Origin of the sequence: Elongatibacter sediminis, from assembly GCF_037892215.1 — a bacterium.
Lineage (GTDB): Bacteria > Pseudomonadota > Gammaproteobacteria > Xanthomonadales > SZUA-36 > Elongatibacter > Elongatibacter sediminis.
Window position 1 is genome coordinate 57,672 of sequence record NZ_JAZHOG010000006.1, and the last position, 57,671, is coordinate 115,342.

A 57,671-nucleotide genomic window follows, 5' to 3' on the forward strand; every position below is an offset into this window, starting at 1 on the left:
CGGATGGCGGGCGAATTCGTACACGCTGCGTGGCGTCAGCCGGATCGGTGTGGTGAAGCCGGTGCGCAGGTCACGTTCGCGATTGCCGCCGACCGCGGTGTCGACGGTCACCGCCAGCGCATCGAAACCGGCCGCCTTGCAGCGCTCGACCATGCTGCGGTTCAGGCCTTCATCCTTGTGCACGTAGAACTGGAAGAGTTTGGGCGTGGAAATGGTCTCGCCGATCTCCTCGATGGACACCGTGCCCAGCGAGGAGATGCCGAACCAGGTATTGAAACGTTCGGCCGCCCGCGCGACCGCACGCTCACCCTCGTGGTGGAACAGGCGTTGCAGCGCGGTGGGCGACAGGAAGAACGGCAGGCCTACCCGGCGTCCCAGCACCTCGACCCCCAGGTCGACGGTTTCCAGGCCGGCGAGCACGTCAGGAACCAGATCGCAGTCGTCGAAGGCCGCGGTATTGCGCCGATAGGTCAACTCGTCGTCGGCCGCGCCGTCGATGTAATGAAAAATCGGACCCGGCAACCGGCGTCGTGCCAGTTCGCGGAAATCGGGAATATTGTGGCAGTCGGTGAGTCGCATGAAGGTCAGCATCTTACGGGATTTCACGGCGTTTGCCGATACCGTTTCAATCGCCCCCCGGCATCCTGTGGATGCGAATTGACCGGTCAGGAGGCGGATGCCACCATGGGACTCGTGAGCGCCAGCATACAACTCAGTAATCCCCGCAGGCCTGATCGTACACCCGCGAAGCCGCTCCATCACTGTCAATCCGGACAGCCCCAACTTGCCGCGGGGGTCGGCCCGCCAGGCGGCATTTACCTGAGTGCGGCCGGAGCCTGAGCCGGGTCAACGCAGGCGACTTCGATCTGTGTCACCGTGAGAAGTCGGTTCCTTGACTGGAGTTCCTGCATGCAACTCGCGATTCGATTTCTCCGGCCGTTTGGCGCCTTGCTGCTGTCCGCCGTCGCGTTGGCGGCGAATGCCGCGGACCTGAGCCGCGGCGAAGCCATCTACGCGGCGAATTGCGTCACCTGCCATGGCCCGCAAGGCCGTCCGGATCCGGACTCGCCGCTGGTCAAGAGCCTCGGCATCGTGCCGGCGAATTTCTCCGACCAGCTGTTCAACAGCCGCGAGCCCGCGTCGGACTGGAAAATCGTGATTACCCACGGTGGCCCGGCGCTGGGTTTTTCCGAGCAGATGCCGGCATTCGGTGACGCGCTCACGGAGGAGGACATCGACTCGGTGCTGGCCTACATCAAGACCACGCTGGGTGGCGAGCACGATTACCCGGACGGCGAACTCAATCTGTTTTTGCCGATCCGGACCAAGAAGGCCTTTCCGGAAGATGAATGGGTCTGGAAGCAGCGCTACACAGGCCAGGATGGCGACAATGCGTGGAAAAACACCCTGGAGTATGAATTCCGCATTGGCCGGCGCGCCCAGGGCATCATGGAGGTAACGCACGAGGTTGAAGGCAGCAACGCGGAATTCGGCCACCTCGAACCCGGTTTCAAATACGTGCTCAAACACGACAAGGCGGCCGGTTTCATCCTGACCGGCGCCGCCCAGATCGGCATTCCCCTGAATGCAGATGCAAACTGGGAACTGCTGCCCTATCTCGCGGTTGGAAAAGTCCTCAGTGATGCGTTTACCTTCCAGGGCAGCGGCCGCCTGAAACTCGACCTGGAAGACTCGGACAAGAGCAGCGCGGAACTCGCCGGCATCGTGCACTGGACGCATACGAGCTGGCCGCGCAACGTGTTTCCGGCGCTGGAAATCGTCGCCGAGGTTCCGTTCGACCGAGGCAGCGGCAGCGGGCGCCGGGACGCGTTGCAGTTTTCCGTGCTCCCGCAGGCCCGCATCGGCCTCAACAAGCGCGGCAATATCGCACTGAACGTCGGCGTGGAACTGCCCGTGAACGACACCGACCGTTATGACTGGCGGGGCTACGTGTACTTTATCTGGGACTTCGCTGACGGCGGGCTGCTCGAAGGCTGGTAGCACCGCCCGGGTTCCCTGGCCACCGGTTCGGCAGCCCGCTGCCCCGATCCGGCCACCGGTCAGCCGTCGCTGTGCCTCACCTGGGTGCTTTACTTCGCAGCGGGCATGGCCATCATGCCCGCCAATGCCATGCGGAGGGCAGCTGCGATGAACGTTCCCCACCTGATCGACCGTAACCAGGCGACTTTGAAGCTGCTGTTCGTCGGCACGCTCAGCCTGGTGATGCTGATACCGCTGGTGATGGTGCGCGGCGTCATTGACGAGCGCCAGGGCATGCAACATCAGGCGCAGGCGACCATCGCGCAACGCTGGGGTGGCGGTCAGATGATCGGCGGCCTGGTCGCCTTGTCACAGAGTACGGTAGAAACCCGCGATCCACGCGGCACCGATGCGCGCCAGAACTGGCGCGCACAGGTATTGCCCGAGGTTGATCTCGAGGCTCGGCTCACCACCGAATTCCGCTATCTGGGCATTTACGAGGTGCCGGTCTACACCACCGGGATAAGCGTGAGTGGCGTCGTCGACCCGGCTTTGTTGCGCGATTCCGCGGCCGATGGCGATCTCGTGCTGTGGCTGCCGCTGGCCGATGTGCGCGGCGTGCGTGACGTGTCGGACCTGCGGCTGGGGGACATCGATATCCCGGCGCGTCCGCTGGACGCCGGTGCGGCCGCTTGCGGGATTTTCGGACTTCAGTTCACCCTGAAAGCGTCCGACCGCGCCCGGCTGTGGGCGGATCGTGACCCGGATGACACGGGCAAGCACATTCCGTATCGCCTGAACCTGCGCCTGGCCGGCAGCCACAGCCTGCAATTCCTGCCGCTGGCAGACACCACCAGGGTCAGCCTGGAGGCCGACTGGCCGCATCCGGAATTCATCGGCCAGTTCCTGCCGGCCGAACGGACCATCACGGAAACCACCACCGCCCGCTGGACCCTGCTCGGCCTCAATCGCCCGTTCGCGGGCACCTGGCACCTGGAGGACCTGGGCTGGCAGCAACTCGCGATGTCGGCCTTCGGCCTGCGCCTGGAGACCCCGGTCGATGCCTACCAGCGCAATGAGCGTTCGGTGAAGTACGGCTTTCTGTTCATCAGTCTGACCTTCTTCACGCTGTTTCTGTTCGAGGTGATGACCGGCCGGCCGCTGCACCCGGTTCCCTACGTACTCACCGGCGCTGCGCTGGCGGTGTTCTACCTGGTTTTGCTGGCCCTGTCGGAATATCTGCCCTTCGCGGCCGCTTTCGCGCTGGCCGCCGGCCTGCTGCTGGCCATCGTCGCGCCCTATACCGGTGTGGTGCTCGGTGGTCGCAGGCGGGGCGTTCTGGTTGGGCTGATGATGGCGGTGACGTATGGGCTGCTGTATGTACTGGTCAGCGCCGAGCATGCCGCGCTGTTGCTGGGCTCACTGGCGTTGCTGGCCGCGATCGCGGGACTGATGTACCTGACCCGCCGGGTGGACTGGTATGGCTATGGACGGTCCGGCGGGGCGGTTCGGGACGAAGGCCGGAGCGGCTGAGCCAACGGCTGGTTGCCCCCGCCGGGGTGGAGGCCGGCGACCTTCAGCCGCCGAACACCTTGCGCAACAGCTCGGTGGTGCGCTTGGCGGGGTTCTCGCGGATAGCCGCCTCTTCACGGGCCAGGTAGTAGAAGATGCCGTCCATGCCCTTGTCCACGACGTAGCCGGTGAGATCCATGTCCACAGAGGAAGCGAAGGGAATGTCCTCGTAGCGGTCCATGGCCTTGTCATAGGTCTGTACGGCGCCGACGTCCGCCAGGGTGTCGTCGACGATGGGGGTCATGGCTTCAGCCAGCGGCCCCGACATTTTCGAGCGGAAGTACTGCGTGGCGGCGTCGTCCGGGCCCTTGTAAATCTCCATCACGTCTTCGAGGGTCAGGTCGCGAATGGCATCCACGAACAGGGTTTGCGCTTTCGGCGTGGCCACTTCGGCGGCTTCGTTCATGCGTGATTCGAGGTCGGTCAGAAGACCATCCATGCCGACCTTTTCCAGCAGATCCCGCACTTTGTCGAGTTGGCCGGGCAGCGGGATGTGGATCAGCGGATCCAGATTGAAACCACCCGGCTGGCCCAGTTGGCCGACCACCCGTTCGGTGCCAACGGTCAGCGCCTCCTTCAGGCCCATGCCGATTTCTTCGGTGCTGGCCGCGTTATTGTCTTTTTTGCCGGTCAGCGACTTGAGCGTGTCGAAAATATCGGCGCGGACAGCCGGGGTAAAGGCGCAGGCCAGCACAATGGACAAGGCGATGGCCAGGGGCAGGGCAGCCTGCCAGGCGCGACGCAGTTGGCTCCGTGGGTTCGCAAAGGACATGCACATACTCCCGGCCCGCGGGCGATTCCGCCATTCCATTATAGGCGCCGGGCCGGAACATGCCCGGCCCGGTGCCTCAACCTCTGATTGAGGTCAGGGTTTGACGAACTTCAGGGAAAAACGGTCGGTATTGCCGGTGACTGATCTGCGCCCGACCTCGTAGCGCAACTCGTCATCGGGCCGGTAGTGCAGGTCGCTGAAATCGACGAACTCGAATCCGGCGGCCTGGATTTCCTTGATCGCCAGCACCGGGTCGAAGCGGCGCCCGTTCTCGTTGTCATTGGCCTGCATGTGCCGGCGGGTGTGGTCGACCACCGCGTAGATGCCACCTGATTTGAGCGCATCGAAAGCGGCCTCGTTCATCGCGGCCCGGCCTTCGGCATTGAAGTTGTGGTAGTTGCGGAAGGTCAGCACCATGTCGGCGCCGGTCACTCCCAGATCGGCGTTTTCCAGCACGTAGTAGCGGGAGCCTTCCGGCCGGTAGACCTTCGCGTCCGCCGCAGCGCGGCGCATGTTCTCGAATCCCTCGGTGCCGGACAGTTCCTCTTCCATGCGCGTGCCGCCGTAGGCGATGTAGAAACGGCCGTTCTCATCGAGGACCGGCGAGAGTATCCGGGTGTACCAGCCACCGCCGGGCAGCAGTTCGACCACGGTCATGTCGTCGCGCAGCCCGAAAAACTCGAGTGTTTCCAGCGGCAGGCGGTTGGCATCGCGGGCGACGTCGCGCTCCGGACGAATGTCGGAAGCCATGGCGGCCTCGATTTTCGCGCGCGTGGCCTCGTGATCGTCCGCGGCGGCCGGTATTGCGACAAGAGCTGTCAGCAAAGCCGCGAATACGAGAGGGATTCGGTTCATGATGGACCTCGACAGGAGTGGTTGGACTGGCAAGCTTACCAAAGCTGAACGGCGGGTCCGGAATTTCAACCACGGCTGCATGCCTGCCCCGGTCTTGCCGATTCAGTCCTTGCGGGTGGGTTGCTGCTGGCCGATGTGGCGCTCGCCGCGCGCTTCGGCGAGCTCGATCTGGCGGGCGCGTTCCAGCAGCCCCTGGCGTTTCTCCTCGGTGAGCCGGTGGTGGCAGCGGGGGCAGGAAACGTGCTCCTCGAACAGCGGTGAGGCCCGGTCTTCCGCGGTCACCGGCATGCGGCACGCCGGACACACCTCGGTATCGCCCGCGCTCAGATCGTGGTCGACGGTGACCCGGTTGTCGAACACGAAGCAGTCGCCCTGCCACAGGCTGTCGTCCGGATCGACCTTCTCCAGGTAGTTCAGAATGCCACCGTCCAGGTGGTAGACATTTTCGAAGCCCAGTTGCAGCAGAAACGCGGTGGCTTTCTCGCAGCGGATGCCGCCGGTGCAGAACATCGCCACGTGGCGGTCTTTGTCCGGATCCAGGTTCTCCTCCGCCCACGCGGGGAATTCGCGGAACGAGCGTGTGTGCGGATCTTCGGCGCCCTCGAAGCTGCCGAGGTGGTACTCGTAGTCGTTGCGCGTGTCGATGGCCCGCACATCGTCACGCGAAATCAACGCGTTCCAGTCTTCCGGGGAAATGTATTGCCCCACTTCGTGGGCGGGGTCGATGCCGGGCACGCCCAGCGACACGATCTCTTTCTTGATCCGCACTTTCATGCGGTGAAAAGGTTGTTCCGCGGCCCGCGATTCCTTGTACGGCAGCTCCGCCAGCCGTGGATCGGCGCCCAGCGCTTCAAACAGCCCACGTACCGATTCATCGGGCCCGCTGACCGTGCCATTGATGCCCTCGGCGGCCAGCAGGATGGTGCCCAGCAACCCGAGTTCCTCGCAGCGCCGCTGCAGCGGTTCGCGCAACTCGCGGAAGTCCGGCAGGGCGGTGAAGCGGTAGAAGGCCGCAACGAGGTGCGGCGAATCGCCGGCGGAGGGACGAGTGTTCATGCAGCCAAGATGCGACCGATGCGGCTCGTCCTCAAGGCCCGGGGATGATCAGCGTTGCGCCAACAGCCACTTGCGCAGGCGGTTGGAATCGCCGAACGGGGTCAGCTTGCCGAACGAGTTCAGCAGTACGATGGACAGGTCTTCGCCGCCGATGTTGGCCCGCATGACCAGGCAGCGGCCGGACTCGTTCAGGTAGCCGGTCTTGCTCAGCTCGATCTGCCAGTTGGCGTTTTTCAGCAGGCGGTTGGTGTTGACGTAAGTCAGCGGTCCGCGGTTGCGCCACGGCCGCACCTCGATCCGCCGCGTAGTCGTGGCCTCGCGGATCAGGGGGTAGCCGTCCGCCGCGGTGATCATTCGCGCCAGGTCCCGTGCGGTCGACAGATTGTCCGGGCTCAGGCCGGCCGGATCGGCGAAGCGCGAATCGGTCATGTCCAGGGCGGCGGCTTTGCGATTCATCGCCTCCACGAAGGCGTCGCGGCCTTCCGGCCAGCTGCGGCCGAGTGCCGCGGCGGCGCGGTTTTCCGACGACATCAGCGCCAGCATGATCAGTTCGCGGCGGGTCAGGGTGGCGCCATACCCCAGCCGCGAACCCGTGAGTTGCAGGGTGTCGCGGTCGGCCCGGGTGATCGTGATGTTCTCGTCCGGGTCGAGATCCGAATCCAGGATGACCATGGCGGTCATCAGTTTTGTGATCGAGGCGATCGGCCGCACCGTGCCGGGGTTCTTGGCGTAAACCACCTGGCCGTCGGGGTCGAGCACCAGGGCGGACTCCGAACGCAGACCGGGGTTTCCGGAAAGGTCCGTGAATTTCGAGGCCGCGGTAGCTGAAGAGGTGGCGCCGGTCAGCACCACGCAGAGAAGTGCAGCGAAAGCGAATTCCTTGCGCACGCTCGTTCTCCTGTGATTCGTCTTGCGTCCGTGTCGGACACGATTATCCACGGATTGGGGCGATCGCGCCACGTTGGCGGGTGCCGTGGCCTACAGGGGCCAGATCCAGAGCAGCATGGGAATGCCGGTGACGATGACGAGAATTTCCATCGGCAACCCCAGCTTCCAGTAGTCGCCGAAGCGGAAGCCGCCCGGCCCCAGGATCAGCGTATTGTTCTGGTGGCCGATGGGCGTGAGAAAGGCACAGGAAGCGCCGATGGCGACGGCCATCAGGAAGGTGTCGGCATTGACGCCCAACTGGGCGGCGGCGCTGATGGCGATGGGACACATCACGGCGGCGGTGGCGGCGTTGTTCATGAAGTCCGACAGGGTCATGCTCAAAATCAGAATCAGGACCAGCGTGACGACGGGCTCGCTCTGGCCAATCGACTGCTGGAGACTGCGGGCGATGAGGTCCGCGGCACCGGTCGATTCCATCGCGCCGGCGACCGGGATCAGCGCACCCAGCAGCACGATGACCGGCCAATCCACGGCCTCGTAGACCTTTCTCAGTGGCAGCAGTTTGAGGGCCATGTAGGCCAGCACCCCGCCGGCGAATGCGATGGCGGCGGGCAGCAGGCCGAAAGCCGCGCCGGCGATCGCCACGGCCATGATGCCGACCGCGCTCAGCGCCTCACCGCGGTCGGGCAGGTCCAGACTTCGCGGCGCCAGCGGCACGCAGTTGGACGCCGAGGCAAAGCCGGAAAGCGCGCCCGGGGCGCCCTGCAGCAACAACAGGTCGCCGGCCTGGATGCGGGTGGTGCGCAGCCGCCGGATGCTGCGTCGGCCACGGTGGGAAATGGCCAGCAGGTTCAGTCCGAAGCGCGCGCGGAGCTGGATCTCCTCCGCGGATCGCCCGATCAGGTCGGACGCGGGCATCACCACCAGCTCACGCAGCTCGGTTTCCCGTGGTGAGCTCTCGGTGTCACTTTCGCTGTTTGCGCTCGACTTTTTCGCATCGGCCGAAGTGTCGCCATCCGCTTCCTTGTCCGCTTTGTTTTCTTCCGAGTCCCCGGGTTCCTTCTGCAGTTCGAGCCCGAGTCCGGACAAGACCTTGGGCAAGGCTTCCGGGTCGGCTTCGATGACCAGGATGTCGCCCGGCTTCATGATGCGCCGGGCATTGGGTGCGGAAATGCGGAAGTCGTTACGCACCATGCCGATGACCTGGGCGTCGGCGTCCGCCAGTGCGTTTTCGACTTCGATCAGTTGCATGCCGGCGGCCTTGCTGTCCCGGGCGATGCGGGCCTCGGTCAGGTACTTGCCGGTATCGAAACTGCCCGCATCTTCGGGAATCCGCTTCGGTACCAGGCGCCAGCCCACCGCGGCGATGAAGACGACTCCCAGGGCGGCGACGGCTAGGCCCACCGGTGAGTAGTCGAACATGCCGAAACTGGGCATGCCGGCTTCCTCGCGGAAAGCGGAAACAATCAGGTTCGGCGGCGTGCCGATCAAGGTGGTCATGCCGCCGAGAATGGTGCCAAAGCTCAGGGGCATCAGTACCCGGCCCGGCGGCAGATCGTGGCGCCGCGCCAACTGGACGCCGATCGGCATCAGCAGCGCCATCGCACCCACGTTGTTCATGAAGGCCGACAATAAGGCGCCCAGCCCGATGAGGGCGGCGATGCTGGTCATGGTGCCCCCCTGGCTTGGCAGCACGCGCTGGGCCAGCGCATCCACCGCCCCGGTCGACTGCAGTCCCTGGCTCAGCACCAGTACGCATGCCACCGTGATTACGGCCGGGTGGCCAAAGCCGGAAAAGGCTTCGGCGGAGGGCACCAGGCCGGCCAGCACGCAGACCAGCAAGGCGCCAAGAGCAACCATGTCGTGCCGCCAACGGCCCCACAGGAACATGCCCATGGTGAAAAGAAGAATCACGAACAGGATGATCTGATCGGTATTCATGGGGGTGCTGTGGCCCCTGGTTCGGGGCGCTGTCTGGGGTTGCGGGCGCGCATACCCTTTCATGATGGGGGCATCCCGGCCGCGAGGACAAGGCCGGCGTTGCGCCGTCAAGGAGGCGGCCCGCCAGTGCCGGAGTGCGAAACACCGGCGGGCCGCAAGGGACGCAGCCGTTACGCTTCGGCTGCGGAGGGGGTAATCGGCGCCCTTAGCGGGCGGCGCGGATCGCGCGTACGGCTTCCCGGGTGGTCCACGTCGCATTGGCGATGAATCGGAAATTGATCAGTGCGGCCTGGTAGCCGTCACCTTCCGGCACCTGGGCGGCGGCGGTGGCGTCGGTGACGACCGCGACCTCGAAGCCCTGTTCGATCAGCTCCCGCATGTGGGACTCGGTGCACAGGTTGGCCGACATGCCGCCGAGGATGATCTTGTCGATGCCGCGCTTGCGCAGCTGCAGCACCAGGTCGTTGGTCTCCGGGCCATAAACCTTGTGCGGGCTGGTGACGATGGTCTCACCGTCCTCGATCAGCGGCTTGTAACGCTCCAGCCAGTCCGCGCCCGAACCTTCAAGGCCGTCGACATTGACCGGGCCTTTGCGGTCGAACATGCCGATGCCGTGCATCAGGGCTTCCAGCGCGCCCTCGAACTTCCACTGATGGTCGTGCGGGTAGTAGTAATGCGGCGAAATGAACAGCGGCATGCCCTGCTTCTTGGCGGCCTTCATCAGTTGTTCGATGTGCTTCACGGTACCGTTCTCGGTGACGTTCTTGCCCACCACGCCCCAGGTCACGCCGTCGGGGCTGAGAAAATCATTCTGCGGGTCGGTGATCAGGACCGCAGTGCGTTGCAGATCGATCTCCATGCCCGGATCGGGCACCTGCGCGGCTGCCGGCAGGGCGACGAACGAGAGCACAAGCGCGGCGAACAGGCCGAGCCAGCCACCGCGGCGGCGCGCGTTGCGGGCCCGGCGTGCGCGGCGCCGCTCGATGCGGGACGAAGCGTCGGCATCGTCATTGGCTGCGGCATCGGAAGCGATCGCGATTTCGCCGAGGCGGCCGCTCGAAATCAGTTCGGCCACGTAGAGCGGATCCCAGGCGCTGGATTCGGTCGCAGGGGCGGGGTTGGCTTTGAATGGATTCATGGGTTTCTCCTGTTGCTGGGTGCACGAAAAGTGCGTGGTTCGCCTGTCTGGCCTTCGCCTTGGGCGGAAAAATTGCGGATCATTGCGGGGGGTTGCCGACGTGCAGCAACTGGCGTTCCGACGCATCGATCGGGATGTCGTTGGCGCTCATGTCGCGGCGCCGCATCAGGCCGTCGTCGTCGAATTCCCAGTGCTCGTTGCCATGGGTACGGAACCACTGGCCGGTGGCCGCGTCCTGCCATTCGTAGATGAATCGCACCGAAATGCGGTTGTCAGTGAACGACCACAGCTCCTTCATCAGCCGGTAGTGCAGTTCCCGGCGCCACTTTTCGGTCAGGAAGGCGCGGATGTCGTCCCGCCCGACGAAGAACTGGTCGCGGTTGCGCCATTGCGAGTCGACCGAATAGGCCCGGGCGACCCGTTCGGGATCGCGGGAGTTCCAGGCGTCCTCGGCTGCCTGCACCTTGGCGCGGGCAGTGGCTTCGTTGAACGGTGGTGTGAGTGCGTTTGTGGGCATGAGGTTTCTCCTGTCTGGTCAGATTTCGTGGCCCGGGTCATGCAACCCGGCGCCCGTCTGCCCGGATATACGCACGATTCGTACCAATCAGGAAAAACTCTTTAATTCAGATAGTTGGGGATATTCTTCGGGTCGCAGATTTTTGCGAAACCCAATAATTTGTAAAGCAATTCACAGGAATTCGCGAAGTCCCGGGGGCTGTTCCACGAGGGGAGAGGCGGTGGCGTCGGGCGCCGCGAAACGGGCAGTCAAAGCAGAGGGGGGCTGGCACGCCGGGGGTGCGCCGGGCAGGAATTCGAGACGGGGCGAAGCCGCTACTTGTGCATGCTGCTGAATCCGGTCCGGCCCGTCATGATTCAAGCCGGGTGGTTTGGCCGGCCGGACTGACCTGGCCGCAACCAAAAACGGCGCCGGGCGGGTTACCGCCCGGCGCCGTGACACGCGCAGCAGGCTACGGGCACATGCTGCGAATCTGGTGGGATTCGATCGCGGCATCCTCCCACAGGTAGGTGTCGTCGTCGCTCCACACGTAGTACACGGTGTCGTTGGGCAGCAGCAGTACCGTGATACCGCCGAAGCCGGACATGAACGGGATCCACAGGTCGCCGGAGCAGCCGGTTTCGGGCGCGATGTCGTGGGCCCAGAAGCCGTTGTTGTACTTGAATCCGGTGGCCGAGGTGTCGATGCCGCGGTCGGACGGGTCGCGTTGCAGCGCGGCGTCGAGTTCGAAGCTGTCGACCACGAGTTGGCCGTTGACGCGTCCGTCGTCCATGTTCAGGAACTGCGTCACCTTGGCGACGTCGTCGCGCAGGAAGGTCAGGCCCCAGCCGGTGAACGGCTGCTGCACGCCATCGTAGGTGCGGCGCGAGACCTGGGACGCCGGACTCATGCCGATCGGCTTCCAGATTTCCTCGACCAGGATATCGTCGAAGATGTCCTTGCCGCTTCCCTCCAGCGCCTTGAGCTGTGCGTTCATCGCCGTGCCCAAAATGTAGGTGTCGGAGGTGTGGTACACCCAGGTCGAACCCGGCGAGGCCTTGCGGCTGTATTGCGTACAGGAGTAATCGATCTTGCTCGCGTGGTCCTCCGGCAGGAACAGGTCGTTGGTGTGCGAGGCACCTTCATCGCTCATGTACAGCGCCGACTGGTAATTGCCGGTGGCCATGTCGATGACGTGGCGGTAGGGCACGTCGTTCCAGTTACCGTCCGCGGCGCAGTCCGGCACGTGGCTGGCGACCGTCGTGTTCATGAAACCGGGGTGTTTCAATTCCATGCGCATCAGCGCCACGCCGGCGAATACGGACTTGGCGCTGGAGTAGGAGGGCAGCGCCAGGTTGTCGCAATAGGGATAGGTGCCGTTGCGGGTTTCACAGCCGCCCACGTAATGCGTGCCGTCGATGACGAAACCGACTGCGGTCAGGTGGTCGGGGTCGACCTCGGCCGGCCCGCCGAACTGGCTGGGGTCGGCTCCAGGGTAGTCGGTGGCCAGGTCCGCGAGGGGTTTGACCGGCATGCGGCCATTGACCTCGTCCTGGTAGGCGGCGCGCAGGTCGTTGGCGTTGGCCACCGGGCCCGGCGTGTAGTCCGCATCCAGCAGGCCCCACATGTCGAACTTGTAGTACAGGCAGGTTTCGCTGGAAATCTGGTAGGCGGCTTTCGAAGTCGAGCCGTCATCCTTGAACAGGAAGGTGAGCACGCCGTTGTGCATGCAGTTGGCGTTTTTCTGGTGCAGGGTGAAGGGAATCGAGGCCCGGCTCCAGCCGCTGTCACTGTTCTCCTTCCACACGCGCCCGGCTTCCAGGATGTACTCCCAGTACGGGTGCGAATCGGTCATCGTGCCGCGTTCGACCGGGAACAGGTGGGTGCCGGTCTGCACGAATTCGAAGTCGAACTCCGGCAGGTGCTTGCGCGGGTTGTCCTTATTGTTGGTGTAGCGGTAGGTATCCTTGTGCTCGTCGAAGTCGCCCCCCGTGGCTTCGCCGGTCAACTGCAGCGAGCCCTCGAACACGTGGTCGGGCTGGGCGGCTTCGGCCGGCACGCTGTAGGCGGAAAGGTCCACCAGGCTGCCGGGATCGCTGCCGTTCTGCAGGGTCGAATAAGTCAAGGCCGAGCGGCTGACGTTACCGCTGCCGCTGAGCGGATCGAAGTTGGGGTCGAAGCCGCCGCCACCGGGCTCGGTGCCGGTGCCGTTGACCCCGAATTGCAGCACCGCGGTGTCGGGGTCGTTGGACGGAATGTCCAGGGTGTCGGACTGGTATCCGGTGGATGAAGGTGCGAAGCGTACCGTGACCTGGCAGCTCTGGCTCGGGGTCAGGGTCGCGCTGCTGCAGGCATCGGCCTGCAGCGAGAACGGGGTGGCCAGGCCCGAGAGCGACCCGATTACGAGGTTGGCGGTGCCGTCGTTGCTGACCGTCAGCACCCGGTCGGACTGGGTGCCGGTGTCGACGTTGCCGAACGCGCCATTACCGCTGATCGAAATATCGGGTTCGGGGTCGATGCCGCCGGGTGTGCCGGAAACCGTGATTTCGTCGCCCCAGCAGTAGTCACCGGTCTGGCCGCCGGTGCCGCGGAAGCGGAGCTGCAGGTCGGCATTGTCGTCGGCACCCGCGGGCGTGACGGTATTGGAATAAAACGTGCTGTTGTCACTGCCATTGCCCACGTGCACGACCTGGGTCCAGGCACTGCCGCCGTTGGTCGAAACCTCGGCGTAGCAGTCCTCGCCGTTTTCCAGCGACGTGGCGGCCAGGTTCATCGTGACCGAAACAGCACTGTAGCCGGTGGTCGCGACATGCAGCACGGAATTCGCCGTGCCCTTGTGGCGCAGCGAGTAATTGCCGATGGCCTTGAGTCCGTTGACGGCAACGTTGCCCGTCGTGGTCCAGCCGTTGGCGTCGCCGTCTTCGAAGCCGTCGTTGACGATGATATCCGCGGATGCCGGTGGGCTCAGGGCGCAGGCGGCCAAAGGCAGTACGAGCAGGGGAATGAGGTGCAGGCGGTTCATGAGAGCTCCCGGCACGCGGGTCGCGTGCAATCAGTGTCCGCAGCGCCGGGAACAGCCGGTGAACCGTGCCCCGGCAGGCTGTCTGGACGGAATCCATTCGTTATCGCCCGGTATTTGTAGCAGGCGGGCCGGTCGCCAGGTAGGACCAGTTTCGGAAGCGTCATGAGTCCAGCGGCTGGGCGCCGGCCGTGTCACGCGGCCCGGGTGGGCCGCTGTCGCGGGGCCCGAAGGCCCGGGACGGATCGGCTGCAGGCGCTGCCCACCCGGAGGTTCAGGGCACGGGTGGCGCAGGTTCGGAATCGTCCGCCCGGTACACGAATTTTCCGCCGAGCAGGGTCATCAGGCAGCGTGCCTCCTTGATGGCATCGGCGGGAGCGGTGTAGAAGTCGGTGTCCCAGACAGCCAGGTCGGCGTACTTGCCCGGTTCGATCGAGCCGGTCCGGTCCTCGAGAAACAGTTGGTGGGCGGCCCATAGGGTGTAGGAGCGCAGCGCCGTGCGCACGTCCACCGCCTCGGCCTGTCCGAAGGCGTCCGCGCCATACACGCCGAGCAGAGGTGTGCGGGTCATCGACGCCCAGATGCCGTAGCGCGCGGGAAAGGGCGTTACGAAATAGTCCGAGCCGCCGCCCCACTGGATGCCTTTGTCCCGGTACGTGCGAAAGGGATTCAGCCGCAGACTGCGCGCTTCGCCGAAGTTGCCGGCGTAGGTGTCGCCGATCCACCAGGTAAACGTGGCCTGGGGTTCGGGGTAGGCCGCATCGAACTGTTGTTGCAGGGCGGCTATCGTGTTGATGGCGAGTTCGGTGGGGATGTTGGCGTGGATGATGGAATGGCGCAGTCCGCGGCGGGGGTTGTGGATCAGTGCGAGGGCGTACGAAGCCACGACCCAGTCGATGGCGCGGTCGCCAATCGCATGGACGCCCATGTGCAGTCCGTTGTTGTGGTAGAGCAGGATCAACTCGCGCAGCACTTCGGCATCGATGGCCGGGTAGCCCCGGTTGCCCTCGTCGGTGCCGCTGCCGTCCCGGTTCCAGTCTTCCCACATCCACGCCGTGCGCGCGCCGCCGCTGCCGTCGGCGAACAGCTTCACGCCGCCGGAGATCAGCCGATCGTCGCCCGTGTCGTCGTAGGGGCGGGTGAAGTCGCGGATGTGCCGCACCAGGGCGCGCGCTTCCCCCAGGTTGGTCGGGCTGGGCCACAGCGCGAACAAGCGCACCGTCAGGGCGCCTTCGTCCGCGACCTCGCGGTACAGGCGCCAGGCTTCGTCCGATGCCCGCGTGTCGGCGCCCAGGCCCCAGCCGATGCCGGGATCCTTGGCGGCCGTCATGCCCTCGCGATTCAAGGCGCGGGCCATCTGGCGCAGCGCCTCGCGCTTGTCGTCGGCATCGGCTGCCGGGATGTGGCGCGTGACCAGCTTCATGGCCGATTCCTTGAGCACCCCGGTCGGCTCGCCCGCGGCATCGCGGTCGATCACGCCACCGGGCGGGTCCTGCGTGTCGCGGTCGATCCCGGCCAGGGTCATGGCCAGGCCGTTGGCGACCCCGTAATGCCCCATCGTGTGCGCCAGCCAGGCGGGCCGGTTACCACTCACGGGGTCGAGATCGCTGGCGTACAGGTAACGCCGCTCCTCCAGTTTGCCCTCGTCCCAGCCGCGCCCGACGATCCAGTCGCCCTCACCGGCTTCGGCATTGCGGGCCGCCACCCGATCGACGACGTCGGCGACCGAGCGCACTCGCGGAAACGACAGGTCGAGGGTGCTCAAGCGCATCAGCCCGCCTTGTGAGAAGTGCAGGTGCGTGTCGATGAGGCCGGGAGTGACCGTGCGGCCCTTGAGGTCGAGGATTTCGGTGTCCGGACCCGCCAGTTCCCCCACCGCATCGTCGCTGCCCACCGCGATGATGCGTTCGCCGCGGATGGCCAGCGCCTGTGCCACGGAGTCGGCCGCGTCGACCGTGAGGATGTTGCCGTTGACCAGGATGCGATCGGCGGGTGCCACTTCCCCGGCCGGTCCGTTGGTCTCCGGCTCGAAGGGGGGTTCCGCGGCCATCGCGAGACCGGCGATCAACAGGGTCAGAACGCTCAGGTGAATTCGCACGAACATCGGGTGATCTCCTCGCCGGGTTCGGCCGCGGCCCGGATGGCCTCCGGGGTTCCGGCTATGGTTACCCTCCGGTGCGGGGGTTTGCAAGGCCCGCCGGTTGGTTCGGCGCTGAGGTCCGAGTTTGGCAGTACGGCGATGGACGGCCGTGGCGTGGACACGGCCCCGGATGCCCGGGGCGGCGTGCCGGTTTGTTTGAAGCCCGTGGGCGTGAAGAAACGGTCAGTGGTCAGTGGTCAGGGAACAGGCCTCAGGGTGAGGCTTCGAGTTCGTCCGCGTATTCCTGGTACAACTCGTAATTGTGTTCGATGGCGTCGGAGCCTTCGCCCTGCTGCAGCTTGGCGATCCGCAACTGTTCCTTGACCCACTGGTGCTCAGCCCAGTTGCCGCCGGCAGTCTTGACGATCTCCATTTCGGCATTCTTCGCGCTCAGCGCCGAGCCGACTCCCGAATAGAGCTTGCCCAGATCGGCCACGGAAGGGGTATCGCCGGATTTTTCCTTGGCGTCCATTTCACTGGCGATTGCCGTCATTTTTTTGCCGTACTCTTCCTGCGCGGCGCGGGTCTTGCGCAGCACCGAGGCATAGGCTTCGACCTGGCCTTCGCTGACTTTGCCATCGGACGGCGGATCGTATTGATCTCGACCGGCCTCTTCCATCAAGCGGCCCTGCCGTTCCCATTCTCCGAAAACACCCGCCGGCGCCGCGCTGTCGCGATCACCGAGAGCTCCCTCGCGCATCTGATCGCGCATCGCATCCGCGCCGATGACCATGCCGACCACCAGATTGATCAGAAAAATCACGATCAGGGAAACCACAAAGTGCATCACGCGCTTTTCAGACGGAACGTCCAGCGCCAGCGGCATGATCTTGTACAAGAAGACCAGGGTCATGATGGCGCCGGCCAGGGAAATCAGAAAGCCGATGCCGGGTATCAGGGCACCGACGATGCCGGCTACCCAGGCCGGAATGGCGGCCAGCGAAACGGCCGCGAAAGCCCGCGAGAAATCCGTCTTGCCCTTGAACACGCCGGCCAGAAAGTTGAATACGAACACCGCCACCAGGAAACCTATCACGGCCATGACCAGCGCGAAGATCAATGCGCTGAAAACGTTCATGTGCACGCCATAGGCGGTGTAGCCGCCCATCATGCGCGCGAACAGCACGCCGAGAACGACATTGAGCAGGATCAGGGGCCCGGTCAGGACCATTGCGGTTTGTTGCCATCCCGGGTTTTCGGACAGGTATTCAGTCCAGGTAGTTTCGCGTGACAGCAAACCGCCTCTGATGAGCTCCAATGTCTTCTTGAAATCAAACTTCATGGTGTCCCTCCCCCGTGATTGGCATGGAAAAACCGGGATGATTCCCGGGCGGGCACAGTATATCGTCCGTGGCCAGGGACTGTTAATGAACGGTGAGGTAGCGGGTTCAAGGGGAGCCTGAAACGAAGCGGCCCCCGCATCTGGCGGGGGCCGCTGCCCCGATGGGGCCTGGGTCCAGCTTGCTTTTCAACGAAGTGCAGGTGGCGATCATGAACTTCTGAAAAGATATATGCAGTTATCGTGCCAGGTTCGCCATGGCCGCAAATCAAGGGTTTGCAGGGGTTTGCCGTGCGACCTGCCCCACACCGGCAGGCCCGCTCCGTCACCTACTGACAAATAATGCAGTTCCGTGACAAGGGCCGGGGGGTAGGCGGCGAAATCCGGCCGCAAGACACGGGATTAACGGGGCGGTATCCTCCGAAGTCATGATTGATCTGTACACCGCCGCCACCCCCAACGGCCGCAAGGCCTCGATCATGCTGGAGGAAATCGGCCTCCCGTACACGGTGCACGCTGTCGATTTCGGCCAGAAGGAACAGAAGTCGCCGGCCTTTCTCGCCATGAACCCGAACGGCCGCATCCCGGTCATCGTCGATCGCGACAACGATGATTACGTGGTGTTCGAGTCCGGCGCCATCCTGATGTACCTGGCGGAGAAGACCGGGCGGTTGATGCCGTCTGAACTGGAACCCCGCTACCGCGTGATCCAGTGGCTGATGTTTCAGATGGGAGGTCTCGGCCCGATGATGGGTCAGGCCAACGTGTGGTTCCGCTACTTCGACGAGAAAATCCCCGCGGCCATCCACCGCTATCAGCACGAGAGCCGGCGATTGTTCGAAGTGCTCAACCGCCAACTCGAAGGCCGCGACTACCTGTGCGATGACTATTCCATCGCCGACATCGCCAACTGGTGCTGGGTTGCGCGCCACGAATGGTCGGGCGTGGCCACCGACGGGCTGGAAAACCTCGAAGCCTGGCTGCAACGGATTGGCGAAAGGCCCGCGGTACAACGCGGCTTCGACATTCCGCCGCGGGCATCGACCAGGGACAGCGTCACCGCCGCCCGTTCCATGCTGGTGCGCTGAGCCCGAGGCTCCCGGCTTGTGTCATCCCGCCCGCACAGTGGCGGCGCATCGTCAATCCGTGAGCCGGCCTTGGCGATAGTCCTCCAGGGCCTGCTCGATCTCTTCGCGGGTGTTCATCACGAAAGGTCCGTACTGCGCCACCGGCTCGCCCAGCGGCCGGCCCGCGACCACGATCAGGCGCACCGGGTCCGATCCGGCTTCGATGTCCACGAAGCTCCCTTCACCGAGAATGCCGGCGTGTTGCGCCGCCAGTGGCTCGCCGCCGATCAATGGGTTGCCTTCGTAGGCATAGACGAAGGCGTTGTGACCTTCCGGTACGGCCAGCCGGTGACGGCCGCCCGCGGGCAGCTGCAGATCGACGAACAGCGGGTCGGTGCGCATCGAACCCGGTTCGGCGTTGATCGGTCCCGCGAGCGATTCGCCGTGGATCTCGAGTCGGCCGGCGATGAGCTTCAGGCGCCCGCCGTCTTCGAGATCCACGGCGACCAGTTCCGCGGCCGGGATGTCGCGATACGCCGCCGGCTGCATCTTTTCGTCCGCCGGCAGGTTCACCCACAGTTGGAAGCCTCGCATGCGGCCGCTTTCCTGTTGCGGCATCTCGGAGTGGATCACGCCGCGACCGGCGGTCATCCACTGCACGCCGCCGCTCTTCAGCTCGCCGACGTTGCCGAGGTGGTCCTCGTGGCGCATGTGGCCGTCGATCATGTAGGTGACGGTTTCGAAGCCGCGGTGCGGATGTGGCGGAAAGCCCGCGATGTAATCATCCGGATTGTCGGTGCCGAATTCGTCCAGCATCAGGAAGGGGTCGAGCCGGCCGCCCGACCCGCCGCCGATGCTGCGGCGCAGTTTAACGCCGGCGCCGTCCGAGGTTTCCATGCCGGGCATCGTTCTGATCACGTTCCGGGTGGTTTGCTGGGTGTTCATGTTTGTTTCTCCCGACCTCAGGGTCGTCTGGTTTGTCACCCAGGTGCCGCGCGGTTCACTGCGCCTGGGTGTGTTGTCCCGGTATTTTCAGGCGGCCAGCCGGACACCGGCCAGCCGATCGATCTGTGCGTGGGCGTTTTGCAAGGTGGCCTGGGCCTCCTCCGCGCCCAGGGCCAGTCCCTCGGCGTACACGAATTCGACATCGTGCAGACCGATGAAGCCCAGGAAATTCATCATGTAGGCGCTTTGCGTGTCGCGCGGAGTGCCGTGGTACAGTCCGCCGCGTGCGGCCAGCAGGTACACCGGCCGGTCAGCCAGCAGGCCTTCCGGGCCGTTCTCCGTATAGCGGAACGTGCGCCCGGCGCGGGCCACGTGATCGATCCACGCCTTGAGCGTGGAGGGAATGCCGAAGTTGTACATCGGCAGTCCGATGGCGATGGCGTCGGCCGCCTCCAGTTCGCCGATCAGGGTTTCCGACTCGGCCACGATCTCCCGTTGCCGCGGCGACCGGTCCTCCGGGTCGGTCAGAAAAGCCTGGAACCGTTCGGCGGTCAGATGGGGAACCGGGTTCCGGGCGAGATCCCGGACCACGATGCGGCCGCCGGGATTGGCCTGCAACCAGCGGGCCGCGAAGCGATGGGCCAGCTGCGATGACTGTCCGTCATCCGAGGACAGGCTCGACTGGATTTGCAGCAGTGTTTTCATGTTGAGACTCCTTGTCGTGTGTTGACGATGGAGCCATACTAAACATCACGAAAATAGATTAATAATTAAAAAATTAGCCAATTTAAATCGAATAAATAGATATGAGAGGGCCACGAATCACCCTGGAGCAATGGCGGGCGCTGGTCGCCGTCGTCGAGGCCGGCGGCTACGTCCAGGCTTCCGAACAGGTGCACAAGACTCAGTCGTCGATCACCTACGCGGTCCAGAAAATCGAGCAGCAACTGGATTTGAAGCTGTTCGAACGGGTCGGTCGCCGGGCCCGGCTGACGCCCGCCGGCGAGGCCATGTACCTGCGCGCGAAGAATCTCATCGACCGGGCCGAATCGGTCGAGCGCAGTGCGGCCGCCCTCGGCCAGGACTGGGACCCGGAATTGCGCCTGGCCGTGGAGATCGTCTTTCCCACCTGGCTGCTGCTGCGGTCACTGAACCGCTTTGGCGAAGAACGCCCCGCCACCCGGGTGCAGCTGTACGAAACGGTTCTCGGCGGCATGGACGAAGCCCTGCTCGATCGCCGGGTCGATCTCGCGGTGACGCCCCACCTGCCCCAGGGATTCGGGGGCGAACCTCTGCTGCGCCTGCGATTCATCGCGGCCGCTCATCCGGAGCATCCGCTGCATCAACTCGACCGGCCCGTCACGCTGGACGATCTCGCCCGTCACCGGCATCTGCGGATTCGCGATACGGCTGTCGAACGTCCGCGCAGCAGCGGAGGGTGGGCCGGCGCCGCCCAGCGCTGGACCGTGAGCAACAAGGCCACGCAGATCGCCGCCGCCTGCAGCGGCATGGGATTCGCGTGGTTTCCGGAGCATTCGATCGAACGGGAACTGCAGGCTGGTCAGCTCAAGCCCCTGCCGCTGCGCGAAGGGCGCGAGCGCTATTCGGAGGTTTATCTGGTGTTCGCCGAACCGGATTACCCGACCGCGAGTGCCGTCCGCATGGCGGAAATCATCCGCCAGGACGTGGCCACGCTGTGCCCGGCGGAATCAGCGCGAACCGGCGACGAATTCGTTACGCTGGAACCCGTGATACCAACATCCGGAGAATAGTCATGCAGCGATGGATTCGACTGCTGCCCCTCGCCGTACCGTTGTTCCTGGCGGCCTGTGTTTCGGCAACCGGAAACGCCCCCGGCCCCGCGGTTGGGGAGAATGTCTGCGGTCCGGGAGAGCAGGTGGCTTGCGCGGCGGGTAATTTCTGCGAATCGCCGCCCGGTCAGTGTGGTTCCGACCCGTCGGCGAGTCAATGCATCGCGCAGCCGCAGGCGTGCACGCGCGAGTACCGGCCGGTGTGTGCCTGCGACGGAAAAACCTACGGCAACGACTGTCAGCGGCGGAGCGCCGGGGTTTCGCTCCGCCACGAAGGCGCCTGTGCGGACGCCGGAACCGGTGGCACGGGGCCGTGACGTGAACGGACCCGGGCGCAATCAACCCTGCCCCTGCGGCAGCGGCCGCAAGTACAAACGCTGCCACGGCCGCCCGGGCGCGGCCCCCCTGCCTTCACGGCAGGCGCAACCCGATCCCGCACAGGCGCTGGCGGGCGCACGCGCGTTGCTGCAGCAGGGGTTGCACGATGCCGCCGGACAGGCGGCGCAGCAAGCCCCGGCGTCGCCGGAGCGTTGCCGCCTGCAGATCGACATTGAACTGGCCCGGGGTGCGAATCGCGACCCCGCCCGGCTGCAGGACGTGCTGGAGGCGTGGCGGCGGCTGCAGCCGCGCAGCCCGGAAGCGGCATCCAAAGCCTTCGAAGTTGCCATTACCTGTGACGATGCGGCCGCCAGGAATGCGGCCCTGGCGCGCCTGTTGCGCCTCGCGCCGGATCATCCGGCGACGGACTATTTCCGCGGCCTGAATGCGCAACTGTCGGGCGACCTGACCGGTTCACTGCAGCACTACGCCTGCGCGGCGCGCCAGCAGTTTCCCCGCTACGGTGACGCCACCATTCGCGTGCTCGCGGCGGGCAAGGCGGCGGATACCGCCATCGGCAAACATCCGGGTTCGTCACGCAACGACTGGAGCCGGCTGCTCGCCCATCCGGATGTGGTCGACATGCTCGCGCGCGCCCTCGATGGATTGGATGACGCGATTCCGGAGGATCCGCGCGAACGGGGTTGGCTGGCTAACGCCTGGTACCAGCTCGCCGCGGCGCGACGGCAGGCCCTGGTGGACGCGGACCGCTGCCGGGCGGCCTGCGAGCGCGCCCTGGCACTGAATCCGGAGCACGAACGGGCCCGTACCACCGGGCTGTTCGCCCTGAACTACGACACCACGCACACGGCCGAGGAAATTTACGCCATTCACCGCGAGCTTGCGGCGTGGTGGCCGCGCCACGCGGGCGACCGGCGCCGCTCCTTCGCCAACCCGGCCGAACCCGACCGGGTGTTGAACATCGCGTACCTGTCCAGCGACTTCCGCCACCATCCGGTGGCCTATTTCATCCTGCCGGTTCTGCGCGAGCACGATCCCGGCCGGGTACGAACCTTTGCCTACCACCTGCACGAACGGCACGATGACTACACCCGGCTGGCGCAACAGTCGGTACACCGCCTGGTTGCGGCCGCAGGCCTGGACGATGCGGCGCTGGCGCGCCAGATCGAAGCGGACGGCATCGACATTCTGATCGACCTCAACGGCACCAGCGGCGAGGGGCGGCCCGGTGTGCTGGCGCGGGGCGCGGCGCCGGTCCAGATCACCTGGCTGGGCTCGCCCCACACCACCGGTCTGGACTCGGTCGACTACCGCATCGTCGACGCGCGCACCGACCCGCTGCCGGATGCCCAGGACTGGAACAGCGAACGCCTGTTGCACCTGCCGCGTCTGTTCTCGGTGTACCACCCGATCTCGGAGCCGCCACCCGTCGCCCCGGCACCCTGCCTGAGCAATGGATTCGTGACCTTTGGCAGCTTCAACAACGTGGCGAAAATCAATCCCCCGCTGCTGGCGTGCTGGGCCGACGTGCTGAAGCGGGTGCCGGACTCCCGCCTGCTGATGAAGTACCCGTCACTGGACCATGAGCCGCTGCAGACCGAATTGCTGGCGCTGTTGCGCGACCAGGGCATCGATCCCGGCCGCATCGAGTTCGCCGGTCGTATTCCGGGGCGGGACGGACACCTCGAGGCCTACAGCCGGATCGACATCCAGCTCGATACCTATCCCTACCACGGCACCACCACGACCTGTGAAAGCCTGCTGATGGGCGTGCCGGTAATTACCCGCACCGGGCGGGAGCATCGCAGCCGCGTGGGCGGCAGCCTGCTGCATTCGGCGGGCCATCCAGAGTGGGTGGCGGACGATCGAGATGCCTTCGTCAGCCTCGCGGCCGAACTGGCCGCGGACCCGCAACGGCTCGGCCGCATCCGCGCCGGCTTGCGTGATGAGTTGCGGGCCTCCGCGCTGATGGACGCCCAGGCTTTCACCCGTGACCTGGAAGCGACCTATCGAAGCTGCTGGCGGCTATGGTGCGAGTCCGGCCAGGATTCATCGGCGTGACCGGGCCGGTGGTGGGCTGAGCCGGGTGGCTGAACCCGGCGGCGGACGAGGGTCCGCGGGTGCTAGCTGGCGTCCGGCGCTGCCGGCCCGGCCTCGGAATAGCCTTCCAGGTTTTTCTTCAGGTCCTTCAGCAGGCGTTGCAGGGTGCCGGTCAGCAACACGAATTCCGCATCCTGGCGCATCTGCGGGTCCTCATCGTCCGTGACGTCCTCCGCCTCCCCGCCGGCGAACTTGATCTTGCTGATCACGGCGTCCTCGCTGATCACGCAGCTCATGACGTTGTCGTACATCAGGCCGAGCTGAGTGATGCGCATGCCGTCGACCACGTGTTGGCGGATGGTGGCATCGTCGAGGTCCATTTCCCGCCAGGTGGCATGCGAACGGCTGTCGGCCATTTCCTGCATGCGGCATTCCCGGCCGACGTCGAACCCGGCCACCGCTTTGCCCAGGAACAGCCGCGAAAGCAAGCCGCCAACCGGTGACTTGAACGCCAGCGGCACGGCCTGCAGCCGGCCCAGCGCAGGCCGCAGATGATCCAGCAGCCATTCGGCCTTGGGTGCGGACGCGGTATCGACGGCGAGTACGCCCTCGGATTGCAGAAACAGGGCATGGAGCCGGTCGGACTTCAGCAGCGCCTTGGGCAGCAACGAGTCCCGCGTCTCCTCTTTCAGCCGGCGCATGTCGCGGCGCCCAGGATCTTCCCCGGTCCGCTCACGGTAGTCCGCCACTCGTTCTTCAACGGCTTCCTTTACCGCTGCCACCGGCAGAACCCGGCTCTGGGTCCGCAACTGCAGCAGGTCGGCCCCGGCCAGCCGGCGGCACAGCGGGCCGTTCGGGTTGTCTGACGGCGATTCCCACCCCGCACTTTTCTCCGAGTACGCGTCACAGGGTTTGAAGGCCACGTTGGACAGGACTTCGGACAGCAGTTCTTCGGTTTCGGGCCATTTGGTGAACACGCGGTACATGCGCAGGTTGCGGAACATGGTTGGAATTCCCGGGGGCAAAGGGCCGGGATTATAGACCACGCGGATGTCTTTTCGAGCGCCCACCGGGAAACGACTGCCCTCGGGCGCCTGGTCACCTTCCACTCAGGCCTTTGGCGCGAGGGTTCTGGCGCTTTGCGGTTTTTGCATTGTTTGGATTCCGCTTATCTGGAAGGTTTTTGGATAACCGTGCCCTCGAGCAGGCAGGTGCTACGGCACATTCCCCTCGGGGTCTTGGTGCAACAGCCTGGAGACCTTACTGGTTTTGCGTTAGTTCAGTTCCGCTTATCTGGGAGGCTGTTGGATAACGGTGCCCTCGAGCAGGCAGGTGCTACGGCACATTCCCCTCAGGGGACGGCGTAAACCCTTCCCTGGGGCCTTCGCGCCGCCGTCCTGGCGGCGAGACCCCTGAGGGGAACGCGCCGCATCACCTGCCTGGGCAGAAGTGAATACTTACGGTGGCAAATCCTCAATCCCGTACCACTGCTTCAGCGCTCAAATTCACTTCTGCCTTTCTGTTCGCCCCGCCAAGGTCTCTGCAGCCCAGCCGGGTGATGTGACATGCCCCTTCCAGGACTGTCGAAAACAGGACGTTTTCGATCAAGGCCCCAGGGACGGGTTTATGCCGGGTCCTGGAAGGGGCATGTCACAGCGCGCGGCGGACCTCAGTGGCACCCATCACCTGATTTTCATGAGGCAAAGGTTCACTTCCGGGCGAGACAAAAAGAGGAGAGAGCCCGGAACCCGTGTGTCCTGGAAGCGGTAGGTCACGGCATGCGGCGGACCTGTCAGTACATTGAGGGGTAGGTCACCGAGTGCGGTTTGCCCGGATGTCGTGAGTGGAACCGGCCCTGATTGGACAGCGGGTCTTCAGTATCGGATATGCAGACCGCCGCGATGGGCTGGTGGTCCGGAATCAGGACGGAGCTCGCAGCGAGTCCCATTCCTTGAGCAGTGGCAGCTTGCGGAACCGGTAACCGGTTGCCGCGTGCATCGCGCCCGCGAGCGCCGGGGCGATGGTGGGGGTTGGGGGCTCGCCGATGCCGCTGGGCGGGTGATCGCTGTTCACCAGCCAGGCCTTGATCACCGGCGGTGCCTCGTCGATGCGCATCAGGCGGTAGTCGTGGAAATTGCTTTGTTCCACCCGCCCGCCACTGGCTGTGAGCTCGCCGTACAGAGCCAGGGAGAGACCGAAAATCGTCGCGCCCTCGATCTGTTGGATCACGCCTTCGGGATTGACGATGCGCCCGCAGTCGACCGCGGTGTCGACCCGCACGATGCGGAAGGAGGCATCCGGCTGGATCTCGATTTCGACCACCGAAGCCGCGTAACTGTAGAAACTGTTGTGCGCGGCAATCCCGCGGAAGCGATTGATTGGCAGGGGTTTGCCCCAGCCTGCACGTACTGCCACCTGTTCCAGCACATTGCGGTAGCGGCCGGTGTCCACCGTCAGGCCGTTGAATGACTCGAGCGGGTCGCGCGGCTCATTGGGCGCCGGGAACTCCCGATCGTGGTTCAGCAGCCGGAGCCGGTACTCCACCGGATCCCTGCCAGCCACGAAGGCCAGCTCATCAACGAAGGAATTGATTGAAAAGGCGTGCCACACATTGCACACCGAACGCAGCCAGCCGATACGAATCGGGATCGGGGCCTTGCAGCCTTCCACCGATACCACCGGCACGTCGAACGGCATATTGGTCCAGCCCATGCCCAGTTCCCAGGGCATCGGCTCGTCCAGGCCCGGTTCCCACATCCAGTCGATGGACGGATAGGCAGCCCGCATGCGCCAGCCGTTGGGCACGCCGTCAGGCCCCAGCCGGGCGGTCATGCGCTGGACCGACTCGGCGTGGAAATAGTCGTTGCGGATATCGTCCTCGCGCGTCCACAACAGCTTCACCGGAGCACCGGCCTGGCGCGACACCTCGACCGCTTCCAGCACGAAGTCGAATTGCGACTTGCGCCCGAAACCGCCGCCCAGCAGAGTGACATTGACGGTGACCTGGTCCGGTTCCACATCCAGCCATTCGGCGACCAGCCGCCGGGTGTCGCCAGCGTCCTGCACCGGCGCCCAGATCTCGCAGCTCCCGTCCTCCCGCACCCAGGCGGTGGCCACCGGTGGTTCCATTGGCGCGTGCGCCAGCATCGCGGTTTCGTAGGTCGCGTCGATCAGGGGGCCGCTGCCTTCGAGCCCGAGTTCGATATCGCCACGCCGCAGGTGTGGTGTGCCCGGCTTCTGGACACTGTCGCGCAGGGCTTCACGGTAGGCGTCGGTGGCGTGGTCGGCGTGCTGGCCGAGATCCCAATCGACCTGGAGTGCGTCGCGTCCCCGTATCGCCGACCAGGAGTTGTCGGCCACCACGGCGATGCCCTCCTCGGGCCGGAATTCCCGCGTGTGCGGCGAGTACGGAATCCGGTAGAACGCGCTGACGCCGGGTACCGCGATCGCTTCGTCGGGGGTGTAGTCGACCACTCTCGCATCGAACACCGGTGCGCGCGCCACGCAGGCGTACTTCATTCCCGGTATGCGCACGTCGTAACCGTACTTGGCGCGGCCGGTGACAATGTCCGGCAGGTCCACACCACTCGCCGGCTGGCCGATATAACGGAACTGCGACGGGTGCTTGAGCCGTAAATCGGTCGGTACCGGCAGCCGAGCGGCGTCGGGCAGCAACTCGGCGTAGCTGCGGCGCTGCTCGGAGCGTTTGTGACGCACTTCGTGCCGGTCGGCCTGCACTTCCACCACCGGTACGTTCCAGTAATCGGCGGCGGCCTGTTCGAACATCATCCGCGCCGCGGCGCCGGCCCGGCGCAGGGGGTCGAACATCAGGCGGACGGACTTTGAACCGTCGGTGTTCTGGTCGCCGTAGCGGGGATGACCGACGGCTTGTTGCAACGTGATCTTTTCCAGGTCGGCTTCGAGCTCGTCCGCGACGATGCGCGGCAGGCTGGTGCGCACGCCCTGACCCATTTCACTGCGGCTTACCGTGATGATCACCTGGCCATCCGGTTGGAAAGCGACGAACACGTTGGGCACGAAAACCGGTGCGGCATCGTCCGCTTCGACAGCGGCTTGCAGAACCGGTACGTACACGCCCAGGACCAGCAGGCCACCAGTGGCGCCGGCGGACTTGAGCAGGGAACGGCGGGTGATTTTTTCGACGGTCATCGGGGAAGAAAGCCTGTGGTGCGCGAATGCGCCGCCCAATATACCCGAGAGTGGGCTGCCTTCGCAGCGTTGCCGCCGGACAGCGCTCGAAGTTGAACTACGTAGCTCTTCGTAGTATAAAAACCGCAACACCGAACACGAACAGTCATTCACTTTACGGACGGAGGAGCGTGGTCATGCCATTTGTCGAGAGTCGATTCTTCGAGGCCGCCTTTCGCACTGGACCTGGGTCGGGCTGCCGCGCCCGCCCGGGAAAATTCTCCGTATTCGCGGTCGTTTTGCTGATGGGCGGGCTGGGTTTTCATGCGCCTGTTTTCGGTGGTGAGGATGCCGACCAGCGCGCTGCGGCGCGGGCCGATGCCGACTATGCCGAAGGTGACCACCACCGAGCCTTCCGGCAGTACGTGCGGTTGGCGAAAAAGGGTGATCCGTTCTCGCAGTACCGCGCTTCCTACATGTATCTGATGGGTGAAGGTGTGGAACAGGATCTCGTCAACGCGTTTGCCTGGGCCGTGCTGGCGGCGGAGTCGGAAGCCCCGCAACTGGAAACCTATCTGGGCGAGGTCAAGGACCGGATTCCGGTCGACCAGAGGGAAACCGCGCAGAAACGGGCCGAGAATTACCTGCGCCAATGGGGCCGGGTGGCGCTGGCCGTGGAGGCCCGTCGCAAGGCCGATCGCCAGATGCGTAGCTGCACGGGCTCACGGCTGGGTACGCGCTGCGATGAAGTGTACGCCGTGCAGATGCCGAAGTTCTGGTCCACCAATCCGGGCACCGGCAATGGTGCCGACGGCGGCAGCGCGGCACCGTCCGGTTCGGTCAGTGGCGCCGTGGACGGAGGCGGCGGCGCGGTCCGCGATGCCGGGCATTATCGCGAATTACGCGACTACGCTGCGCGGCTCGACCGCTTCATTGAACAGGAGGCGGGAAACGTCGAACTGCGGGAGTTCGAGGTTCTCGAGCCGGGTGACACCGGCAATGCCGGGCAGCGAAGCACAGCCCCGACAGAGGCAGTGGACGAAGCCAGCGACAGTTGATTACCCCGGGCCGGTCACGGGCCGTGTGCAACCGCGGGTCGCGGCTTCAGTCCAGTAGCAGATCCAGTGAGCGCCGCAGGCGGGCGGCCCAGAACGGAGCGCCCCGAGCCGCCTTCTGGTAGTGCTTCATGCCCTCGACATCGCCGCTGGCCGCAGCGGCGGCCTCGGGCGGAATCCGCATGCGGTCGAATACGACACGGCCGCTGGCATCGGCGAGAAACAGACCCGGCGTGCCCTTCACCCCCCACATCTCCGCCGCCCGGTCGGCGTCCTCGACCAGCCGGAAGTCATAGCCGTATTCGGCCAGTAGCGCGGCGGGATCGCCATCCTCCCGAATGGTGAGCGCCACCACGTCCACCTGACCGGGGTATTCCTCGAGAATGCTCTGCAGGTGCGGCATCACTGCCTTGCAGTACGGGCACCAGGTCGCCCAGAAAAGCACGATGGTCGGTCGTTCGAGGTCCTCCGGATAGCGGAAGGTATCTCCATCGGAATGGATAACCGTAAATCCGGGTGGCTGCCAATCGGTCTGGAATTCGGCCGGCCGGTCGCAGCCCGTCACTGTGATGGCGGCAGCGATTGCGATAATCGACATGGCTCTTCGCCATGCAATGCGGCTCGTCCGCTGTGTATTCTTGCGGTCTCTTGGGTTCATGGTTCTCTTGACCGGGGAGTCCGCCGGAATCATTCAGCTCTCTGAAGTAATCGAGCACAGATGCCTGCCGCCTCGTCCAGAGTTCTGGTTCTGGCCAGTATTTTTTCCACCCACTCCAAATTCATTTGCCATTGCTGCTCATATCTCAAATTCTCGCCCTGGCAAGGGGGCGACTTCCTCGGCTTGCAAATGCCGAATTACTTCACCCGCCCGGTGATGCGTGCGTTCAACGTCAGCCATATGTGCTGAAAAGAAACTGACTAACCTCGATTAGGCTGGCGCTTAACTACAGTTCTTCAGGTGGCTGGGTGCAGTAGCCTTGAGACCTTGTTGGTTTCGCGTTAGTTCAATTCCGCTCATCTGGAAGGCTCATGCAAAACGCGCCCTCGAGCAGGCAGGCGCTGCGGCACATTCCCCTCAGGGGACACGGGCTACGGCTTCGTTCCCTTACTCATTTCGCTCCGCTGCGCTCAATCCGTGCGGTCACTCTAGCCTGCCCTGCATAAACCCATCCCTGGGGCCTTGATCGAAAACTTCCTGTTTTCGACAGTTCTGGAAGGGGCATGTCACAGCGCGCGGCGGACCTCAGTGGCACCAACCCCTGATTTTTGAAGGGACGAAGGTTCACTTCCGGACGTCCCGCGATGGTCTCCAACCAGAGTCGATAACCTGCCCGGAAACCTATACGGGCTCTGCTGCGGCGAACGGGACCTGGCGGTAGCGTTTGCCGCTGGCTGCGAACACCGCGTTGGACAATGCCGGGGCGAAGGTCGGAACGCCGGGTTCGCCCAGGCCGGTGGAGCGGTAATCCTGGCCGATGAAGGCCACGTTGATCACGGGCGGCGTCTCGTGGATGCGGAGCACCGGGTAATCGTGGAAATTCGAGTTCACGACGGCTCCGTCCTTGAACTTCAGTTCGGTCCGCAGTGCCAGTCCGAGTCCCATGACCACCGCGCCTTCCATTTGCGCGGTCGCGATATCCGGGTTCAGCACCAGGCCGCAGTCGACCGCGCAGTCCACCCGGTGTACATGGATCTCATCGCCCTGCACTTCGGCGTGCACGGCCATGGCGGTGTAGCTGTGATAGCTGTGGTGGACGGCCAGGCCCAGGCCGTGACCGTCGGGCAGGGAACGGCCCCATTCGCCCATTTCGGCGGCTTTGTTGAGAACGGCCAGCGAGCGCTGGGCCTGTTCGCGGCGCGGCTCGTCCGAGGGTGCGGTGGCCAGACTGCGCTCGTAGATGCGGCGGTAGAAGGCCAGCGGATCGGCACCGGCCTTGTGTGCCAGTTCGTCGGTGAAGACGTTGAACGCGAAACCCCAGAAAATGTCGTACACGGCGCGGTACCAGCCGATGCGGGTATGCGCGATCGATTCGCCCGACTCGACACGCAGGTTCGGGACGCCGTAGGGGTGACCGGTCACCTGCGCCAGTTCGCTCTCGCCGGGCCGGGTGACGGAGGGGTCGAACAGCGAGGAGATGGGCGGAAACGCCGCCCGGTGCAGCCAGCCGGTGAGGTTGCCTTCGGCATCGACACCGGCCTCGATGTGCTGGGCGCTGCAGGAATGGTAGTAACCGGTCCGGGTATCTTCTTCACGCGACCAGGTGAGCTGCACCGGCGCCTTGATCGCCTTGGACAGCGCCACCGCTTCGGTGACGTAGTCGCATTTGAACTTCCGGCCGAAGGCGCCGCCGGCCATCATCACGTGAACGATGATGTCCTCGGGCTGGCGGCCGAGGTAGTCGGCGATGGTGTTCTGGATTCCCTGTGGATCCTGGGTTGAAGCCCAGATTTCGCACCGCTCGTCGGTGACCCAGGCCGCGCTGGCCATGGGTTCCATCGGCGAATGCGACAGGTGACCACCGACATAAGTGGCCGCGTGGCGTACCGTGGCGTTTTCGAACGCCGCATCCACATCGCCGCGGTCGAGCACGGCTTCGCCCGGCGCCTCCACGTTGCGCACCAGTTCCTGTTTGTAGGCGTCGGTGTCGTAATCGCCGTGTGGGCCGCGCTCCCATTCGATGTCCAGTTTGCCGACCGCCTGCTGCGCCAGCCAGGTGTTGTCGGCGACCACTGCCACGCCGCCCAGGGTACCGAACGGCTTGTTGTAGCGCGGAATTTCCACCACCGCGGTAATGCCGTCGATGCCGGTGAGTGCCGACTTGTCCAGGGATTTCAGGCTCCCGCCCATGACCGGTACGTGGCGGATGGCGGCGTATTTCATGCTCGGCAGTTTCACGTCCGCGCCGTACACACGCGTGCCGACGACGACCTCGTCCTGGTCGTGGCGCGGCAGTGGCTTGCCGATGTAGCGGAATTCGTCTTTCGACTTCAGCGCCGGCTCTTCGGGCACGGGCAAAGCGGCGGCCGCGTCGGCCAGCTCACCGTAGCCGAGTTCGCGATCGTCCTGCCGGTTGCGCACCACGTGGTTGTCCGCGTAACAGTCGGTGGCGGCCAGCCCCCAGGCCTGCGCGGCGGCTGCGACCAGCATTTCACGCGCGGCGGCGCCGGCCTGGCGCATCGGTTCCAGCATGATGTTGATGCTGCGCGAACCACCGGTGCCCTGCGGGCCGTATTTCTTGTCGCCGTCGGCCTGCAGCACGGTGACGCGTGCCCAGTCGGCTTCCAGTTCGTCGGCGACGGCGGCCGGTAGCGCGGTGCTGATGCCCTGGCCCATTTCACAGCGTCCGCACCACAGGGTCACGGTCCCGTCTGGAGCGACGTGGACGAAGGCATTGGGCTGAAAACCGGTGTCGCCGCCGGTGGCGGCCGACAGCGGCAGGGCCACGCTGACAGTCAGCCCGCCGATGGCGAGCGATGAGTGTTTGATGAAGTCACGGCGACTGACGCCGCCGGACAGCAGTCTGGTGGCGCTCATCTCAGGCCTCCTGCATCGACTTTGCGGCGTCCTGGATGGCGCTGCGGATGCGAAGATAGGTGCCGCAGCGGCAGATATTGCCCTGCATCGCGGCATGAATCTCGTCCAGGCTCGGGTCCGGGTTACGTTCGAGCAGGTCGGCCGCCGACATGATCTGGCCGGCCTGACAATAGCCGCACTGCGGCACGTTGTTCTTGATCCAGGCGATCTGCAGGGGGTGGGAGCCGTCCGGCGACAGGCCCTCGATGGTGGTCACCTTTTTGCCGAAGGCGGCGCTCACCGGGGTCATGCACGAGCGCACGGCATTGCCGTCCAGGTGGACAGTGCAGGCACCGCACAGGGACATGCCGCAGCCGTACTTGGTGCCGGTGAGTTCGAGCACATCGCGGAGATACCACAGCAGTGGCATGTTGCCGTCGACATCGACGGTGTGGTCCTGCCCGTTGACGGTGAGGGTGTTGCTCATGAACTTACTCCGGTCGGCTTTCCTGGTGCGGCTTGCGCAGACGATGGATTCACTTTACTGCGCGAACTGCGACCCTGCAATGCTCGCTGGAACCAGCGCGCGTCTTGATCGAAAACCACGCGGTGAATCGCGTTCGGACGGGTTGATCGCCGGGCCGGGCTTCGGGGCTCAGTCCGCGAACAGCGGCATATTCTGCTCGGTTCGCAACCGCAAAATCTTACCGGATACGCGGATTCAGCCCAGTTGTTGGGAGACCCATACGAAGACACCCAGAAACGATGTGACACCGAATATCAGGGCAAACATGAAACTGGTGTACGCGTAGCGCAGCAGGGCGAACTTCTGGTTCAGCACGCCGCCCAGTCCGTGAATGTTGCGGATCATGGTGTCGTAGACCAGGGTTTTGTCGGCCATCAGGTCTTCCATGCCACGGGTGAAGTCGTCCTCGCTCATGTTGGCGAAGTTGCCGAAAAACAGGATGTTGCCTTCGCTGTGGCGCAGGTCTTCGAGACTGATGGGCAGGTGGCTGACCCGCGGCCGCGCGGCGAGTATCGCGAAAACGATGGAAATCATCGAGCCCACCAGCAACAACGCGGTCGGCAGCAACAGCCACGGGTTGGCATCCAGCTTGGGCGCGACCGATGCGATGATGATCGACATGATGATGCCGTTGATGCTGATCATCATGTTGGCCTTGTTGTCGGCCAGGCTGGTCAGCTCCATCTGCACCCGGTAGGCGCTGCGGAACATGGTTTCGATTCCGCGGGCGGTGCCGGGCGGTTTCTTCGGTTTGGACGGATCTTCAGTGGGGTCCGGCCAGTCGGCCACGGCCGCGGACTTTGCGGCCTCGGCCGCGGCATGCAGGGCCGTTTCGGTTTGTTCCAGTTGCGCCTGTGCGCGTTGCAGGTCCTTGCTCATCGTGTGCTCAACCATGCTGACGGCGGTGACGTCTGTCCGTGCATGATATCGCATGCAAGCCGGCACGCCACGTTCGCGCGAACCGCTCCGCCCGACGCGCCCGCTGGCAATTCGCGGCGGGGATGTCACAATCGCGGGCTGATGAACAAATCAAAATCAAATGGGAGTGCGTCAATGACCCCGAAGGGACTGCGTCACGGAACCCGGATTCTGCTTCCCGCGCTGGTCGTCCTGGGCCTGCTGTGCGGTTGCGGACCGAGCGAAGAGGAACAGGCGGCGCAGCGTGCAGCGGATGAGTCGGCGGCGCGGGCCGCCCTTCAGGCCGAGCGGGCCGCAGCCGCGCGCGACGTCGTGGCCCTGGCCGACGACTACGTGATCGCCTACTTCGACCGTCACCCCGAGCAGGCGCCGGTTTCGGGCGCGCCGGATCCCGCACCCGACCGCCTCACGGACAACAGCCTCGAAGCACTGGCCCGCTGGCAGATTCTCGAACAGGACCTGCTGGCCCGCCTCGATGCGATTCCCGGGGAAGCGATAACCGCTCCGGCCGCGCGGATCACCGCGGACCTGCTGCGCCACCAGCTCGAAAGCAATATCAACCGGGCGGTTTGCCGGCAGGAACTGTGGCACATCAGTCCAACCTGGACCGGCTGGCTCGCGGAGTTCACCGTGCTGGCGGACAAGCTGCGCATGGAAACCGCCGAGGAACACATCGACACGCTGAACCGGATCAGCCAGATGGCGGACTACGTCGACACCGAAATCGTCAACCTGCGCGAAGGTGTGGAACTCGGTTACACGGCGCCGGCCAACAGCGTGGCGGCCGTGGTCGGTCAGCTCGATGCGTTTCTGGGTCTGCCGGTCGAGGAAACGCCGTTCATGGTCGCGGCCGCGAACGCGGATATCGGTTTTCGCGGGCGGCTGGCCGTGACCCTGGAAAACGAGGTGTTGCCGGCTTTCGCGCGTTACCGTGATTACCTGGCCGAAACCTATGCGCCGTCGGCGCGCGAGACCATTGGCGTTGACGCCAATCCGAACGGTGCGGCCTGCTACCGGGCGTCGGTCCGCTACTGGGCCACGGTCGAGCTGGGGCCGGAGGAGATTCACCGCATCGGGCTGGAGCACATGGAACGGGTCATGGCCGAATTGAGCGAGATCGGCGCGCGCAGCTTCGACGAGCCGGATCCGCTCAAGTTATTGCAGTTGGTCAAGACCGACCCGCAATACCTGTTCACCGGCCGGGCTGATATGGTGGCCTATGCACAAGCGGCGCTGGCGCGGGCCAAGGCCGTGCTGCCGGACTGGTTCGGCCGGGTGCCCGAAGCTCCTGTCATCGTCGAGCCCTACCCGGAGTTTCAGGAGCGTACGGCGCCGTTGGGCCAGGCCGTGCCCGCGGCCCCTGACGGCAGTTCGCCGGGGAAATACCTGATCAACACCTATCGGGCCGAAAGCCAGAGCAAGGCCGGCCTCGAAGCGACCGCATTTCACGAGGCCTACCCGGGCCACCACACGCAATTCACCATCGCGCAGGAGCGCACCGACCTGCACGACATTTCCCGTTACTTCTACCTGTCCGGCTTCGGCGAGGGTTGGGCGCTTTACACCGAACGCCTGGCCGATGAGATGGGCCTGTACGGTACCGACCTCGACCGGGTGGGGATGCTGTCCAACGAGGCCTGGCGGGCTGCACGCCTGGTGGTGGATTCCGGCATTCATGGCCTGGGCTGGTCGCGTCAGCGGGCGCTGGATTACCTGAATGCGCACACCGCCAATTCACGCGCCGGTAACGCGGCCGAAATCGACCGCTATATCGCCGTGCCCGGCCAGGCGACGTCCTACCTGCTCGGTGCGCTGGAAATCCGCCGCCAGCGGGAGCGGGCGGAAGCCGCGTTGGGTGAAGACTTCGACATCCGGGCGTTTCACGACCGGGTGCTCGAAGACGGCGCCGTGCCGCTGAATCGCCTGCAGGCCAAAATCGATGCCTGGGTCGCTGACCGCGAGGCTTCGATGGGGGCGGCGGAGACCGGTGCGCGGTGAGCCGCAGGCTGGCTTTTCTGAGCCTGGATCAGTCCGGCGATTTTGTCATTGACGACGATCTCGCGCTCGCACCCCTGGCTGACCTTGGCTGGATCCCGGAGGTGGTTTCGTGGCGCCAGGACCGCACGCCGTGGGAGGAATTCGCCGCGGTCATCATCCGCTCGACCTGGGATTACTGGGATGACGTGGAGGCTTTCCTGGCGACCCTGGCCGCCATCGACCGGGCGACCCGGCTGGCCAATCCCCTGGGCCTGGTGCGCTGGAACCTGGCGAAGACCTACCTGCGCGAACTGGAACGCGCCGGCGTGCCCATCGTGCCGACGCTGTGGCTGGACGGCGTAACGGAGCAAACGCCCGCGGAATGCAGGGCGCGTCTCGGCAGCGACGAAATCGTCATCAAGCCGGTGGTCGGCGCCAATGGCGAGGATGCTTTTCGGCTGTCCGGCCCGCTCTCCGACGCCACGCTGCAACAGGTCGCCGCCCGTTTCCCAGGCCGACCGGCGATGGCGCAGCCGTTTGTCCGTGGCGTCATCGATGAGGGGGAATACTCCCTGTTTCATTTCAGCGGTGAATTCAGCCACGCCATCGTCAAGCGTCCTGCGGACGGTGAATTCCGGACCCAGGAGGAGCGCGGAGCGGAGATTCAGTCGGTCGTGCCCGAGCCGGCCCTGGCAAACGCCGCCCGGCGTGCGTTGGACACACTGGACCCGGCGCCCCTCTATGCCCGCACGGACCTGGTCCGTGACGCGGACGGAAGCTTCTGCGTGATGGAGCTGGAACTGATCGAGCCTTCGCTGTATCTGCGCACCGATCCCAACGCGCCCGGCCGTTTCGCCGAGGCCATCGACCACTGGCTGACGGCGCAAACCTGACCGGCCCGGGAAGGTGCCGGGCCAGGGCCGGCGCGGCGTTCAGGGTATGTGGCGGGCGACGAAGCCCCGACGGGCGGCAGGACTCATGGGCTCGAGGCCGCTGCGCGGCGGTACCTGCAGAAAGTCTTCACGTGCCATGCGTGCGTAATACCAGTGCAAATAACCCGAAGCCGAAACGTAGGCGATTTTTTCGGCCGGTATATCGGCCAGGATGCCGATGTCGAAATTGGGCGGCAGGCGCAGCATCACCTCGCGGCCGGGCAGGCGCCGGGTCAGATCGACGAGATTCAAGCCGGCCAGTTCCAGGTCCGCAAGCCGTGTGACCGGCCGCTTGAGGTAGTCTCCGGGTCCGGCACCCCATGGCGGGTCCATAAACAGCGTGTGAATATCGTCCGGAAGCGCCGCCAGGGTCGATTCGGCGGTCGCGTCTGCGGCGCGAAAGTCGATGCGATCCGCTACTTCGTACAGGCGGGCGTTGTGCCGCGCCATCGCCACCCGGCGAGGGTCGATTTCCACCGCGGTGACCTGCTGGCCGCAACGCGCGAAGGCAATGGACATGGCGCCGATTCCGGAACATAGGTCCAGGGTGGCGCCGCCACCGGCACGGCGGGCCATGTCCATTGCGTGATTCTCCGGCACCATGGTGTACAGGCCGGTGGCGTCCACCTGCGCCTGGTCGAAGCGGCTGAACAGCGCGTGGCGCATGTCCCAGTAGATCTGGTATTGCGGACCAAAGGGGCAGGTGTTCCGGTTTTCAGGGCTCACGGTTTACGCAGAGAGGTATTCGGTTCCGGGTGCAGCGCGGCCGGGAATCAGCCGGCCGACGCCAGTGCGTCGCGCGGCAATTCCGCAACCAGGGCGTGGATGGTTTCGTGAGAGGTCCGGGTCACGTCTTCGAAGCCCACGGTGATGTAGGGGGCGAGCATGTGCAGGATCATGTCGTAACCCTGGCAGATGGCCTCGGCGTCGAACTCCCGGCCCGAGAACTCGACGAAATTCGGCCAGTTGTCCGAGATGATCCAGGTGGCGATCACCACCGGGCGCAGCATTGCGCGGTCGGCTCCAAAATCCATGATGCCCTGTTCGGCCAGGGTGGTGAGAAACCTGCAGATGGCGTCGATCCGGCGTTCGCGGTGCTCGCGATAACGCCTTCGCAACAGGGAGTCCTGGCGCAGCAGGGCCGCCATCTCGCGGTAGAAGAACTCGAATTCCAGGATGAGCATCGACTGGCGTACGTACATCTTCGCCATGTGCTCCAGGGTGGGTTCGAGGTGGTCCGCCGGCCATTCGTCGTGCATGGCATGGCTGATGCGCTGAAATATGGCGTAGACGATTTCCGCCTTGTTGCGGAAGTGGTAGTGCAGATTGCCGCGGGAAATACCGCACTCCGCGGCAATGCGATTGGTCGATATGTTGCTGCTGCCATGACGGTTGAACAACGCCAGAGCGGTATCGATGATCAGTGCCTGGGTCTCGCGCGTCGCCATGTTACGAGCTGGGGCTGACTCCCTAAAATGGTTATCGCAATTACTATAATCGACCCCGTAGCATCATGCATACTGGTAATTTTGGATAATTGACTTTCATCATGAATGAACCCGTCGTCGCGGCCACCAAGCCCAAGCTCGTTACCCTCAAGCAGGGTCGCCCGTACCTGTGGTGCACCTGCGGACGCAGTCAACAGCAACCCTTCTGCGACAATTCGCACGCCGGCACCGGGTTCGAGCCGCTGCGTTTCAAGCCTGAGCGCAGCGGTGATTTCCTGTTGTGCCAGTGCAAGCACACCGGCGATGCGCCGTATTGCGACGGCAGCCACAACAACCTCGGTGACGGGTACGAGGAAGCCAGCGAAGAGGAAATCGCGGCCAGCGCGCACTTTCCGGTCACGCCGCGGGATGGCGTCGAAGTCGGCAAGGCCCTGCTGGACGGCGGTTGCTACGTGCGCACCGTGGACCCCGACGCGCTGCGGCAACAAGGCAATATCGCCTGGTCGCCGATGATCGCCCCGGAAGACGGCGCCAACTGCCTGGCCTTGTACTATCTGGAAGCGCGTGACTCCTCGGATAGCGGTGCAGACCGCGCCATCATGGCGTTTCCCGGCAGTCATGTGGCGCTGTTCGTGCTCGAAGGCGAGGGTGAGATCCATATTTCCGGGCGGACTTTTCCGGTCGGGGCGGAACAGGGGGTTTACATCGGCGCCGACGAGGCCTTTTCGATCGAACCGTCCACCGGCAGCGGCACATTGCGCACCACGATCACGATCTGCCCGCAATGCGAGGAACCCCGCTGGCTCGACCAGATGCCCGAAAACTTCAACGCCGAGCTGGATGAACGCGTGTTCGCGTTCGACCCCGCCAAGCGCGAGCCCATGGCCGATCGTTTCTATCAGGTTTTGATCGACGACAACACGGGCGGAGCCGACATGACCCAGTTTCTGGGCGAAGTGCCGAAATCCCGCGCCGCCGGCCATCATCACCTGTACGAGGAAACGATCACCATTCTCAGCGGTGAGGGCTACATGTGGACGGAGGGGGCGCGGGCCGCGGTGAAGCCCGGCGACGTGATATTCCTGCCCCGCCGCCAGCAGCACTCGCTGGAATGCACCAGTGAAGGCGGCATGCGGCTTGTTGGCGTGTTCTTCCCCGCCGGCAGTCCGGCGGTGAACTACTGATGCCCCGCGATGCACGGATTGGGCGGGTGCGGCCGGTGACGCAACGGCAGGCGATGCCGGTTTTGTTCGTCCCGGCGGCCCGGCCGGAAGCATCCACGACGAGCGGAGGTGCGGTTTGACCGCTCCGGGCGCCGACGGCGCCAGCCAGGGTACGGGTTATTTCGCTTCCACGCTGACCACGGTGTTGACCCTGGCCGGGGTGGCCATCGGGCTCGGCAACGTGTGGCGTTTTCCGTACATGATGGGCGCCTACGGCGGCAGCGCATTTCTGCTGCTGTTTCTGCTTTTCATGGCGTTGATCGCCGTGCCGGCGCTGATGGCCGAACTGTCGCTGGCCCGCACTCATCGGGGTGCGACGATTCGGGTCATGACCTTGTCGTTCGGCCGATTCGGCCGGGTGCTGGGCTATGGCCTGGTGGCCGGAGTGGCGATTGCCGCTTCCTACTACACGCTAATTGTCGGCAACGTGTTCTACAGCGCCGGCTTCGCCGTGCTTCAGGGGTTCACGGACATTAACCTCGAGCGCTATTCCTCCGGCCTGGTGGCGCCGCTGACGCAGTACGTGATTGCGCTGATTGTGATGTGGAGCGCGATTTTCGTGATCAGCCGGGGGCTGAAGTCCGGCATCGAGCGGGTCAGCAACGTATTCGTGCCGTTTTTCTTCCTGGTCTGCATTTACCTGGTCTGGTTCACGCTGAGCCAACCGGGAGCGATCGCCGCCAGCGCCGAGTTCCTCAAACCCGATTTTTCCCAGATCGGCATGACCGAGGTGTTCGCCGCACTGGGGCAGTGCTTTTTCTCGGTGGGCCTGGGCGCCGCCTACGTGATGGTCTACGGTAAATACCTGCAGGACGAAACCCGCATCGGGCCGATCGCGCGCATGACCGCGCTGAGCGATCTGGGCGCGTCCTTTTTCGCTTCCCTGTTTATCGTGCCCAGCGTGCTGCTGCTTTCCCTGCCGCTGGATTCCGGCCCACACCTGCTGTTCGATACCCTGCCGCGGCTGTTTTCCCTGATGGACGGTGCGCGGCTGTCCTCGAGCCTGTTTCTGGTTGCGCTGTCGCTGATCGCCTTCCTGTCGGTGATTGGTTCATTCAATGTCGTCACCGTCAGCCTGGAAGAAGAACCCTACGGTCAGCGCCTCGGCCGCAACCGTTTGCTGTTGATCATCGGAATCGCCGAATCCATCATGCTGATTCCGCCTACCCTGCGCCCCGACATCATCGGCCCGCTGGACCTGCTGTTCGGTTCGGGAACGCCGGTGGTCGGCGGTCTGTTCGCCGTGCTCGCGGTGGGCTGGCGCATCCGCCGCACGGATGCCTGGCGGCAACTGTTCTCCACCGCAGAACCGGATGCGCCTTCAAGGGCCGTCTACCAGTGGATTCGCTGGGCGATTCCCGCCGCGCTCGGCGCGATTTTGCTGGGAACTGTAATCAGTGCGCTGACTGCGTGATAATTTCCCCATGCGTCCGGTCTCCTGAGACCGGACGCATGAATTCGTGACACCCAAACCCAACCATCCAACGGAGTAAACCATGGCACTCGATCTGCAGGCCATCCGCCGGGAATTCCCGCTGCTGCAAGACAAGACCTACCTCAACAACTGTTCCTACGGCGTCTTGAGCCATCGGGTGGAGGCTGCGTTCAACGAGTACCTGAACTCGCGCAAAGAGTGGGGAGCGCAATGGGAGCACTGGGTCGAGCGGCAGGAATCCCTGCGCGCCGTGGTAGGCCGCCTGCTCGATTCTCCGGCCGAAGACGTGAGTTTGTCGACGTCGCTGTCCCAGTCCGTCAACTCGCTGGCCAGCAGCCTCGACTGGACCGGAGACCGTGATACCGTGGTGGTGACCGATTTCGATTTTCCGACCTCTTCGCAGATCTGGCTGGCGCAAAGCCGCCGCCAGGCGCGTGTGGTTCGGGCTCGCGCGGACGACAGCGGCGTGCATATCCCGCTGGAACATTTCGATGAACTGATCGACGATCGAACCCTGATCGTATCGGTGCCCTATGTGTGCTACCGCAACGGGGTGAAAACCGACATCGGCCCGATCATCGAAATGGCGCACGACCGGGGTGCGCTGGTTTTCGTCGATGCCTATCAGGCGGTCGGTAGTTTTCCCATATCTGCGGCCGACACCGGTGCGGACTTCCTGGCCGGCGGTTGCTTGAAATACTTGTTGGGAACCGCCGGTCTGGCTTACATGTATGTGCGCGGAAGCCTCCAGGCACCCCAGGTGCCCACCATGACCGGATGGTTCGCCCAGGAGAATCCGGCTGCCATGGATATTTACCATAACGCTCCGGCCAGTACGGCACGGCGGTTTGAATCGGGCACGCCCAACGTTTCCGCGCTGTATGCCTGTGCCGCCGGCATTGAACTGTTGCTTGAAACAGGCCTGGAAGCCGTCGGCGAGCAGGTCGGGCACCTGACGGGTTTGATCGCGCAGGGTGCCGCCGAACGCGGCTGGAAGCTGGTGACCCCGGCCGATCCGGCGCGCCATGGTGCCCTGATGGCCCTCGCATCGACGGATGCGCCGGCCCTGGTGCGTGCGATGTCCGAAGAGAACATCGTCGTTTCAGATCGCGATGGCAACCTTCGTGTTTCGCCGCATTACTACAACAATGACGATGACATTCAGCGCCTGTTCGCCGCGCTGGATCGGAATGCGAATCTGTTGCGGCCCGCGGATTGATGCCGCAGACTATAGGGCGATTGCCCTAATCGCATGCCGGAATTACGGGCCACGCACCGGCTCGTGATGCAGAATGTTAGAGTTCGAATGATCCCAGCCAACGTACAGATTGGAGGAAACAATGGCACTGAAACTCCCGATCAAAATCGGTTTGCTCGCGCTCGTCACGGCTTCGGCACCTGCGTTTGCGCAGGCCGTGCTCGAGGAAGTCATCGTCACAGCCACCAAGCGCGGTGACATCGACGTCCAGTCCGTTGCCGGCGGTATCTACGCGGTGGGGGGTGACTCCCTCGACGTTCGAGGTATTACCAATTTCGAGAACTTTGCCGGACAGATTCCCGGTCTGAGCTTCCAGGACCTGGGTCCCGGGGACAAGGAGTTCATCATCCGCGGCATCAATGGCAACGGACCTGCGGTGGTCGGTGCCTACTTTGACGAATACGTCATCACCGCCAGTGACCAACAGGACGGCGGCGGCAAGAACGCGCCGATCAAAATGATCGATCTGGAGCGCGTCGAGGTGCTCAATGGCCCGCAGGGCACCCTGTACGGTGCCAACTCGATGGCCGGCAACATCCGCTACATCGCCCGTAAACCGGACGCCTCGGGTTTTGATGCCTTTGTCGACTCCGACTTCTCCGACACCAAGGAGGGTGGTTTCAATTACACCGTCAGCGGCATGGTCAATATTCCGCTGAGCGAGAATTTCGCGATGCGCCTGGTGGGCTGGCGTACCGACAACGACGGCTGGATTGACCAGCCACGGCTGGAAAACGGTGCGGGCAACTATAACGGCAACGCCACCAATATCAACGACGAAGAGACCAACGGCGGGCGCCTGCAATTCCGCTGGACGCCCAGTGACTCGGTCACCGTGGATTTCATGGCCATGACCCAGGATCTGGAAGCAGGTGGCTCGCCTCGTTTCACGGCTCCGGGTTCGCCGGCCTGGCCGGATCTGCCACCGGAACTGCTGCAGGCCGCGCTTGATGCGCCCGACGCCAATCCGCCGGCGCCGCTGCCGGGTTTGCCGCCATTGACCCCGACCGAGGATTTCATCAACGTCGATATCACCAACAATCCGCGTGACGACGAAATCAACCTGATCGGTGCGACTTTCACGTTCGAGTCCGACATCGGCACCACCACCGTTTCGGCCAGCCAGTACGAGCACGACATCGAGTTCCGCTTCGACAGCACGCCCATCCTGTTGTTCTTCGGCGTGCCGGCGCCGGCCGCCACGGTGCAGCCGCAGTCGTATGACACGTCGATGGTGGAAGTACGATTCGCGTCCAGTTTCGACGGCCCGCTGAATTTTGTCGGTGGTGCGTATTACCAGCGCGACGACAACCAGTTCCAGGTGCAGGTGCCAGCCACCGACGGCAACGGCAACCCGGCTCGGCCGTGGGACCCGTCGAACGAGAATGACTTCTTCGCAGGTGGCACCACGTTCTTCGGCCGCCAGCGCGAAGACGAGGTTACCCAGACCGCCGTTTTCGGTGAGTTCACGTACACCTTCGCGGATCGCTGGGAAGCGATGGCCGGCGGTCGCGTATTCAGCGTCGATCAGAAGTCCATCCAGCAGACCCTGCACAACTTTGGCGGTTCCTCCGGTCCCGTGGCCGGTGAGCAGATCGGTGTCAATGCCCAGGGCAATGCCATCGGTCTGATCGAGACGACCGATGACACCTTCCGGCCGAAATTCTCGCTGTCCTATCAGGCCACGGACGATGTGTTGCTCTACACCCTGTATTCCGAGGGCTTCCGCGTGGGTGGTGTCAACAACGCCAACCAGCCGTTCGCTCCGGGTATCCCGGCGACCTTCGATTCGGACGAATTGACCAACTTCGAGTTCGGTTTCAAGTCCAATCTGCTGGGCAACCGCATGCTGCTGAACGCCACGGTCTTCCTGGTCGACTGGGACGACATCCAGGTCGAGCCGCGTGATCCCGTGGGCAACATTCCCTTCACCACCAATGGCGGGTCCGCCGAGGTCAACGGCATCGAGTGGGCGCTGCGCTTCCTGGCGACCGACAACCTGCGCTTCGATTTCACCGGTACCTACTTCTTCGACGCGCAGCTGACCACGGATCAGCCGGTACTGCCGGGTGCATCTTCGTTCATCATCCAGGGTCAGGAAGGCGATGACATTCCGAACATCCCGGAACTGCAGCTCTACGGTTCGGCCACCTGGGAGGCGCAGATTGGCGACATGCCTTTGCAGCTGATCGGCGACGTCACCTACCGCGACGACACCAACACCGAGTTCCGCACCGACAGCCTGTTCAATATTCCGCTGGATTCCTACACTTTGGTAAACCTTTACGCCAACCTGCAGATCACCGAGAACTTTGGTGCCGGCGTGTACGTGCGCAACGTGACCGATGAACTGGCCGTGTTCGACGGTATCGCGACCTTCCAGGATCCGATGTCCATCGTTGCCGCACAGCCGCGTACCATCGGTGCGGTTCTGCGCTGGCAGTACTGAGACACTCAAGCTACGGACCTGATCCGTACGCCCTGTAATTCCGACGGCGGCTTTTCTGCCGCCGTCGGCTTCTGGCCCAAACGGCTGCTGTTGAACCCCGATCCGGCCCGCGCATTCGCCCGGGTCGGATTTCCTTCCCCGGCGGGCCTTTCCGGAGCGATACGAAATGACTGAATCTTCGACCCTGCGCCACAATCCGTTCGCTTTCGACGCCGAAACCATGCGTCGCCTCGGTTACCGGGTTGTCGACCGGGTGGTCGAACGCATGCTGCACGCCGAAGATGTGCGGCCGGTTGATCCGGACAAGGGTCTCGACGACGTCGCCCCACTGCGCCGGCCCATGCCCGATGCTCCGCAGAATCCCGAACAGGTCGTCGAACAGGCCATCGACGACATTTTCGGCAACACCATGAACCTGATGCACCCGCGCTTTTACGCCTACATGCCGGCGCCCGGCAACCTCATCAGCGCGCTGGCGGATTTCATGGCTTCGGGCTTCAACGTATTCGCGGGGATCACCCCGCACAACCACGCCGCGTTTGAGGTGGAGCGGCAGACCGTCGACTGGCTGGGCGGCCGATTCGGCTGGGATTTTCCATCCAGCGGCTTGTTCGTCAGCGGAGGCTCGGCCGCCAACCTCACTGCCCTGGCTCTGGCCCGCCATCATCAATTGAATGACGACATGACGGGCGCGGTGGTCTACTGCTCCGACCAGACGCATTCGTCCATCGAGCGTTCGATGTATGTACTCGGATTCCAGCCCGATCAGTTGCGTCTGATCAAGTGCGACGCGGACCTGAGGCTGGATCCGGAGGCGCTCGAACAGGCCGTCCGCACCGACCTCGAGGCCGGGTTGAAACCCTTGTGCGTGGTCGGCAACGCCGGCACCACCAACACCGGTGCGGTCGACCCGCTCTCCGAACTCGCGGATGTTTGCGAGCGTCACGACCTGTGGTTTCATGTCGATGCGGCTTACGGCGGTGGTGCCGTGCTGACCCCGCAGACCCGGACGCTGTTCGCCGGAATCGATCGGGCCCATACCATCGCCGTCGATCCCCACAAGTGGTTGTTTCAGCCGTTCGAGTGCGCGGTGATCCTGGGTCGCGAGCAGTCGTGGTTCACCGACACCTTTCGCGTGCTTCCCGCCTACCTGCGCGATACCGATGTCACTGGCGAAGTCTGCAACTACCGGGACATGGGAGCGCAGCTCACCCGTTCGTTCAAGGCCCTGAAACTGTGGTTGTCCCTGCAGGTGTACGGTGTCGACACCTTCATCGCCGCCGTCGAGCACGGACTGGCCATTGCGCGCTACGCTGAACAGCGCGCCGCTGCCCTGCCGGGCTTCGAAGTCACCACCCCTGCCACGCTGGGGGTACTGACCTGCCGCTGGATCGGAGATGCCGACGCCCGGCCGGACGATTCCGAGTTGAACCGCGTCAACCACCGGCTGGCCCAGGCCCTGACCCGAACCGGTTTTACCTACGTGACGACCACCGACCTCGGCAGCCGCACAGTGTTGCGCTTCTGCCCCATTCACCCCGCCGCCACCGAGCGCGACATCGACGAGACCTTCGACCGCCTGCAGAAACTGGCGGTCAATCCCGCCGTGGCCTGATTCGGCGGGCAACTTTGCGGGAGACGTGGTTTGTCCACATAATGGCCCCTGGTTTTCACGCCAGGGGCGGCGGTTCGCATGGGGCAAAACAACAGCGCGGAGTCGGTCACGGCCATTGTGACCCGGCGGGTCCTGCCGGGCCGCAAGGATGCCTACCTCGAATGGGTGAAACAGGTCGACCAGGTGGCGACCACGTTTCCCGGACATCAGGGTACGACCGGAAAAATTGCCGGCGAGGACGATGAATGCCACGTGGTGTTCCGCTTTGACACCATCGAAAACCTGAAGGCATGGGAATGCTCTGACGAACGCCGCCAGTGGCTGTCTCAACTGGGTGATATCGTCGAGGAGGGTGAGTCGCGGATCGAGCGCCTGACCGGGCTGGAGTTCCTGTTCCGCGACCAACTGCATCCCCGGGCCTGGAAGATGGCGCTGGTTCTGACCGCGGCGATTTTCTTATTGATACTGGCCTTCGGCCCCGTTTTCAGTGCCCTGTCGGCGGCGGTTCCCGGTCTGCCGTCGTGGTTGTGGACACTGCTCCAGGTCAGCTTTCAGGTGCTTCTGCTGACTTACCTCATCATGCCCTGGGCCATGCGTTTGCTGGCCGGGTGGCTGGGGCGTTGAACGGGCGCAGTTTCTTACCGGGGCGTACGTGGACTATGATGTAGGGGTGTGCGGCACGGATCGCTGACCGTCGCCCGAGGAATCACCCATCGTACGAAAATGCAAGGAGCCACTATGAAAAGCCATCCCAAGCGTCTTGCGACGCTTTTGATCGCACTCGGCGCTTTGGGCGTCTGTGCCACCGCGAATGCCGACGGAATCACTGATACCAAGCAGGGCGAGGGCGGCAGCGCCGTCCAGGGATCTGCCGGTCCGGGCGGTTCCCAGGGTGACGAGGGTCTGGAGCATTGTGACCGGCCCATGGGCGCGCTGGCCGTGGTCGAGCCGCAGGATTATGTGATGGCGGCTCTGTCGCGCTACAGCCTGTCATCGCCGACCGGCATCATCCGCATGATGGTGCAGCAGTCCAACTGCTTCATCGTGGTCGAGCGTGGCCAGGGCATGCGGAACATGATGCAGGAGCGCGAGCTCGCGGATTCCGGCGAACTGCGACAGGGTTCGAACTACGGCGGCGGACAGATGGTCGCGGCGGATTTCGTTCTGACCCCGGCGGTGGTGTTTTCCGACAATGACGCCGGCGGCATTGGCGGCGCATTGGGGGGGCTGATCGGCGGTCGTTCCGGTCGCGTGCTCGGCGGCATCGCGGGCGGTCTGAAATTCAAGGAAGCTCAAACCAGCATGCTGGTGACCGATGCCCGTACCGGCGTTCAGGTGGCCGCGGCTGAAGGCAGTTCCAAGAAGGCGGATCTGTCGCTGGGCGGCTTCCTGTACGGTGGCGGGGTCGGCGGCGCGCTCGGTGGTTACGGCAGCACCGACGAAGGCAAGATCATCGCCGCCAGCCTGGTCGACAACTACAACAACGTGGTGCGCTCGGTGCGCGGGCAGCCCAGCCTGCACCGCAACGTGGGCACCCTGGCCGAGGAGGCCGCGGGCGGCGGCCAGCAGGGTGGCGGGTTTTCCTTCAACGAAGGTGACATCCTTCTGCCCAAGATCAACAACGTCAAGCTGATGGCCGATCCGGCCGACAGCGCCCAGGTCGTCCACAGCCTGCAGAAGCGTGACGAACTGATTTTCATGGGCGCCGAACAGGACGGCTTCGTACTGGTCGAGTCCAGCCACGGTGGCGGCTGGGTCAAGAAGGTCCTGATCACCCGCTGATTCGGGCGACTCGCACCCCCGAAATATGGGGTCAGCGAAACATGGGGTCAGAGTAAAGGGACAGAGTAAATACTCTGTCCCTTTACTCTGACCCCATTCTTTTTTGGCCCATTCTTTTTTTTGGCCGGGCCTGATCTGACCTGCGCGGGTTTAGCGAATATCTTGAACGGCTGCCGGTACGGCGGTTTCCCCGATTATCTTGCTTTTCTCTTTTTAGTCAACGCCTTAGGCTTACTTGACAAAACGCGTTCCTGATCAGTATTGTGTATATATGAACGTTACGTCCATCCATGAATAGCAGGCAACGCGCCTGAATCTACCGGAGACAGTCAGACCCTCGCACGTTCCCGGTCCGCGCCGGAACGATCCAGTGAGTTCCATGAGTCCATTACGACGAAAGAGGTACTTCACCATGAACCGTTCCCCGTTTACCCGTTTCCTCGTTCCGGCGCTCGCCACCGTGGGCGCCCTGCTTGCGTCGCTGAGCGCTCAGGCCGCCACGGTGGTCAGCGATACGACCGTCAGTTTGAGTGGGCATGCCGGCGCCGTTTGCAACAATGGCGAGCCGGCGAACATGCGCGTGACCACCGTAGCCGACGGGGCCGGCATTTCCGACCGTTGGTTCATCCACCTGCAAGGCGGTGGCAGTTGCAAGGACGATCAGAGTTGCCAGGACCGATGGGAGAACCAGCAGGGCAACATGAAGCCGAGCGGGTATTCGTCCAACGGCCTGCCGAATCTCACCCGCGGTGGCTCACCGTTCGATGGCTACAACACGGTACAGATCAACTACTGTTCCTCCGATGGCTGGATCGGCTCGAGAATCGGCACGGTGGACGGCAACGGAGACCCCGTGATCTACAACGGCACGGACACGCTGGTCGTGGATTCCGCGGGTCCGGGCACCTACGCCGTGCACTTTCGCGGCAAGCGTATCGTGGACGCGGCACTCGATGAGATCGAGAGTCTCTACAGCCTCAGCACGACGGCATCCGAGGTAGTCTTCGCCGGAAAATCAGCGGGATCGGCCGGTGTACAGGCGCATCTCGACAAGGTCGAGGACCGGTTCGGCGCGACGGCCAACGTTCGCGGCCTGTTGATGGACACCTGGGTTCCCTTCCTGCCCCTGGCCGGTACCGAGTCAGAAGTCCGTGCCGATCTGGCCAGCCTCGGAATCAGCACTGCCACGATCGACCAGTTGCTCGAATTCGCCTTCTTCGATGCAGACGACAACTTGCAGGACATGTACGACACGGCCAACGTGTGGGGTGCGTTCAACAACACCGCCACGGAAGGCCACCTCGGGCCAGAGAGTTGCTTTGACGCCATCTCCGGGCTGCCCTCGGTCATCGCCAACCCCAGCCACCTGATGCTCTGCGCCGTTGCCGATTTCGTTCTGAACCCCGCCTACAACGACGGTGTGACCCCGTACCTGTCGACCGAGCTGCTGATTTTACGCAATTTCTACGATGTGGCGGTCGGGATGGCGGCCTTTCGGCTGTTCCCGGACCACGACGGCGTGGATGACGCCTACGCGGCGGCTATTGGCCTGGAACTCACCAACGAACAGGCCTTGTCGGAACTCAAAAACTACGTGGACTTCGACAACACCAAGAACCTGATCGCCGATCAGAATTCGGAACTGGCGGTGGCGTTCTACAGTGTTCTGATGCCGTTGACACAATCCGGTATGGATGCGGCCGCGGGGGCCGCCAATGTCACGGTGTTTTCGCCCGGACTGGAAATGACGACTCAGAATTGCCACTTCTTCAACCCGGGCGCCTGCAGTTTTCCCGAGAGCCAGCGCCGTGGCGTGGTCATTCACGGAATCGTGGATATTCCCTACGCCTACACCCAACAGGTCATCCAGCCCTACAACACGAGCGCGCTGGGTCCGGCCCGGACGGTGAAGCAGTTTCTCCAGGGCTGGGCCGATCGCAACAGCACCTTCGACTACAGCCTGGTGCTCGACACCAAGCTGCCTTGAACCGGCGGCTTTGAGCGGAGAGGGAGGCTTACACCGTGGCGGAAACCGCAGCCAAGCATGCCCGGGTTGCCGGAACCGGCATGGTGCCGTTCGCCAAGCCCGGCCGTTCGCAGAACTACATCGAGATGGGCGCCGCCGCCGTGCGCGGCGCCCTGGCTGACGCCGGGCTGGACTATACCGAAATCCAGCAGGTCTACGCCGGATACGTCTACGGTGACTCCACCTGCGGTCAGCAGGCGGTCTATCCGGTGGGCATGACGGGCCTGCCCGTGTTCAATGTGAACAACAACTGCGCCACCGGTTCCACGGCGCTGTATCTGGCGCGGCAGACGGTGGAGAGCGGTGCCGCAGACTGTGTGCTCGCGCTCGGTTTCGAGCAGATGCAGCCGGGCGCCATCGCGTCGGTGTTCACCGACCGGCCCAGTCCTTTCGATCCCTTCGACCGCGCCAGCACCGAGTGGATCGGCCAGGCGGAACTTCCACCCGCACTGCGCTATTTCGGCGGCGCCGGCCTGCATCACATGCGTCGCCATGGCAGCACCCTGGAGGACCTGGCCCGGATCCGGGCCAAGGCCAGCCGGCATGCCCGTCACAATGAGTACGCCTTGTTGCGTGACGAACTGTCCGTGGACGACGTGCTGTCGTCGCCACCGTTGTGGCCAGGCGTGATGACCCGCCTCATGGCCTGTCCGCCCACCTGTGGTGCGGCTGCGGCCGTGGTGGTGTCGCCCGGATTCGCGCGCCGTCGTGGAATTCGTGACACGGTGATGATCCGGGCCCAGGCGATGACGACGGATACACCCGCCACCTTCTCCGAACAGGACATGATGAAGCTGGTGGGCTGGGACATGACCCGCCGGGCCGCCCGGGCATGTTACGAAGCGGCCGCTGCCGGCCCGGAGGACATCGGCGTGGCGGAACTGCACGACTGTTTCGCGCACAACGAGTTGATCAGCTACGAGGCGCTGGGTTTGTGTCCGGAGGGTGGTGCGTCCGGGTTCATCGCCGACGGGGACAATACCTACGGCGGCAGAGTGGTCACCAACCCGTCCGGTGGCTTATTGTCCAAGGGCCATCCGCTGGGCGCGACCGGCCTCGCCCAGTGTCATGAACTGGTGCGCCAGCTACGCGGCGCCGCCGGACCCCGCCAGGTCGAACGCCCGGGATTTGCGCTGCAGCACAACATCGGTCTGGGGGGTGCGTGCGTGGTCACCCTTTACGAATCCCCCTGAAGTCAGCGAACGGAAAGCGCCGCCGCTGGAACGGCTGCTTCACTCGGCCCGCGAGCATTCCCTACATCGATGCCAGCCCGAGATCGCTGGCTACGTGCCTGCGCGCGCGCCAGAACAGCCACACGGCCAGCAGGTTAAGGGGCATCACCGACAACAGGGCGTAGCGCAGGGAGTCGGTACCGAACACCGGCTCGAGCGCATCGCTGAGCATGCCCACGGCCAACGGTCCCAGGCCCATGCCCAACAGGTGGATGACCAGCAGGAACACCGCGACAGCGACAGCCCGCATGTTGTTCTTCACCAGTCTCTGGATCAGGGCAAGCACCGGAACGACGATGGCTGTTCCGACAATCATCGGACCGAGCAGGAGCCCGGCTGACAGCGCCGCGTTACCGGCCAGGTACACACCGAAAAACAGCGGTATCGCGGCCAACAGCGCAATGGCCGGTATCTGCATGTACGCCGCGACGTCACGGCGGGCCAGGCGGTCGGCGATGATGCCGCCGCCGACCATGCCCACGGCGCCGCCGATCCCCCCGATGGTTCCGATGGTCGTGGCCATGTGCATCAGGCTCATTTCGTGGCTGCGCATGAAGTAAGCGGGCGTCCAGGTGTTGACGGCCGAACCCACCAGTCCGACCAGGGCGAAGGCGGGAAAAAAGTATTGGCAGCTTTTCTGCCGCAGCAGGTGGCGTACCGTCTCGATGATGGAGTAGCGGTTTTTTTCGGGGCGCGAACTCGCGTCGTCGAGCAGTCCGCGGGCCGGTTCGCGGAACACGGCCCAGAAAAGCAGGGTCAGTGCCATGCCGGCCGCGCCCAGCAGGATGAAGGTCATCCGCCATCCCAGGGAAGGCCCGAGGAATCCGCCGATCAGCCCCGCCAGCATCGTGCCGACCGGAACTGCGCTCTGGTAAATGCCGATCGCCTTGCCCCGGTCCGTCGGCCGGAACAGGTCGCCGATCAGTGAATTCGCCGACGGCGTGAGCCCGGCTTCCCCGATGCCAACGCCCATCCGGGTCAGGGCCATGCTGACATAGCCGGTGGCCATGCCGGTCAGCGCCGTCATCGCACTCCACAACGCGGAGCACAGTGTGATCAGACGGGTGCGGCTGTAGCGATCGGCCAGCGCGGCGATGGGCACCCCCATCAGGGTGTAGAAGATCGCGAACGCGAAACCGGCCAGGAAGCCGGCCTGCGAGTCACTCAGATCGAGGTCGAGCCGGATTGGCTCGAGCAGGATGTTGATGATGTGCCGGTCGACGATGTTGAATGCATAAACGGTGAACAGCAGGCCAAGCATCCACCAGCGGGATCGATGCTCCGTCCCGGCCGGGGACGGGCTCACAGAGCCTCCTGCAGGCGGGCCTTGATCACCTTGCCCATTGTGTTGCGCGGAAAGTCGTCCGGGTGAATCAGCACGCGGTGCAGTCGTTGGTGGCGGGCCAGCCGTGCATTCGCCCACTCCAGTATGGCGTCGGCGAGTTGCGGATCGGTGTCGGCGTCCGGCTCCGGCTTGATAAAGGCCACGGGCACTTCACCCCATTTCTCATGCGGCGCGGCGACCACCGCGGCATCGTGCACGTCCTGGTGCTCGAGGAGAACCGTCTCGATGTCCACCGGATAGACATTCAGGCCGCCGGAGATGATCATGTCCTTCATGCGTCCGCGCAGGGTCAGGTAGCCGGAACGGTCGAACTCGCCCAGATCGCCCGTTCGCAGAAATATCCACCCGGTGGGGTCCCGCCACACCAGTTCCGCATTGGCGTCCGGCCGGTTCCAGTAGCCGCTCATCTGTCCGGCGGAGTGTCCGACGATTTCGCCGGTTCCCGAGAACGTGATGTCCTGGCCGTGCTCGTCGACGATGCGGATATCGCACCCCAGCATCGGCCGGCCCACGGATTCGGGGCGCTGCTCCATGTCTTGCGGCGTGATGATGGTGGCGACGCCTTCCGTCAGACCCCAGAGTTCGTACAGGGCACCGCCTGTGAGTTTTTGAACCGCCTCTTTCACGCCGCGCGGCATCGGTGAGCCGGCTGTGATCGCGGTCTCGAAACAGTCCAGTCCCGCGTTCTCGATTCCCGGTTGGGCGAGCAGCACAGCGGCCATGGCCGGCACGATGAAACCGTGGGTCGGACGGTGACGGCGGATGGCATCGATAAAGGCATCCGCGGAGAACGCCGGCAGGATCACGGTGGCCGCACCCATCCATTTGGCGGGACTCCAGCTCAGCCACGCACCGTTGGAATGCATGGGTACGCAGGACAATGCCACGCTATGGCAGTGAAACCGGAACTCGGCCGCGAAACCCGATGCGAAGGAAAGGCGCGAGCCATGACTGTGGGCGATGCCTTTGGGGACGCCGGTAGTGCCGGAGGAATAGATGATCAGGGCCAGGTCATCGGCGGCGTTGACGCGGCCCGTGGGTGTCTCGGCTCCATCCTGTCCCCATTGCGTGAATTCTCCGCCTTCGCGGATCACTTGCGTGCCGGGCGGCGCAATGCCGTCGGCGCGTTCGAGGTAATCCGTGCCGACGAGGAGCATGGCAGCACCGCTGTCCTCCAGCATTCGCTGCAACGCGCCATCGTCCAGCAGGGGCGACAGCGGTACCGCGGCTGCGCCCGCCCGCCAGATGCCCAACAGGACCTCGTGGGCCCACAGGTGGTTTCCCGCCAGCAGGGCGATGCGGTCGCCCGGCTGGATTCCCGAGGCGATCAGGGCATGCCCGATTCGATTGCCGGTTCGGTCGTAGGAACCCCAGTCGACGGTTCGATCGCCTTCGATCAGGGCGGGTTCGTGCGGTCGGAACCGCCCGTGAATGGCGATCTGTTCGCCGAGGCCGCAGAACGACGGTGCGAACGGCAGGTCCGGCAGGGATTTTCGGGATTCGCTCATGATTCTCGCTCGATCTGGCCCAGGGCCCGGTCCAGGTGGACATAACCGCCATCCACGTGGATGTGCTGTCCGGTGATGTGCGCCGCGCGGGCCGACAGCAGAAAAACAGCGGTGTCCGCGATCTCGGCCGGCCGGGTCAGGCGTGTGCCCAGGGGTACGCGTTCCTGGATGCGCTTCAGGGTTGCATCCGGTTCGTTCAGTTCATTCAGCCAGGTCTGGTAGGCGGGTGTCATGACTTCGGCGGGAACGATGGCGTTGACCCGAATCTCCCAGGGCAGCAGATCGAGCGCCCATTCGCGGGTCAGCGCCAGCAGGGCGCCCTTGGCGGCGGAATAGCCGGATGTTCCGCCCTGGCCGGTCAGCGCGGTCTTGCTGCTGATGTTCACGATCGCGCCACGGGACGCCTTGAGTGCGGGCAGTGCATGGTGCACCAGGCTGAAACAATGGATCAGGTTGCGCCGAAGGGATGTTTCGAATGCCTCGGTGCTGCCGTGCAGGAGTCCGGCGCCATCGTTGCGGCCGGCGTTGTTGACCACCCCGTCGATGCGTCCGAACTCGCGTTCGACCCACTGCACGACTTGCTGGCAGTCGTCGTCGGAATCCAGCTTCCGGGCGATGGAGGCAGCCTGCCCACCGTCCGCTTCGATCTGTTCGACGAGGTCGGCGCCTTCGCGCTCCTGCGGGTCGACGATGACCGGAATGCCCTGTTCCGCGGCCACGCTCCGGGCGATGGCACGACCGATTCCCCGCGCGCCGCCGCTGATGATGACAACCCGGTCTTCGAGTTCGAGATTCATGATTTCGTGATTCCGTAGAAGTCGCAGGCCGTGCCGCCCCGGACGCGAGCCTGTTCGTCGGCGCTGAAGGGCGCGAGGTAGTGGTCGACGATGTTCATGACCGACCCGGCCGGCGCGGCCAACAGGCACACGGGCCAGTCGGAGCCGTACATCAGGCGCTCCGGTCCAAAACAGTCGAACACGGTATCCAGAAACGGAGTGAACTGTTCCCGTGTCCAGTGGGACCAGTCCGCTTCGGTGACCATGCCGGATATTTTGCAGAACACGTTCTCGTGGCGGGCGATCGTTCGGATGTCGCGGCGCCAGCCGTCGTCCATGCCGTCCGCAATTGGCGGTTTGGCCAGGTGATCGATGACGAACCGCTGGTCCGGACACGCGCGCACGAGGTCGATGGCGGCCGGCAGATGTCGCGGGTGGATAAGCAGGTCGAAAGTGTAATCCCGCTGGCGCAAGGCACGGATGCCGGCGCGGAACGCGGGTTCCGACATCACCTCGGGTTCGCGGCTCTGCAGGATGTGCCGAAAGCCGGCCAGCCGGGTCTCACCGTCCAGGCGGTCGAGTTCGGCCGCGACATCTGCCGATGCCGGGTCCAGCCAGCCGACGACCGAGCGAATCCAGTCGTGCTCCCTGGCCAGTGCCAATAGAAAGTCCGTTTCAACGCTCGATTCAGCGGCCTGCACGGCCACGGTGCCGTCCAGGCCGAGTGAATGGAGCACGGGTTCGAGATCCTGCGGCATGAAGTCGCGCGCGATGGCGGACATGTCCGCATCGATCCAGCTGTCCCGTACGGGATCGAAGCGCCAGAAATGCTGGTGCGCGTCGATTCTCATGCCATGGCGTCGATGTCGCAGGTGACCCGTTGGCGTGCGATGCCCAGGCCTTCGATGCCCAGTTCGATTTCATCGCCCGCGCGCAGGTAGCGTTCGGGCCTCAGCCCCATGCCGACTCCGAACGGGGTGCCGGTGGTGATGATGTCGCCCGGCAGCAGGCGCATGTGCCAACTGACGTAGCGAATCAGTTCCGGCAATGGAAAGATCATCTCGCGGGTATTGTCGTTCTGCATGACTTCGCCGTTCAGCTTGAGCCACAAAGCAAGCTGGCCCGGATCGGGTATTTCGTCGGGCGTCACCAGCCAGGGTCCGAGAGGCGCGAAGCTGTCGAAGCTCTTGCCCTTGACCCACTGGCCGCTGCGGTGCAGTTGGGTCTCCCGCTCGCTGACGTCGTTGTGCAGCACGTATCCGGCAACATGATCCATGGCCTCCTGTTCACTCAGACGGACACATTCGCGCCCGATAACGATGGCGAGTTCCACTTCCCAGTCGGTCTGCTGTGCTGCCACCTCTTCGCCCGTGGCGCTGCGGATACGCGGAATCACGATGTCGTCGAACGGGCCGCAGATCGATGTCGTGGATTTCATGAACAGCACCGGTTCATCCGGAATTTCCATGCCCGCTTCACGGGCATGCGTCACATAGTTCAGGCCAACGCACACCAGCTTTGAAGGGCGCGCGACCGGCGGCCCCAGGCGGGTATGGGCCGGCACCACCGGGCACGACGGGCGGTTGCTCTCCAGCCACCCGGCGAGCGCCTCGGGGCCGCCGTTCGCAAAAAACGACTCGTTCCAGTCAGTGCCGAATGCGCTGCAGTCGAGCCAGATGCCGTCGTCGTTCACAATGCCGGGTTGTTCCTTGCCGGCGGCGCCAAATCGAATGAGTTTCATGCCTTATACCTTGAGTCCGGTGAATCCGCCATCCACTGGAAAGTCGCAGCCGGTGATGAACGTGGCCTCCGGCGAGCACAAAAATGCGACCAGAGCCGCGACTTCCTCCGGGGTGCCCATGCGGCCGATCGGCTGGGTCGCGGCCAGGGTTTCGAACATCGCGGCTTCGCGTCCCGGGTAATGCTCCTGCAGGTAGCGATCGACGAAGGGTGTATGCACGCGAGCGGGCGACACCGCATTGCAGCGAATACCGGCGTCCAGAAAATCACGTGCGATCGAGCGCGTCATGGCCAGTACGGCCCCCTTGCTCATGGAATAGGCGAAACGGTCGGCCAGACCGACGTGCGCCGCGACCGAACAGAGATTGATGATGGTCGCTCCGTTGGCGGCTTTCAAGCGGCTCAGGCAGGCCCGGGTCGTGTTGTAAACGCCTTTGACGTTGACCTGGTAGATGCGGTCCAGATCCTCCGGTGAAGTGTGTTCCAGAGATCCGATGTGCGACACACCGGCGTTGTTCACCAGGATGCCGACCGCTTCGGGCAATTGCTCGACGGTGGTGCCAAGGGCAGCAGGGTCGCTGACATCACCGTGCAGAAAGTGCGCGCGTTCGGCCAGGTCGCCCAGTTCGTCACGGGCAGCGATCCAGCCCGCGTCATCGAGATCGAGCACGTGGACGTGGGCGCCGTTTTGCAGCAATTGGCGAGTGATGGCCAGGCCGATGCCGCTGGCGCCGCCGGTGACGACGGCGCAGGTTCCGGCAAGGGATTGGGGTTGGGCAGTGTTCACGGCAAATTCCTGTTGGGGCAGTAGTGGTGTTGGAAACTAGGCGGTGCGGGCGAGCCGCTGCTTCCAGACCGGACCGTCGGGAAACTCGTAAGTGGCCAGGGACTCGGGTTTCATCTCGATACTGTAGCCGGGCCGGCTGGGGGCGAGGTAGTGCCCCTGGCGGATGCGAACCGGGTCGGTGAAATGTTCGTGCAGGTGGTCGACATACTCGATCAGGCGGCCATCGGTGGTGCCGCTGAGGGCGATGTAGTCGAACATTGCCAGGTGCTGGACCTGCTCACACAGTCCGACGCCGCCCGCGTGCGGGCAAACCGGTATGTCGAACTTGCGCGCCAGTAGCAGAATCGCCAGGTTTTCGTTGACGCCGGCCACCCGGCAACTGTCAATCTGGCAGACATCGATGGCGCCGATGCTCATCAGCTGTTTGAATATGATGCGGTTCTGGCAGTGTTCGCCGGAAGCGACGCGGATCGGCTTGATGGCGCGGGCAATCGCGGCATGCCCCAGCACGTCGTCGGGACTGGTGGGTTCTTCGATCCAGTGCGGGTCGAAATCGGCCAGTACCCGCATATTGTCAATGGCTTCGTCAACGTCCCAGGCCTGGTTCGCATCCATCATCAGGAAACGGTCGGGGCCGA

46 protein-coding genes (2 of these 46 cut by a window edge) are annotated in these 57,671 nt (G+C 64.2%); 18 read left to right on the forward strand and 28 right to left on the reverse strand.

Going from position 1 to position 57,671, the window contains the following annotated elements; all coding sequences use genetic code 11:
* Positions 1-606, reverse strand: partial view of an alpha-hydroxy acid oxidase gene (locus V3330_RS10145; RefSeq protein ID WP_354695303.1) — the 5' portion only. It extends 570 nt beyond the left edge of the window; the window shows 606 of its 1,176 coding nt (coding positions 1-606); its start codon is at positions 604-606; the stop codon falls past the left edge of the window.
* A 303-nt stretch (positions 607-909) separates the two neighbouring features.
* On the opposite strand from V3330_RS10145, the gene V3330_RS10150 reads away from it, so the two are divergent.
* Both V3330_RS10150 and creD read left to right on the forward strand, forming a co-directional pair.
* Positions 910-2,001 (forward strand): c-type cytochrome, encoded by a 1,092-nt coding sequence (locus V3330_RS10150; RefSeq protein ID WP_354695304.1) that lies wholly within the window; start codon positions 910-912, stop codon positions 1,999-2,001.
* Positions 2,002-2,148: 147 nt separating this feature from the next.
* Complete coding sequence (gene creD, locus V3330_RS10155) at positions 2,149-3,513, forward strand: cell envelope integrity protein CreD (RefSeq protein WP_354695305.1); 1,365 nt, start codon at positions 2,149-2,151, stop codon at positions 3,511-3,513.
* A 43-nt stretch (positions 3,514-3,556) separates the two neighbouring features.
* On the opposite strand, the gene V3330_RS10160 is transcribed toward creD, so the two are convergent.
* From V3330_RS10160 to V3330_RS10205, 10 genes are all read right to left on the reverse strand, one after another.
* On the reverse strand, positions 3,557-4,324 hold the full coding sequence (locus tag V3330_RS10160; protein ID WP_354695306.1) for a DUF4197 domain-containing protein: 768 nt from the start codon (positions 4,322-4,324) through the stop codon (positions 3,557-3,559).
* Positions 4,325-4,417: 93 nt separating this feature from the next.
* Positions 4,418-5,179, reverse strand: a complete 762-nt coding sequence (locus V3330_RS10165) for a class I SAM-dependent methyltransferase (protein WP_354695307.1) — start codon at positions 5,177-5,179, stop codon at positions 4,418-4,420.
* A gap of 102 nt (positions 5,180-5,281) precedes the next feature.
* Entirely contained in the window at positions 5,282-6,235 is a 954-nt protein-coding gene (gene trhO, locus V3330_RS10170) for an oxygen-dependent tRNA uridine(34) hydroxylase TrhO (protein ID WP_354695308.1), read from the reverse strand.
* Between the two features lie 48 nt (positions 6,236-6,283).
* Positions 6,284-7,123 carry a serine hydrolase gene (locus tag V3330_RS10175; protein WP_354695309.1) on the reverse strand — a complete coding sequence of 280 codons (840 nt, stop codon included), beginning with the start codon at positions 7,121-7,123 and terminating at the stop codon, positions 6,284-6,286.
* Positions 7,124-7,213: 90 nt separating this feature from the next.
* Positions 7,214-9,064: an SLC13 family permease gene (locus V3330_RS10180; protein WP_354695310.1), complete on the reverse strand. Its 1,851-nt coding sequence runs from the start codon at positions 9,062-9,064 to the stop codon at positions 7,214-7,216.
* 205 nt (positions 9,065-9,269) lie between these two features.
* A complete protein-coding gene (locus V3330_RS10185) occupies positions 9,270-10,202 on the reverse strand; it encodes an isochorismatase family protein (protein WP_354695311.1) in 933 nt (310 codons plus the stop codon).
* A 79-nt stretch (positions 10,203-10,281) separates the two neighbouring features.
* Positions 10,282-10,719 carry a nuclear transport factor 2 family protein gene (locus V3330_RS10190; protein WP_354695312.1) on the reverse strand — a complete coding sequence of 146 codons (438 nt, stop codon included), beginning with the start codon at positions 10,717-10,719 and terminating at the stop codon, positions 10,282-10,284.
* Positions 10,720-11,170: 451 nt separating this feature from the next.
* Positions 11,171-13,720, reverse strand: coding sequence for a choice-of-anchor D domain-containing protein (locus tag V3330_RS10195; RefSeq protein WP_354695313.1), 2,550 nt, complete (start codon positions 13,718-13,720; stop codon positions 11,171-11,173).
* A 271-nt stretch (positions 13,721-13,991) separates the two neighbouring features.
* Positions 13,992-15,821 (reverse strand): amidohydrolase, encoded by a 1,830-nt coding sequence (locus V3330_RS10200; RefSeq protein WP_354695314.1) that lies wholly within the window; start codon positions 15,819-15,821, stop codon positions 13,992-13,994.
* A 247-nt stretch (positions 15,822-16,068) separates the two neighbouring features.
* Positions 16,069-17,139 (reverse strand): Yip1 family protein, encoded by a 1,071-nt coding sequence (locus V3330_RS10205; protein WP_354695315.1) that lies wholly within the window; start codon positions 17,137-17,139, stop codon positions 16,069-16,071.
* Positions 17,140-17,564: 425 nt separating this feature from the next.
* On the opposite strand from V3330_RS10205, the gene V3330_RS10210 reads away from it, so the two are divergent.
* The gene (locus tag V3330_RS10210) at positions 17,565-18,224 is read left to right on the forward strand and encodes a glutathione S-transferase family protein (RefSeq protein ID WP_354695316.1); all 660 of its coding nucleotides are present in this window, start codon (positions 17,565-17,567) and stop codon (positions 18,222-18,224) included.
* Between the two features lie 51 nt (positions 18,225-18,275).
* On the opposite strand, the gene V3330_RS10215 is transcribed toward V3330_RS10210, so the two are convergent.
* Together V3330_RS10215 and V3330_RS10220 are read right to left on the reverse strand one after the other, a co-directional pair.
* Positions 18,276-19,148, reverse strand: a complete 873-nt coding sequence (locus tag V3330_RS10215) for a pirin family protein (RefSeq protein ID WP_354695317.1) — start codon at positions 19,146-19,148, stop codon at positions 18,276-18,278.
* 87 nt (positions 19,149-19,235) lie between these two features.
* The gene (locus V3330_RS10220) at positions 19,236-19,853 is read right to left on the reverse strand and encodes an FMN-dependent NADH-azoreductase (protein ID WP_354695318.1); all 618 of its coding nucleotides are present in this window, start codon (positions 19,851-19,853) and stop codon (positions 19,236-19,238) included.
* Between the two features lie 101 nt (positions 19,854-19,954).
* Here V3330_RS10220 and V3330_RS10225 point away from each other — a divergent pair, with 101 nt between their 5' ends.
* From V3330_RS10225 to V3330_RS10235, 3 genes are read left to right on the forward strand one after another with little or no spacing between them, the layout of a single operon-like run.
* Entirely contained in the window at positions 19,955-20,920 is a 966-nt protein-coding gene (locus tag V3330_RS10225) for a LysR family transcriptional regulator (RefSeq protein WP_354695319.1), read from the forward strand.
* Positions 20,921-20,922: 2 nt separating this feature from the next.
* Complete coding sequence (locus tag V3330_RS10230; protein WP_354695320.1) at positions 20,923-21,276, forward strand: Kazal-type serine protease inhibitor family protein; 354 nt, start codon at positions 20,923-20,925, stop codon at positions 21,274-21,276.
* A 1-nt stretch (position 21,277) separates the two neighbouring features.
* A complete protein-coding gene (locus V3330_RS10235) occupies positions 21,278-23,359 on the forward strand; it encodes an O-linked N-acetylglucosamine transferase family protein (RefSeq protein WP_354695321.1) in 2,082 nt (693 codons plus the stop codon).
* 62 nt (positions 23,360-23,421) lie between these two features.
* Here V3330_RS10235 and V3330_RS10240 read toward each other — a convergent pair whose 3' ends face one another.
* Entirely contained in the window at positions 23,422-24,342 is a 921-nt protein-coding gene (locus tag V3330_RS10240; protein WP_354695322.1) for a recombination-associated protein RdgC, read from the reverse strand.
* A gap of 916 nt (positions 24,343-25,258) precedes the next feature.
* The gene (locus tag V3330_RS10245; protein WP_354695323.1) at positions 25,259-27,508 is read right to left on the reverse strand and encodes a xanthine dehydrogenase family protein molybdopterin-binding subunit; all 2,250 of its coding nucleotides are present in this window, start codon (positions 27,506-27,508) and stop codon (positions 25,259-25,261) included.
* A 176-nt stretch (positions 27,509-27,684) separates the two neighbouring features.
* Here V3330_RS10245 and V3330_RS10250 point away from each other — a divergent pair, with 176 nt between their 5' ends.
* Complete coding sequence (locus tag V3330_RS10250; protein ID WP_354695324.1) at positions 27,685-28,545, forward strand: SEL1-like repeat protein; 861 nt, start codon at positions 27,685-27,687, stop codon at positions 28,543-28,545.
* Between the two features lie 46 nt (positions 28,546-28,591).
* Here V3330_RS10250 and V3330_RS10255 read toward each other — a convergent pair whose 3' ends face one another.
* The 4 genes from V3330_RS10255 to V3330_RS10270 all read right to left on the reverse strand — a co-directional run bounded on the left by V3330_RS10255 (position 28,592) and on the right by V3330_RS10270 (position 33,461).
* Positions 28,592-29,140, reverse strand: a complete 549-nt coding sequence (locus V3330_RS10255) for a TlpA family protein disulfide reductase (RefSeq protein WP_354695325.1) — start codon at positions 29,138-29,140, stop codon at positions 28,592-28,594.
* A 741-nt stretch (positions 29,141-29,881) separates the two neighbouring features.
* Complete coding sequence (locus tag V3330_RS10260; RefSeq protein WP_354695326.1) at positions 29,882-32,077, reverse strand: xanthine dehydrogenase family protein molybdopterin-binding subunit; 2,196 nt, start codon at positions 32,075-32,077, stop codon at positions 29,882-29,884.
* A gap of 1 nt (position 32,078) precedes the next feature.
* The gene (locus tag V3330_RS10265) at positions 32,079-32,543 is read right to left on the reverse strand and encodes a (2Fe-2S)-binding protein (RefSeq protein ID WP_354695327.1); all 465 of its coding nucleotides are present in this window, start codon (positions 32,541-32,543) and stop codon (positions 32,079-32,081) included.
* Positions 32,544-32,777: 234 nt separating this feature from the next.
* Positions 32,778-33,461: a Pycsar system effector family protein gene (locus V3330_RS10270; protein WP_354695328.1), complete on the reverse strand. Its 684-nt coding sequence runs from the start codon at positions 33,459-33,461 to the stop codon at positions 32,778-32,780.
* Positions 33,462-33,635: 174 nt separating this feature from the next.
* Between V3330_RS10270 and V3330_RS10275 the strand changes: the two genes are divergently transcribed.
* A complete protein-coding gene (locus tag V3330_RS10275; RefSeq protein ID WP_354695329.1) occupies positions 33,636-35,498 on the forward strand; it encodes a DUF885 domain-containing protein in 1,863 nt (620 codons plus the stop codon).
* Positions 35,495-36,370, forward strand: a complete 876-nt coding sequence (locus V3330_RS10280; RefSeq protein ID WP_354695330.1) for an ATP-grasp domain-containing protein — start codon at positions 35,495-35,497, stop codon at positions 36,368-36,370. Before V3330_RS10275 ends, V3330_RS10280 begins: the two co-directional genes overlap by 4 nt.
* Positions 36,371-36,409: 39 nt before the next feature.
* On the opposite strand, the gene V3330_RS10285 is transcribed toward V3330_RS10280, so the two are convergent.
* Together V3330_RS10285 and V3330_RS10290 are read right to left on the reverse strand one after the other, a co-directional pair.
* Positions 36,410-37,135, reverse strand: a complete 726-nt coding sequence (locus tag V3330_RS10285; RefSeq protein WP_354695331.1) for a methyltransferase domain-containing protein — start codon at positions 37,133-37,135, stop codon at positions 36,410-36,412.
* Positions 37,136-37,182: 47 nt separating this feature from the next.
* Positions 37,183-37,857 carry a TetR/AcrR family transcriptional regulator gene (locus tag V3330_RS10290; RefSeq protein ID WP_354695332.1) on the reverse strand — a complete coding sequence of 225 codons (675 nt, stop codon included), beginning with the start codon at positions 37,855-37,857 and terminating at the stop codon, positions 37,183-37,185.
* A 101-nt stretch (positions 37,858-37,958) separates the two neighbouring features.
* Between V3330_RS10290 and V3330_RS10295 the strand changes: the two genes are divergently transcribed.
* The 9 genes from V3330_RS10295 (at position 37,959) to V3330_RS10335 (ending at position 50,838) form a co-directional block, all read left to right on the forward strand.
* The gene (locus V3330_RS10295; RefSeq protein WP_354695333.1) at positions 37,959-39,041 is read left to right on the forward strand and encodes a CDGSH iron-sulfur domain-containing protein; all 1,083 of its coding nucleotides are present in this window, start codon (positions 37,959-37,961) and stop codon (positions 39,039-39,041) included.
* A gap of 115 nt (positions 39,042-39,156) precedes the next feature.
* Entirely contained in the window at positions 39,157-40,494 is a 1,338-nt protein-coding gene (locus V3330_RS10300) for a sodium-dependent transporter (protein ID WP_354695334.1), read from the forward strand.
* An 82-nt stretch (positions 40,495-40,576) separates the two neighbouring features.
* Positions 40,577-41,734 carry an aminotransferase class V-fold PLP-dependent enzyme gene (locus V3330_RS10305; RefSeq protein WP_354695335.1) on the forward strand — a complete coding sequence of 386 codons (1,158 nt, stop codon included), beginning with the start codon at positions 40,577-40,579 and terminating at the stop codon, positions 41,732-41,734.
* A 121-nt stretch (positions 41,735-41,855) separates the two neighbouring features.
* Entirely contained in the window at positions 41,856-44,222 is a 2,367-nt protein-coding gene (locus V3330_RS10310; protein ID WP_354695336.1) for a TonB-dependent receptor, read from the forward strand.
* Positions 44,223-44,388: 166 nt separating this feature from the next.
* On the forward strand, positions 44,389-45,837 hold the full coding sequence (locus tag V3330_RS10315) for a pyridoxal phosphate-dependent decarboxylase family protein (RefSeq protein WP_354695337.1): 1,449 nt from the start codon (positions 44,389-44,391) through the stop codon (positions 45,835-45,837).
* A gap of 78 nt (positions 45,838-45,915) precedes the next feature.
* On the forward strand, positions 45,916-46,461 hold the full coding sequence (locus V3330_RS10320) for a putative antibiotic biosynthesis monooxygenase (RefSeq protein WP_354695338.1): 546 nt from the start codon (positions 45,916-45,918) through the stop codon (positions 46,459-46,461).
* A 114-nt stretch (positions 46,462-46,575) separates the two neighbouring features.
* Entirely contained in the window at positions 46,576-47,619 is a 1,044-nt protein-coding gene (locus V3330_RS10325) for a CsgG/HfaB family protein (RefSeq protein WP_354695339.1), read from the forward strand.
* Positions 47,620-48,031: 412 nt separating this feature from the next.
* Positions 48,032-49,606 carry a pectin acetylesterase-family hydrolase gene (locus V3330_RS10330; protein WP_354695340.1) on the forward strand — a complete coding sequence of 525 codons (1,575 nt, stop codon included), beginning with the start codon at positions 48,032-48,034 and terminating at the stop codon, positions 49,604-49,606.
* 35 nt (positions 49,607-49,641) lie between these two features.
* Entirely contained in the window at positions 49,642-50,838 is a 1,197-nt protein-coding gene (locus V3330_RS10335) for a lipid-transfer protein (RefSeq protein WP_354695341.1), read from the forward strand.
* 61 nt (positions 50,839-50,899) lie between these two features.
* On the opposite strand, the gene V3330_RS10340 is transcribed toward V3330_RS10335, so the two are convergent.
* The 7 genes in view from V3330_RS10340 to V3330_RS10370 are tightly spaced (at most 36 nt apart) and all read right to left on the reverse strand, a layout consistent with a single transcriptional unit that may run on beyond the window.
* The gene (locus V3330_RS10340; protein WP_354695342.1) at positions 50,900-52,183 is read right to left on the reverse strand and encodes a spinster family MFS transporter; all 1,284 of its coding nucleotides are present in this window, start codon (positions 52,181-52,183) and stop codon (positions 50,900-50,902) included.
* Positions 52,180-53,730, reverse strand: coding sequence for a class I adenylate-forming enzyme family protein (locus V3330_RS10345; RefSeq protein WP_354695343.1), 1,551 nt, complete (start codon positions 53,728-53,730; stop codon positions 52,180-52,182). Before V3330_RS10345 ends, V3330_RS10340 begins: the two co-directional genes overlap by 4 nt.
* Positions 53,727-54,527: an L-fucose dehydrogenase gene (locus tag V3330_RS10350; protein ID WP_354695344.1), complete on the reverse strand. Its 801-nt coding sequence runs from the start codon at positions 54,525-54,527 to the stop codon at positions 53,727-53,729. The genes V3330_RS10345 and V3330_RS10350 overlap by 4 nt, the downstream gene beginning before the upstream one ends.
* Positions 54,524-55,357, reverse strand: coding sequence for an amidohydrolase family protein (locus V3330_RS10355; RefSeq protein ID WP_354695345.1), 834 nt, complete (start codon positions 55,355-55,357; stop codon positions 54,524-54,526). The genes V3330_RS10350 and V3330_RS10355 overlap by 4 nt, the downstream gene beginning before the upstream one ends.
* On the reverse strand, positions 55,354-56,247 hold the full coding sequence (locus V3330_RS10360; protein WP_354695346.1) for a fumarylacetoacetate hydrolase family protein: 894 nt from the start codon (positions 56,245-56,247) through the stop codon (positions 55,354-55,356). The genes V3330_RS10355 and V3330_RS10360 overlap by 4 nt, the downstream gene beginning before the upstream one ends.
* A 3-nt stretch (positions 56,248-56,250) precedes the next feature.
* Positions 56,251-57,033 (reverse strand): SDR family NAD(P)-dependent oxidoreductase, encoded by a 783-nt coding sequence (locus V3330_RS10365; RefSeq protein ID WP_354695347.1) that lies wholly within the window; start codon positions 57,031-57,033, stop codon positions 56,251-56,253.
* Between the two features lie 36 nt (positions 57,034-57,069).
* Positions 57,070-57,671: the 3' portion of an L-fuconate dehydratase gene (locus tag V3330_RS10370; RefSeq protein ID WP_354695348.1), read on the reverse strand. The gene runs 736 nt beyond the window's last position; only the last 602 of its 1,338 coding nucleotides appear in the window; its start codon lies off the right edge, out of view — the gene reads right to left on this strand; it ends in the stop codon at positions 57,070-57,072.

Excerpts from the sequence above, each read along its gene's own strand:
- V3330_RS10150 (WP_354695304.1), top strand. The coding sequence starts at position 910 with ATGCAACTCGCGATTCGATTTCTCCGGCCGTTTGGCGCCTTGCTGCTG.
- creD (WP_354695305.1), top strand. The coding sequence starts at position 2,149 with ATGAACGTTCCCCACCTGATCGACCGTAACCAGGCGACTTTGAAGCTG.
- V3330_RS10160 (WP_354695306.1), bottom strand. The coding sequence starts at position 4,324 with ATGTCCTTTGCGAACCCACGGAGCCAACTGCGTCGCGCCTGGCAGGCT.
- V3330_RS10165 (WP_354695307.1), bottom strand. The coding sequence starts at position 5,179 with ATGAACCGAATCCCTCTCGTATTCGCGGCTTTGCTGACAGCTCTTGTC.
- trhO (WP_354695308.1), bottom strand. The coding sequence starts at position 6,235 with ATGAACACTCGTCCCTCCGCCGGCGATTCGCCGCACCTCGTTGCGGCC.
- V3330_RS10180 (WP_354695310.1), bottom strand. The coding sequence starts at position 9,064 with ATGAATACCGATCAGATCATCCTGTTCGTGATTCTTCTTTTCACCATG.
- V3330_RS10185 (WP_354695311.1), bottom strand. The coding sequence starts at position 10,202 with ATGAATCCATTCAAAGCCAACCCCGCCCCTGCGACCGAATCCAGCGCC.
- V3330_RS10190 (WP_354695312.1), bottom strand. The coding sequence starts at position 10,719 with ATGCCCACAAACGCACTCACACCACCGTTCAACGAAGCCACTGCCCGC.
- V3330_RS10195 (WP_354695313.1), bottom strand. The coding sequence starts at position 13,720 with ATGAACCGCCTGCACCTCATTCCCCTGCTCGTACTGCCTTTGGCCGCC.
- V3330_RS10200 (WP_354695314.1), bottom strand. The coding sequence starts at position 15,821 with ATGTTCGTGCGAATTCACCTGAGCGTTCTGACCCTGTTGATCGCCGGT.
- V3330_RS10205 (WP_354695315.1), bottom strand. The coding sequence starts at position 17,139 with ATGAAGTTTGATTTCAAGAAGACATTGGAGCTCATCAGAGGCGGTTTG.
- V3330_RS10210 (WP_354695316.1), top strand. The coding sequence starts at position 17,565 with ATGATTGATCTGTACACCGCCGCCACCCCCAACGGCCGCAAGGCCTCG.
- V3330_RS10215 (WP_354695317.1), bottom strand. The coding sequence starts at position 19,148 with ATGAACACCCAGCAAACCACCCGGAACGTGATCAGAACGATGCCCGGC.
- V3330_RS10220 (WP_354695318.1), bottom strand. The coding sequence starts at position 19,853 with ATGAAAACACTGCTGCAAATCCAGTCGAGCCTGTCCTCGGATGACGGA.
- V3330_RS10225 (WP_354695319.1), top strand. The coding sequence starts at position 19,955 with ATGAGAGGGCCACGAATCACCCTGGAGCAATGGCGGGCGCTGGTCGCC.
- V3330_RS10230 (WP_354695320.1), top strand. The coding sequence starts at position 20,923 with ATGCAGCGATGGATTCGACTGCTGCCCCTCGCCGTACCGTTGTTCCTG.
- V3330_RS10240 (WP_354695322.1), bottom strand. The coding sequence starts at position 24,342 with ATGTTCCGCAACCTGCGCATGTACCGCGTGTTCACCAAATGGCCCGAA.
- V3330_RS10245 (WP_354695323.1), bottom strand. The coding sequence starts at position 27,508 with ATGACCGTCGAAAAAATCACCCGCCGTTCCCTGCTCAAGTCCGCCGGC.
- V3330_RS10250 (WP_354695324.1), top strand. The coding sequence starts at position 27,685 with ATGCCATTTGTCGAGAGTCGATTCTTCGAGGCCGCCTTTCGCACTGGA.
- V3330_RS10255 (WP_354695325.1), bottom strand. The coding sequence starts at position 29,140 with ATGTCGATTATCGCAATCGCTGCCGCCATCACAGTGACGGGCTGCGAC.
- V3330_RS10260 (WP_354695326.1), bottom strand. The coding sequence starts at position 32,077 with ATGAGCGCCACCAGACTGCTGTCCGGCGGCGTCAGTCGCCGTGACTTC.
- V3330_RS10265 (WP_354695327.1), bottom strand. The coding sequence starts at position 32,543 with ATGAGCAACACCCTCACCGTCAACGGGCAGGACCACACCGTCGATGTC.
- V3330_RS10270 (WP_354695328.1), bottom strand. The coding sequence starts at position 33,461 with ATGAGCAAGGACCTGCAACGCGCACAGGCGCAACTGGAACAAACCGAA.
- V3330_RS10275 (WP_354695329.1), top strand. The coding sequence starts at position 33,636 with ATGACCCCGAAGGGACTGCGTCACGGAACCCGGATTCTGCTTCCCGCG.
- V3330_RS10290 (WP_354695332.1), bottom strand. The coding sequence starts at position 37,857 with ATGGCGACGCGCGAGACCCAGGCACTGATCATCGATACCGCTCTGGCG.
- V3330_RS10295 (WP_354695333.1), top strand. The coding sequence starts at position 37,959 with ATGAATGAACCCGTCGTCGCGGCCACCAAGCCCAAGCTCGTTACCCTC.
- V3330_RS10305 (WP_354695335.1), top strand. The coding sequence starts at position 40,577 with ATGGCACTCGATCTGCAGGCCATCCGCCGGGAATTCCCGCTGCTGCAA.
- V3330_RS10310 (WP_354695336.1), top strand. The coding sequence starts at position 41,856 with ATGGCACTGAAACTCCCGATCAAAATCGGTTTGCTCGCGCTCGTCACG.
- V3330_RS10315 (WP_354695337.1), top strand. The coding sequence starts at position 44,389 with ATGACTGAATCTTCGACCCTGCGCCACAATCCGTTCGCTTTCGACGCC.
- V3330_RS10320 (WP_354695338.1), top strand. The coding sequence starts at position 45,916 with ATGGGGCAAAACAACAGCGCGGAGTCGGTCACGGCCATTGTGACCCGG.
- V3330_RS10325 (WP_354695339.1), top strand. The coding sequence starts at position 46,576 with ATGAAAAGCCATCCCAAGCGTCTTGCGACGCTTTTGATCGCACTCGGC.
- V3330_RS10330 (WP_354695340.1), top strand. The coding sequence starts at position 48,032 with ATGAACCGTTCCCCGTTTACCCGTTTCCTCGTTCCGGCGCTCGCCACC.
- V3330_RS10345 (WP_354695343.1), bottom strand. The coding sequence starts at position 53,730 with ATGAGCGAATCCCGAAAATCCCTGCCGGACCTGCCGTTCGCACCGTCG.
- V3330_RS10350 (WP_354695344.1), bottom strand. The coding sequence starts at position 54,527 with ATGAATCTCGAACTCGAAGACCGGGTTGTCATCATCAGCGGCGGCGCG.
- V3330_RS10355 (WP_354695345.1), bottom strand. The coding sequence starts at position 55,357 with ATGAGAATCGACGCGCACCAGCATTTCTGGCGCTTCGATCCCGTACGG.
- V3330_RS10360 (WP_354695346.1), bottom strand. The coding sequence starts at position 56,247 with ATGAAACTCATTCGATTTGGCGCCGCCGGCAAGGAACAACCCGGCATT.